Origin of the sequence: Streptomyces sp. NPDC000075 (assembly GCF_040301925.1) — a bacterium.
Taxonomy (GTDB): domain Bacteria; phylum Actinomycetota; class Actinomycetes; order Streptomycetales; family Streptomycetaceae; genus Streptomyces; species Streptomyces polychromogenes.
In genome coordinates this window covers 1-51,106 of sequence record NZ_JBEPFL010000049.1, presented here as the reverse complement: position 1 = coordinate 51,106, position 51,106 = coordinate 1, and the positions used below count along the sequence as shown (strand labels likewise).

The following is a 51,106-nucleotide window of genomic DNA, read 5'->3' as shown; positions in this document are numbered from 1 at the left end:
CCGGACGTCAGTCCGCGGCGCCCGCCGGGGCGGTCACGCGCGCGGCCGCCTCCTCGCGGGCCGCGGCCGCCGCCTTCTTCATGCGGGCGCGCACCACCAGCGTCACGGCCAGCCCCAGCAGCAGGGCCGCCACCAGGGCCAGCCAGGAGAACCGCTTCAGCCACGGCTCGGCGACGATGCCGACCGTGTAGATGACCGCGGTGGTACCGCCGGCCCAGAGGATGCCGCCGAGCACGTTGGCGATCAGGAACCGCCAGTACGGCATGCGCAGCACGCCCGCGAGCGGCCCGGCGAAGATCCGCAGCAGGGCCACGAACCGGCCGAAGAAGACGGCCCACATGCCCCACCGGTCGAACGACCGCTCCGCGACCGCCACCTGTTCCGGCCCGAAGTGCTTCGGGAAGCGCCGGCCCAGCTTCTCCAGCAGCGGCTTGCCGCCGCGGCGCCCGATCGCGTACCCGATGGAGTCGCCGACGATCGCGCCCGCGATCGCGCAGAGGCCCAGGACCACGGGGTCGATGTGCCCCTGCTGCGAGGCCAGCAGTGCGGCGCTCACGAGGATGATCTCCCCCGGCAGCGGGATGCCCAGGCTCTCCAGTCCGATGACCAGACCCACCAGGAGATAGACACTGATCGCCGGAATCGTCTCCAGCCATTCCTGGACGTGCACCGGTTCGCCCTCCCTCGTCGTCACCGGCGCGCCCGGGGGACACGCCGAACGAGCAGCCTATCCGCTCCCCGTGACGGCCCCCGCCCGCAGCACGGGTTCCCGGGGCGAACGACCGGCGAACACCTCCCGACGCGCGCAGCCGCGCGGCGGCGGCGGGCCACCGGGCCGTCAGGCGGATCAGGCGGATCAGGCGTTGGGGCGCAGCGTCCAGACGACGGTCATCTCGCCCGTCACGGCCTCGTCCTCGCGCTGGATGGCGATGGTGACGGGGAACTCGGGGCGGCCGCCCGCGTCGAGCTCGGCGACGACCTCGGAGGCCGGGCGGCCGAGGGTGGCGGTGGCCGTGACGACGCCCTTGGCGAGCTTCTTGTAGCCGATCTCGGCCTTGACGGCCAGCGGCACCGCGCGCGACAGCTGGTCGCCGAAGGCGGCCAGGACGATCGCGCCGCTGGCGGACTCGGCCAGGGTGAACATCGCGCCGGCGTGCGGGCCGCCGACGTGGTTGTGGAAGTCGGGCTGGTCCGGGAGGCGGACGACGGCGCGCTCCGGAGTGGTCTCCAGGAACTGGAGGTTGAGGGTGCGGGCCATCGGCACGGTCTGGGCGAGCAGTTCGCCCACGTTCATCTGTTCTGCGCTCATGGCACGCGATGTTACCCACGAGTAGATGAACTTGGCCAGAGTCCGCGAGGGGGCGGACGTGGCTCCCGCAGGCCTCTCCCACTATCGTTACCGGCCATGTGGCCAGGACAGCAGCAGCCGCCCGGGGGACAGCAGGGCCCCCAGGACGCGCAACAGAACCCGTACCAGCAGCAGCCGGGACAGCCGAACCCGTACCAGCAGCAGCCCCAGCCGGGATTCGGTCAGCAGCAGCCCGGCTACGGCTACCCGCAGGCGGGCGGTTACCAGACCCCGCCGCCGGTCCAGCCGTGGGGCCAGACCGGCCCGCAGCAGCCCCCCGCCCAGCCGCCGTCGGGCGGGAGCCCGTTCGCGACGAAGACGGTGGCCATCGTGGCGGCCTCGGCGGTCGTCGTGACCGCGGCCGTGACCGCGGCCTTCGTCCTGACCCGGGACGACAAGGGGAGCAACCAGGCGAGCAACAAGCCGGCGGCCGCCTCCTCCGCCCCCGCGACCTCCGCCGCCCCGCCCGCGCCGGCCGCCCCGAGCGGCAACCCGCGCGGCGGCAACGACGTGAAGCCGGTCATCCCGGGCTGGAAGGTGGTCATCAACCCCTTGCACGGCACCGCCTTCGACGTCCCGCCGGAGTGGAACGTGGCGAGCTCCGGAGTCATCGCCGGCTTCGAGGACTCCAAGAAGGGCGACGGCTCCCCCCTCGTCACCTTCTCCGCGCCCGCCTTCCTCAAGGAGGACTGGTGCAAGGTGGACTCCAACAAGGACGGCAAGGAGGAGAGCACCGGGCTGGCCGGCACCGGCACCAAGGGCGGCCAGGGCGGCAAGGACACCGCCGGGCTCGCGCACAGCGAGGCGGGCACCTGGGTGTACGCCGCCTACTCGCAGAAGCTGCCGCTGGACCGGGTCAAGATCTCCGAGTCCAAGGAGTTCACCACCCTCTCCGGCCTGAAGGGGCACTACGCGACGGCGACGGTGAGCGACATCCCCAAGGAGAACAAGTGCTCCTCCGACGGCAAGAGCATCGCCTTCAGCTTCCGCAACGCCAAGGGTGACTTCGCCAGCTGGGTCATGTGGGCCGCCGCCGGAGTCCCCGGCGAGGTCGACCAGGCCACGGAGGAGAAGATCATGAGCTCGGTCCGCCTCGCCGGCAACTGACCTCGACCAGTACTCCACCCGCCCCGGGCCGATTATCCGTTTTCCGCTTATTCGTTTGGATTCTCGGCCCGGGACAGGGATAGTCCCCGGGTGAGCTCTCCCCCCACCGCCACCCCCGCCTCACGCCGCCTCCCCTCCTGGGCCGGCCGCAACTACACCCTCCTGACCGGTGCCGCGGTCGTGACGAACCTCGGCAGCCACGGAGCACTCATCGCCTCCGCCTTCGCCGTCATGGACGCGGGCGGCTCCGGCGGCGACGTCGGCCTCGTCGCGGCCGCCCGCACGCTGCCCCTCGTCCTCTTCCTGCTCGTGGGCGGCGCCCTCGCCGACCGGCTCCCGCGCCACCGCGTGATGGTCGCGGCCAACGCCCTCAACTGCGTCTCCCAGGCCGTCTTCGCCGTGCTGGTCCTCACCGGCGAGCCCCGGCTGTGGCAGATGATGCTGCTCACCGCGCTCTGCGGCACCGGGACCGCCTTCTTCAACCCGGCCGCCGAGGGCATGCTGCTCTCCAGCGTCTCGGGCGAGCACTCCAACCGTGCCTTCGCCCTCTTCCGGATGGCCATGAACGGTGCGGGCATCGGCGGCGCGGCACTCGGCGGCGCCCTGATCGCCGCCATCGGCCCCGGCTGGGTGCTGGCCGTGGACGCGGCCGCCTTCGCGGTCGCGGGCGCCCTGCGGGCGTTCCTCGATGTCGGCCCCACCGCCGAACGGGCGCCCGGCGGGGGCCTGCTGGCCGACCTGCGCGAGGGCTGGGTGGAGTTCCGCACCCGGACCTGGCTGTGGAGCATCGTGCTCCAGTTCTCCGTCGTGGTCGCCGTCGTCGGAGCCGCCGAGGCGGTGTACGGGCCCCTCGTCGCCCGCGACCGGCTGGGCGGGCCCGCCCCCTGGGGCATGGCCCTGGCCTTCTTCGGCGTGGGCACCATCGCCGGGGCCGTCCTGATGATGCTGTGGAAACCGCGCCGCCTGCTGCTGGTCGGCACCCTGTGCGTCTTCCCGCTCGCGCTGCCGTCGGCGGGACTCGCGGTCCCGCTGCCCACCTGGGGGCTGTGCGCGGTGATGTTCGCCAGCGGCGCCGCCATCGAGGTGTTCGGCGTGAACTGGATGACGACGATGCACCAGGAGATCCCGGAGGAGAAGTTCTCCCGGGTCTCCGCCTACGACTGGTTCGGCTCGGTCTCCATGCTGCCCCTGGCCACCGCCCTGGCCGGCCCGGCCGAGAGCGTCTTCGGCCGCACCCCGGCCCTGTGGGGATGCGCGGCCCTGGTGATCGTCCCCACGGCCCTGGTCCTCCTGGTCCCGGAGGTACGCCACATCACCCGCAAACCGGTCCCCGGGAAAACCGCCGCGGCCCACGCTCCCGCACCCGATTCCAGCCGCGCCGGCGTGTGACGCGCCGGGGGCGGAGCCCCCCCCGGCACCGTCACCCCAGACTGAACGCGCCCTCCGGCGGCTCGGGCGAGGCCACGGCGTCGGCGTCCGCCACCGCCCGGGCCCCCCGCATGAACCGCGCGAGCCCCTCCCCGGACTCCACCCGCGCGGGAAACGCGTCACCCGCGCAGCGCCGGGCCAGCGCGGCCACCGGGAGCGGCGCGTCGGACGCCAGCAGCACCGCGTTGCCGAAGCGCCGCCCGCGCAGCACCCCCGGCTCGGCGATCAGCGCGAGCTCCGCGAACGCGGCGGCGAAGTTGGCCAGCTGGGCCTTCAGGAAGGCGAACGGCGCCCCGTCGGCCAGGTTCGCCGCGTAGAGCCCGCCGGGCCGCAGCACCCGGGCCGCCTCCCGCGCGTACTCCACCGAGGTCAGCTGGGCCGGCACCCGGGAACCGCCGAACACGTCGGCCACCAGGACGTCCGCACTCGCCCCCGGGGCCCGCTCCAGCCAGGCCCGGGCGTCGGCGGCGTGCACCTCGATCCGCGCCCCGGCGGCCAGCGGCAGGTGCTCCGCCACCAGGTCCACCAGGGCCGCGTCGAACTCGACCACGGTCTGCCGGGAGCCCGGCCGGGCCTCGGCGGCGTAGCGGGGCAGGGTCAGCGCGCCGCCGCCCAGGTGCAGCAGGTCCAGGGCCGCCCCCGGCTCGGCCGCGCAGTCCAGGACGTGCGCGAGGCGGCGTACGTACTCGAACTCCAGGTGCCCGGGCTCGTCGAGGTCGACGTAGGACTGCGGGGCCCCGTCCACGGTGAGCAGCCAGGCCCGGTCCCGGTCCACGTCCGGCATCAGCTTGGCGGTGCCCTGGCCCACTTCCCGGATCACCGGGATCTGTTCGTCGCTCACCCCACCATTGTCGGGCCCGCCGCCCCCGGAACCGGCCCGCTCAGGCCCCCGACCAGACGGCGGCCGCCTCGGCCACGTGCGCGGCGGCCTGGGCCAGCCCCGCCCGCGCCGCGGGGGCCCGCCGGGCGGGGTCGAGCAGGTTGCGGCCGAAGGCCTTGCGGGCCTCCGGGGACGAGTTGATCAGCAGCACCCGCGCCCCCTCGGCCCGCAGCCGCTCGGCCTGCCGGACGGGAGACGGGAGCCGCCCCACGCCGATGGGCAGCGGGGCGAGGATCACCACGCGCCGGTAGCCGGCCGCCAGGTCGGCGTTGACCGCGGAGCGGAACCCGCCGTCCACGTACCGGCGGCCGCCGATGGTGACGGGCGGCCACACCCCGGGCACGGCGCAGCTCGCCGCGACGGCGTCCACCAGCCCGGCCCCGCCCTCCCGGTCGAAGGGGACGCCCTCGCCGGTCAGCGCGTCGACGGCGGTGACGACCAGGCGCCGCTCGGGCCACTCGTGCGAGACGAGCCGGGCCGCCAGGACCTCGCGCCGCTCCGCCTCGGCGGGGGTGTCGGCGGCGAGGGCCATGGCGCCGACCCGTCTGCGGTACTCGGCGGCGTCGCGCGAGCGGAGCATGGCGAAGGCGTACCGGGCGATGAGGCCCGCGCCGAACTTCGCCGTCATCTCCCCGGCGGGGTCGGCGAGCTGGCGCTCGTACAGCTCGCGCGGGGTGAGCAGCCCGGAGGCGAGCTGGGCGCCGACCACCGAGCCGGCGGAGGTGCCGACGACGAGGTCGGCGCCGCTGAGGTCCACTCCGGCACGGGCGAGCCCGTAGAGGATCCCGGACTCCCAGCCGACGCCGGTGAGCCCGCCGCCGCCGAGCACCAGTGCCGTCTCGCGTACCGTCCCGCCGCTCATCCCCGCCCGCCCCTCGCTCCGCCCGCAGGCGCCGCCCGTGTGGTGACGGCAGTCTGGCAAAGCCGGACCGCCGCCGCCACGGCCGGGGCTACCCGAGGACCTCGGTCACCGTCCCCGCGCCGACGGTGCGCCCGCCCTCGCGGACGGCGAAGCCGAGCCCCGCCTCCAGGGGCACGTCCCGGCCCAGCTCGACGGTCATGGTCACCGTCTCACCGGGGCGGGCCACCCCGGCCTCGCCCAGGTCCACGTCGCCGACCACGTCGGCGGTGCGGATGTAGAACTGCGGCCGGTAGCCGGAGGACAGGGCCGTCGTACGGCCGCCCTCGCGCCCGGAGAGCACGTACACCCGCGCGGTGAAGCGCCGGCGCGGCGCCACGCTGCCGGGCGCCGCGACCACGTGCCCGCGGCGCACGCCGTCCCGGTGCACCCCGCGCAGCAGCAGCGCGACGTTGTCCCCCGCCTCGGCGGACTCCATCGGCTTGCCGAAGGTCTCCAGGCCGGTGACGACCGTCTCCACCGGCTCGCCCTCGCCGCCGAGGAGCGCCACGCGGTCGCCGGGCCGGACGGTGCCCCGCTCGACGGCACCGGTCACGACGGTGCCCCGGCCGGTGATGGTCAGGACGTTCTCGACCGGCAGCAGGAACGGCGCGTCCGTGTACCGCACGGGCATCGGCACGTAGGTGTCGACCGCGTCGAGCAGCGCCTCGATCGCCCCCGTCCAGCGCGGGTCGCCCTCCAGCGCCCCGAGCCCGGAGACCCGTACGACCGGCGCCTCCTCACCGCCGTAGCCGTGGGCGGTGAGCAGGTCGCGGACCTCCAGCTCGACCAGGTCGGTCAGCTCCGGGTCCCCGGCGTCGGCCTTGTTCAGGGCCACCACGATGTGGTCCACGCCGACCTGCCGGGCGAGGAGCACGTGCTCGGCGGTCTGGGGCATGACGCCGTCGAGGGCGGAGACGACGAGGATGGCCCCGTCGAGCTGGGCCGCGCCGGTGACCATGTTCTTGATGTAGTCGGCGTGGCCGGGCATGTCGACGTGGGCGTAGTGGCGGGTGTCGGTCTCGTACTCGACGTGCGTGAGGTTGATGGTGATGCCGCGCCGGACCTCCTCGGGGGCACGGTCGATCCGGTCGAACGGCACGAAGGAGGCGCCGCCGCGCTCGGCGAGGACCTTGGTGATGGCGGCGGTGAGGGTGGTCTTGCCGTGGTCGACGTGACCCATGGTGCCGATGTTGAGGTGCGGCTTGGTGCGGGTGAAGGCCGTCTTGGCCATGATGTCTTTCCCGTGGCTCGAAGCTGGAACGGGACCCCTGGAGCGAACCGACCCTCCCCCTGCGGGGTCCGCCGGACGATCCGGGAAGGGTCAGCTTCGTGCGCCGTCGAAGGCGGCGGGTGCCGCTGCGGCGAAGGCCTCCGCGAGGGCGACGAGCGCCGGGGAGACGAGGAGGGCAGCCTTCGGCGCGTCCGCGACTGCGGACGGCGCTGCGGGGAAGGCGTACCGGGACATGCCCCAGATCCTGCCCGAGGGGCCGGGGCGCGTCGAACGAATTACCGCCGGGCCCGGACGCGTTGGTCCTGCCCCGGCCGGTCCGGGTCCGCTCGCCGCGGCCCCGCTCGTCCCCGGTCCGTTCGTCCGGATGAGGTCTGGATTACGGCGGGCTGCCGCACCGGTCGGTTAATCTCCCCGGATGTCCCTCCTCCTCGCGCCGTGGACGCGGCTGTCGCTGCTCGTCGTACTGCTCGTGGCGGCCGGGGCCTGCGTCCTGGTCTACGAGCCCCAGCGGCTGCTCTCCCGCGGCTGGCCGCCGGGGCTCCCCGTGGGCGCGGGGGTGCTGGTGTTCGCGGGCGCGTACGGGCTGTGCGCGGCGGCGTTCGTCCCGCGCCCGCTGCTGAACCTCGCGGCCGGGGCGGTCTTCGGCACCTGGTTCGGGCTGGTGGCGGCCGTCGGCGGCACGGTGCTCGGCGCGGGGATCTCCTTCGGCCTGGGTCGGGTCATGGGCCAGGAGGCGCTCCGGCCGTTCCTGCGCGGGCGGTGGCTGAAGGCGGCCGACGCCCAGCTGAGCCGGCACGGCTTCCGCTCCATGCTGGCGGTCCGGATCTTCCCCGGGGTGCCCTTCGCGGCCGCCAACTACCTCGCGGCGGTGTCCCGCTGCGGCTGGCCGCCCTTCCTGCTGGCCACCGCCCTCGGGACGGTGCCCAACACGGCGGCGTACGTGGTCGCCGGGGCCAGCGCCTCCTCCCCCGGATCCCCCGCGTTCCTCGTCTCGTTCGGGTTCATCGCCGTCTCCGGAGCGGTCGCGGCGGCGGTCGCCTGGCGGGGGCGGCACCGCCTCGCGGCCCCCGCCGTGCGCGAGCCCGCGTCCGTACACCCCCCTGTGGTCGGTGCCGCTCCCCACGGGCCCTAGCATCGGACCCGAACTGTCCGACGATCACAAGGACGAGCGCACACCGACATGAGCTGGTTCGAATCCCTAATCCTCGGTCTCGTCCAAGGGCTCACGGAGTTCCTCCCGATCTCCTCCAGCGCGCACCTGCGGCTGACCGCGGCCTTCGCCGGCTGGCACGACCCGGGTTCGGCCTTCACGGCCATCACCCAGATCGGCACCGAGGCCGCCGTGCTGATCTACTTCCGCAAGGACATCGCGCGGATCATCTCGACCTGGTTCCGCTCGCTGTACACCAAGGCGCTGCGCTCCGAGCAGGACGCGCGGATGGGCTGGCTCGTCATCGTCGGCTCGATCCCGATCGGTGTCCTCGGCGTCGCCTTCAAGGACCAGATCACCGGCCCGGCCCGTGACCTGCGGCTGACCGCCACCACCCTGATCGTGATGGGCCTGATCCTGGGCTTCGCCGACTGGCTGGCCTCGCGTGACGAGCAGGGCGGCCGGCACCGGGTGGTCAAGCAGCGCAAGACGCTCAAAGAGCTGGGCGTCAAGGACGGTCTGATCTTCGGTGTCTGCCAGGCGATGGCGCTGATCCCGGGCGTCTCGCGGTCGGGTGCGACGATCTCCGGCGGTCTGCTGCTGGGCTTCACGCGCGAGGCGGCGGCCCGCTACTCCTTCCTGCTGGCCATTCCGGCGGTGCTGGCCTCGGGCGCGTTCGAGATCAAGGACGTGATCGAGAGCCCCGGCCACATCACCTGGGGTCCGACGATCTTCGCCACGGTGATCGCCTTCTTCGTCGGCTACGCCGTCATCGCCTGGTTCATGAAATTCATCTCGAGCAAGAGCTTCATGCCCTTCGTGATCTACCGGATCGTGCTCGGCATCGCGCTGTTCGTGCTCATCGGCATGGGCGTGCTGGAGGCGGAGGCGGGCGCGACCGGCACCTGATCCGGCCGTTCGGACACGCGCACGCGGCGAAGGCCGCCCGGGAACGTTCCCGGGCGGCCTTCGCGTCGTTGTGCCCGGAGAGACCTGAACGGCGAGCAACAGGGGGTGTCCCATGGGTCGGGTGGTACTGGAACGGTTTCCGGCCGGGAGTCCGCGCGGCAGCTGGCCCGCGGAGGAGTACGCGGCCCAGCGGATGCGCGAGGGCGTACCGGCGGAGGTGGTGATGGACCTGGCCAGTGACGCCTTCCTGGTCGTGATCCGGCAGCGGGAGGTGCGTTCCGGCCACTGAGCGGCGCCGGGAAGATCCCGTGGCCGCACGCCCCTTGGCCCCGGAGGCCGCCGGCCGCACACTGACCCGATGACGCAGCGTGTGGACCTTGCGACGGTGATGGACCGGCTGGCGGTCGACGAGGTGGTCTCGGGGTACGCGGCGGCCGTGGACGACGGGGACTGGGCGGCCTACCGCGCCCTGTTCACCCCCGCCGGACGGGCCGACTACGGCTCGGCGGGCGGGGTCGAGGGCCCGGCCGCGGAGGTGGCCGAGTGGCTCGCGGAGACCATGCGGCTCTTCCCGGTGCGCCAGCACCTCATCGTCAACCGGCGGATCCTGCTGGAAGACCGGGACGGCTTCCCCGGGGACTCGGCGCGGGTCCTGGCCGACTTCCTGAACCCGATGCGGCTGGCGGGCGACGGGGACCGGGGCACCGCCCCCAACTTCGTCGCCGCCGGCCGCTACACCTTCACGCTCGCGCGCACCCCGGACGGCTGGCGGCTCACCGGGGTGACCGTGCACGAGAAGTGGCGCCACATGCAGGCCTGAGGCCGGACCGGCGCCTGCGGGCGCGGCCCGTCGGGGGCGGTCCCACACTGGAGGCGGAGGCAGGTCATGGTCGCGGAGCTGAGCGGGCGGAGCGGGCCGGGCGGGCTGATCGGGCTGACCGGGCCGGGCCGGAAGGTCCGGCGGCACGGGCGGGCCGCGCCGGGCCGGCCGGACGGTCCGGACCGGCGGACGCGGTGGCGGCGGGCCGCGGCCGCGGTGGCCGCCGGGGCGCTGCCCTGCCTGGCCTTCCCCGCCCCGGCGCTGTGGTGGCTGGCCTACGTCGCCCTCGTGCCCTGGATGCTGCTGCTGCGCTCCGCCCCCACCGGGCGGCGGGCGGCGCTGGAGGGCTGGCTCGGCGGCGCGGGGTTCATCGTGGCGGTGCACCACTGGCTGCTGCCGAGCCTGCACGTCTTCCTGGTGCCGCTGGCCGCGCTGCTGGGCCTGCTCTGGATCCCCTGGGCGCTGCTGGTACGGGAGTCGCTCGGCGGGGCTCCGGCCCCGGGCCGGGCCGCGGCCGCGCTGGTCCTCGTACCGGCGGGGTGGCTGCTGTCGGAGCTGGCCCGGTCCTGGCAGGGGCTGGGCGGGCCGTGGGGGCTGCTCGGGGCCAGTCAGTGGCAGGTGCCCGCGGCACTGCGGCTGGCCTCCGTGGGCGGGGTGTGGCTGGTGAGCCTGCTGGTGGTGGCGGTGAACTGCGCGGTGGTGCTGGTGGTCGCCGTGCCGGGGGCGCGGACGGCGGCGGTGGCCTCGGTGGCGGGGTGTGCGGTGCTGACGGGGGTGGTGTGGCTGTGGCTGCCGCGCCCCGAGGTGTCGGGCGCGCTGCGGGTGGCCGTCGTACAGCCGGGCCCGGTGGACGGGGCGGACGGCGGGGAGCGGCGCTTCGCCGTCGAGGAGCGGCTGACCGCGGACCTGGCGGGGGCCCGCCCCGGCCTGGTGGTGTGGGGCGAGAGCAGCGTCGGCGCGGACCTGGCGGCGCGGCCCGACCTGTCCCGGCGGCTGGCGGAGCTGTCAGGGCGGGTGGGCGCGCCCCTGCTGGTCAACGTGGACGCCCGCCGGTCGGACCGGCCGGGGATCTACAAGAGCTCGGTCCTGGTCGGGCCCGAGGGCCCCACCGGGGACCGGTACGACAAGATGCGGCTGGTGCCCTTCGGCGAGTACATACCGGCGCGCTCGCTGCTGGGCTGGGCCACCTCGGTCGGGAAGGCGGCCGGCGAGGACCGGATGCGGGGCCAGGCGCCGGTGATCATGGACCTGCCGGGCGGCACCCGGATCGGCCCGCTGGTGTGCTTCGAGTCGGCCTTCCCCGACATGAGCCGGCACCTGGCCGACGAGGGGGCCGGGGTGCTGGTCGCCCAGTCGTCGACCTCGACCTTCCAGAACAGCTGGGCGCCGGCCCAGCACGCCTCCCTGGCCGCCCTGCGCGCCGCCGAGACCGGCCGTCCGATGGTGCACGCCACGCTGACCGGGGTCAGCGCGGTCTTCGGGCCCTCCGGCGAGCGGATCGGCGGGGAGCTGCCGACCTCGGCGAGCACGGCGGCCGTGTACGAGGTGCCGCTCGCCCGGGGCACGACCCTCTTCGTCCGCTTCGGCAACTGGCCCGGCGGGGCCTGCCTGGCCGTGCTCGCCCTGTACTGCGCGGGCCGGGGCGCCCGGGCGGTCAGGGTCGCGCGGTCTGCTCCAGGGCCGTCAGCACCACCCGCTCGCACAGCTCGTGGGTGAGCAGCGCGTCCCGGGCACTGAGCACCTTGCCGGTGCCCACGGCCTCCATGAAGGTGTCCACGGCCTGCTCGATCCCGCGCTGGCGGGCCACGGGGACCCAGTCCCCGCGCCGGCGCACGGTGGGCTGGCCCTTGTGGTCGATGACCTCGGCGAGGTTGACGACCTGGCGCTTGGAGTCCTGGCCGGAGACCTCCAGGACCTCCTCGGTGGACCCGGACAGCCGGTTCATGATGCCGAGGGCGGTGAACCCGTCCCCGGACATCTGGAGCACCACCTGTGACATCAGCCCCTCGCGCACCACGGCACGGACGTCGATGTGGTCGGCGTCGCCGGGCAGCAGGAAGCGCAGGGTGTCGACGACGTGGATGAAGTCGTCGAGGACCAGGGTGCGGGGGTCCTCGGGGAGCCCGACGCGGTTCTTCTGCAGGACGATCAGGTCGCGCGGCAGGTCGGCGCACTGCGCGTACCCGGGGGCGTGGCGGCGGTTGAAGCCGACGAACAGTGAGGTGGCGCGCTCCTCCGCCAGCTCGACCAGGCGCCGCGAGTCCGCGAGCTCGTAGGCGAGCGGCTTGTCCACGTACGTGGGCACGCCCGCCTCCAGCAGCCGCTCCACGATCTCGGGGTGGGCGGCGGTCGGGGCGTGCACGAAGGCGGCGTCGAGGCCCTGGGCGATCAGCGCGCCGAGCGAGGCGTGGCGGCGGCCCTCGGGGACGTGGTGGACCGCGCCGAGCCGCTCCAGCGTGGCGGGGGTGCGGGTCTGCAGGTGCAGCTCGACCCCGGGGCGGGTGGTGAGGACGGGCAGGTACGCCTTCTGCGCGATGTCCCCGAGTCCGATGACGCCGACCTTCACCGGGAGCCTCCTGGTATGTGCCGTATGGGACTCCGCAGCTTAATCGCTGGTCGCCGACGGCGCGTTCGTCCAGGATGACGGCCATGACGACCTCCCCGGGAAACCACCGTGCCGAGCCCTCCACCACCGCCGGCGAACGCGAGATGCTGGACGGCTGGCTGGAGTACCACCGCGCCACCCTCGCCTGGAAGTGCGAGGGCCTCTCGGACGAGCAGCTGCGCGCCACGCCGCTGCGGCCCTCGGCGCTGAGCCTGATGGGCCTCGTGCGGCACATGGCGGAGGTGGAGCGGTACTGGTTCCGGGAGATCGCGCTGGGCGAGGACCTGCCGGACCTGTACAGCACCCCGGAGAACCGGGACGGGGACTTCGACTTCACCGCCCGGGACACCTGGGCCGAGGCGGAGAAGGCCTGGCGCGAGGAGGTCGGGCTGGCCCGGCGGGCGGCGGCCGGCCGCTCCCTCGACGCGGTGTCGGACGCCGCGAGCCATCACCGGGGCGAGGTGTTCAGCCTGCGCTGGATCTACACGCACATGATCGAGGAGTACGCCCGCCACAACGGGCACGCGGACCTGCTGCGCGAGCACATCGACGGGGCCACCGGCGAGTAGCGGAGCCGGTCCGGGGCGGGCGGTGTCCGCCGGACACCGCCTCCGCGTCACCCGTGCGGGGTGAATATCGGCTCAGGGTTTTCACAACGGGGCCCTCGCACAGCAGAGTTGCGCGGGTGCATCCAACCCGAACCTCGACGAAACTCCTCCTCGGAGCCGCCTGCGCCGTCTCGGCGGTCTCCGCGGTCTCCGGCTGCGTCAGCGTGAGCCCCGCGCCGATGCTGCCGGCGGGATCCCCCCTGGACGGGGCGGGCCCCCGGCACGAGCCGCGCGGGGGCCCCGGGGCGCTGCCGGTGGTGGTCCAGGCGCCCGCCCTGGAGGCGCTGAAGGCGGTGCCGCGGGACGGTGCCGGGCGGCCGTCGGCGCCCACGGCGGCGGGCCGGGGCACGGCCCGTACCGCCCCCGGGAGCCCGGTGGAGAGCGGGGAGGCGGCCGAGGAGGCCGCACAGGCCGTCCCCGACATCCCGGAGCCCCGCAAGGCCCCCGGGCACGCCGAGCGGCTCCACGGGGGCCCTCCGGGGTCGGTACGGCCCGATGCGCGGGTCCCGCGCGAGCTGGTCCGGGAGCTGCCGGTCCGCCCGTCGGACGTGTGCGCCCTGGGCCGCCGGCACGGGCACTGGGCGCCGGACAGCCCGGAGGCCCGTATCTGCGCGGGCGTGCACGAGGGCTGAACGGCGGGGCCGGGTCTACGGGGACTGCTCGGGGAACGGCCGGGGCCCCGGCCCCGCCTCCTCCTCCAGCCGGCGCTCCAGGCGGGCGATGGCGTTGCGCACCCCCGTGCCGTACCGGTCGTCGGGAAGGGCCCGGGTGGCGGCCCGGGCCCGCGCCAGGTGGACCCGGGCGGCCTCGGGGCGGTCCAGCTTGACGTAGTCGGCCGCGAGGCTGAGGTGCAGCGAGGGGTAGAAGTCGCGGACGGCCTCACCGAGCCCGTCGGCGGCGCTCAGGGCCCTGAGGTCCCAGGCCAGTTCGTCGCCGGGGTCGTCCTGGGTGTCGGCCATGTAGTGGGCGAGGGTGCAGCGGTGGAGGGAGTCGCCGTCCTCGCCGATCTCGGACCAGATCTCGCGGAGCCGGTTGCGGGCCTCCTCGCGGTCCCCGGCGTGCAGCAGGATGACCGCCTGGCCGATCCTGGTCATGACGGCGTCCTCCGACGCCTCCTGCTGCTGCTCCGTCAACGGGGCCTCCGGCTTGCTCTGCCGGACCTGATCCGGTCCGATCATCAAGAAGCTAACCGGAGGCACCGGCTCTGGCTCCGAGGCGCGGTGGGGTGTCAGCCCAGGTCCGGGATCCGCCAGTCGATCGGCTCATGGCCCTGGGCGGCGACGGCCTCGTTGATCTGCGTGAAGGGCCGGGAGCCGAAGAACTTCTTGGCCGACAGGGGCGAGGGGTGGGCGCCCTTGACGATGACGTGCCGCTCCTGGTCGATCAGCGGGATCTTCTTCTGGGCGTAGGCGCCCCAGAGCACGAAGACGGACGGGTCGGACCGGTCGGACACGGCGCGGATCACCGCGTCGGTGAACTTCTCCCAGCCCTTGCCCTTGTGCGAGTTGGGCTCGGCCTCGCGGACGGTGAGCACGGCGTTCAGCAGGAGGACGCCCTGCCGCGCCCACGGCATCAGGTACCCGTTGTCCGGGACCTCCAGGCCGAGCTCCTCCTTCATCTCCTTGTAGATGTTGCGCAGCGACGGCGGGGTCTTGACCCCGGGCTGCACGGAGAAGCACAGGCCGTGCCCCTGGCCGGCGCCGTGGTACGGGTCCTGGCCGAGGACGAGGACCTTCACCTGGTCGAACGGCGTGGCCTCCAGGGCCGCGAAGACCTGCTCGCGCGGGGGGTAGACCGGCCCGTTCGCCCGCTCCTTCTCGACGAACTCGGTGAGCTCCTTGAAGTAGGGCTGGTCCAGCTCCCCGCCGAGGACGGGCAGCCACGACTCGGGCAGCATCTGGGTCACGTCGACAACCTCCGGTACAAGTTCGTGCAACTGCTCAGAACCTACCGGGCACCACTGACAACAGCGCGCCCCGGGCGCCTTCCGCGCCCGGGGCTCCGCCGTCACCAGCTGGTCTTGCGGTACAACTCCCACATCTGCATGGCGGTCTGCGGGTCCAGGGCCCGCTCGGCACCGGCGATGTCCTCACGGGCGCCGACGTAGAGCTTGCCCTGCCACAGCGGCAGCAGCCGGACGTCCTGGGCGAAGATCTGCTGGGCCTGCTCGAACTCCCTGGTGCCGGCCGCGCGGTCGCTCTCGCGGCGCGACTTGGGCAGGATCTCGTTCTGGATCGTGGCGTTCTCGTACGGGGTGCCGACCGCGTTCTCCTTGCCCACGAAGGGCGCGATGAAGTTGTCCGGGTCCGGGAAGTCGGGGAACCAGCCGCGGCCGAAGACCGGGTACTCGCCGTTCTTGTAGCCGACCTGGAAGTCCTTCCAGGGCTTGCCGCGCAGGGTGATCTTGAAGAGGCTGCTCTCCTCCAGCTGCCGCTTGAGTTCGGTGAACTCGTCGGCGGTGGAGCCGCCGTAGCGGTCGGTGGTGTACCAGAAGGTCAGTTCCACCGGCGTGTTGATCCCGGCGGACTGCAGGATCTTGCGCGCCTTGTTGACGTCGGCGTTGCCGTACAGGTCGTAGAAGGGCGTCTTGTGGCCGACGACCCCCTTGGGGACCATCGAGTACAGCGGTTCGGCCGTGCCCTGGTAGACCTTGGTGACGAGCGCGCCCCGGTCGACGAGCTGCGCGATGGCCTGGCGCACCTGCGGCTTGGCGACCTGCGGGTCCTTCGGGTTGAAGACCAGGTAACGGATCTCCGCGCCGACGTTCTCGACGACCTGGACGCCCTGGTTGTGCGAGGCGGGGCTCTGCAGGTCCTTGATCTCCGCCGCCGACAGGCCTCGGTAGGTGGCGTCGATCTCCTTGCTCTTCAGCGCCGTGACCATCTCGTCGGACTTCTTGAAGTACCGGATGGTGAGGGCGTCGTTGCGGCGGTTGGCGAAGCCCTGGTAGCCCTCGTAGCCGCTGAGGACGGCCTCGGTGCCCTCCTTGTACGAGGCGAGCGTGTACGGGCCGGAGCCGGTGACCTTGCCGTCCGAGCGGAGCTTGTCGGCCGGGTAGTCCTTGGGCGCGACCAGGGAGGCGGCGGGCGAGCCGAGGACGTAGGGGAAGGTGGCGTCGGGGGTCTTCAGGTGGAAGACGACCGTGAGCGGGTCCGGGGCCTCGATCTTGTCCAGGCTCTCGAAGAGGCCCTTGGGGCCGACCTGGGAGTTGATCGTCCGGATCCGGTCGAGGGAGTGCTTGACCGCCTTGGAGTCGAGCGGCTCGCCGTCGGAGAACTTCAGGTTCTTGCGCAGGACGCACCGGAACGCCATGTTCGCGGTGTCCGTGAACTCACAGCTCTGGGCCGCGTCGGGCTGCGGCTTGGTGCTGCCCGTCGGGAACGCCAGCAGGGTCTGGAAGATGTTCCGGTAAAGCTCCCAGGAGCCGTCCCACGCCGCCGCCGGATCGAGGGTGCTCGGGGCGCTCGTCGTACCGACGGTGATCCTCTTCGCGGCGGCGTCGGTGTCGTCCGACAGCAGACCACATCCGGCGACCAGGGATATGGACGCAAGGGCCGCAGTGATCTGCAGGCATCTGGTCCGGTTGAACACGTGCACGCTCCTCGATCAGCCACCGGGTGCGGCAGACCCTACCGCAGAGCGTCACAAATCCAATGGGCAGGTTTGATGAGGCTCTTGACCGATTTCGCGCGTGTTCGATACGTATTTGCCTCCCCCTGGGAGGCAAATACGTCCGGTTACCGGTCAGTGCACTCCGGCATTCAGGAACATCCCCCCGTCGACCACCAGGGTTTGCCCCGTAATCCATTCCGCTTGTGCAGATGTAAGAAATGCGGCCGCGCCCCCGATGTCCTCCGGGACACCCAGCCGGCCGAGTGGATAGGCCGCCGAGGCCTCCTGTTCGCGGCCCTCGTAGAGCGCCTGCGCGAACCTCGTCTTCACCACGGCCGGGGCGATCGCGTTGACCCGCACTCCGGGCGCCATCTCGTGCGCGAGCTGGAGCGTGAGGTTGATCATCGCGGCCTTGCTCATCCCGTACGCCCCGATGAAGGGCGAGGCGGAGACCCCGGCGATCGAGGCGATGTTCACGATCGCCCCGCCGTTGTCCTTCTGCCAGGCGTGCCAGGTCCGCTGGGCGAAGCCGAGGGCGGAGATCACGTTGGTCTCGAAGACCTTGCGCGCCACCTGGAGGTCCAGGTCGGCGATGGCCCCGAAGACCGGATTGGTGCCCGCGTTGTTCACCAGGAAGTCGACGCGGCCGAAGGCCTCCATCGCCCGGTCCACGGCGACGGCCTGGTGGGCCTCGTCGTGCGCCTTCCCCGCCACGCCGATCACCCGGTCCGCCCCGAGCCTCTCGACGGCCTCCTTGAGCGCGTCCTCGTTGCGCCCGGTGATCACGACCCGGTCGCCCCGGGCGACCAGCGCCTCCGCGATCCCGTAGCCGATGCCCCGGCTCGCCCCGGTGACCAGTGCGACCTTGCCGCTGTCCGTGCCGTTGTACATCATCGCGTACGTCCTGCCTCTCCGGGATGTCGTCAGTTGAGCGGGCCGCCGGCCACGTAGAGCACCTGGCCGGAGACGAAGCCCGCGTCCTCGCCGGTGAAGAAGGCGATGGCGTTGGCCACGTCCGCGGGCACGCCCACGCGCTGGACGGGGATCTGGGAGGCGGCGGCGAGCTTGAACTCCTCGAAGCCCATGCCGACGCGGGCCGCGGTCTGCGCGGTCATCTCGGTCGCGATGAAGCCGGGGGCGACGGCGTTGGCGGTGATGCCGAACTTGCCGAGCTCGATGGCCAGGGTCTTGGTGAAGCCCTGCAGGCCGGCCTTGGCGGCGGCGTAGTTGGCCTGGCCCCGGTTGCCGAGGGCCGAGCTGCTGGAGAGGTTCACCACGCGGCCGAACTTGGCGTCCACCATGTGCTTCTGACAGGCCCGCGCCATCAGGAACGCACCGCGCAGGTGCACGTTCATGACGGTGTCCCAGTCGGTGTCGCTCATCTTGAAGAGCAGGTTGTCGCGGAGCACGCCCGCGTTGTTGACGAGGATCGTCGGCGCGCCCAGCGTGCTCGCGACCCGCTCGACGGCCGCCTCCACCTGCGCCGCGTCGGAGACGTCGCAGCCGACGGCCAGGGCCTTGCCGCCGGCGGCCGTGATGGCCTCCACGGTGTCCTTGCAGGCCGCCTCGTCCAGGTCGATCACGGCGACCGCCCGGCCCTCGGCGGCCAGGCGCAGGGCGGTGGCCGCGCCGATGCCCCGGGCCGCCCCGGTCACGATCGCGACGCGCTGCTCGGTGGTGGACATGCTGGATCTCCTCGCCCTTGAGAGACGGCCGCCCGAGGTGAGCAACCGCTTAGTAGCTTCAGTTGAGGAGACGCTAGGAGTCGCGGCACCCCGTGTCAACGGGGTCCCGGCCCGGCGGCGTTCGCGCCGCGGGCCCGGCGGCCGCCGCCCCGGTCGCCACCGGGCCCCGGACGGCCGGCCGGGCGGGCGCGCGGCCGCCCGGTCAGCGGACCAGCAGGTCCAGCAGCCGCTCCACCTCCGCGGCGGGGTCGGCCGTCAGGCCGGTGTGCACCGGTCCCGGCTGGACCACGGTGCTGCGGGGGGCGATCAGCCAGCGGAACCGCCGCCCCGCGTCGTCGCCCGCCGCCTGGCCCGCCCGCTCGCCCCCCTCGCACAGCCCCTCTACCCCGCGCAGCGCGGCCCGGACCCCGGCCACGTCGGCCTTCGGGTCCAGGGCGAGGAGCTTGGCCTCGTCGAGGTGGGTGCGCGCGGCGACGTAGGAGTGCGCCCGGCAGTAGACGATGACGCCGGCGTTGAAGCACTCGCCGCGCTCCATCCGGGGCACCACGCGCACCAGCGCGTATTCGAAGACGTCCCGCTTGGTCACTCGTCGCCGCTCTTCTGCTTGTTCTTGTTCTTGTCCGGCTGGGGAGGGAGGCGCTCGGCGAGCCAGCCCGGCGGACCGGACCGCTGCCGGACCTCGGCCTCCATGGTGATCCTCTCGTGGATCGTCGCCGCGCGCGGCAGCAGCGCCGCCACGTAGGCGCGCCGCACCGCGTCGGTGGAGTCGAAGCCGGGTTCGTCGACGAGCCACTCGTCGGGCACGTCCGCCGCGACCTCGGTGAGCAGCTCCTCGGTCACCCGGGGGGCCAGCTCGGCGGCGGCGGCCGCGATGTCCGGGCCGACGGGGGCCAGGACGTGGTCGGAGGCGTTGTAGGGCTTGGCGGCCGCCGCCTGGGCGGTGGGCCAGTTGTGGTGCCAGATCATCGTGGCGCCGTGGTCGATCAGCCACAGGTCGCCGTGCCAGACCAGCATGTTCGGATTGCGCCAGGACCGGTCGACGTTGTTGATCAGCGCGTCGAACCAGACGACGCGCCCGGCCTCGACCGGGTCGGCCCGGTAGGCCAGCGGGTCGAAACCGATCGAGCCCGGCAGATAGTCCATGCCGAGGTTGAGGCCGCCGCTGGCCTTGAGCAGCTCCTGCACCTCCTGGTCGGGCTCCGCGAGCCCGATGACGGGGTCGAGCTGCATCTGCACCAGCCGCGGGACCCGCAGGCCCAGCCGCTGGGCCAGTCGGCCGCAGATGACTTCGGCGACCAGGGTCTTGCGGCCCTGGCCGGCTCCGGTGAACTTCATGACGTAGGTACCGAGATCGTCGGCTTCGACGATTCCCGGGAGCGAGCCGCCCTCACGCAAGGGCGTGACGTAGCGGGTCGCGATCACTTCGGACAGCATCCGGCCAGGTTACGGGGGTCAGGGGCGCGGGGCCCACTGGGTGAGCAGCGCTTCGGCCGTGGTGACGGACGCCACCAGCGCGAGCGAGTTGCGGATCACCTCGGCGGTGCAGGAGGCGGGCACCCCGGCGATGGCGTCGGCCGGGACCACGACCTCGTAGCCGAGGTTCACGGCGTCGAAGACGGTGTTCGGGATGGCGATGTTGGAGGAGACCCCGGTGACGACGAGGGTCCGCACCCCGAGGTTGCGCAGCAGGGCGTCCAGATCGGTTCCGGCCAGCGGGGAGAGCCCGTGCAGGCGCCGGACCACCAGGTCCCGCGCGTCCACGGTGAGGGGCGGGGCGACCTCCACGGCCCGGCTCCCGGTCAGCTGGCGCACGGGCAGCCTGCCGGCGGCCCGGAAGAGGCGCGCGTTGGTGCTGGCCCCGAGCCCGTCGGGGCGGCGCTCGGCGACGGCGTGGACCACCTGCACCCCGGCCCCGCGCGCGGCGTCGACGAGCGCGGCCACCCGGGCGAGCATCCCGGAGCCGCGGGCCTCCTCGGCCAGCTCGGGCAGGGCGCTCTCCTCGCCGACGACCCCGTTCTGGCATTCGACGGTGAGCAGCGCGGTGGTGGTCGGATCGAACTCCGGCATGGCTCCCCCTGGTGCGTCGGCGGAAGAGGACGCATGATTCCTGACACACAGTCAGATGTGAAGGGGTGCGGGGCCGATGGACGGGACACGCGGGCAGACGGCGCAGCGGCGGGGCCGCCGCATCATGATGACCGGCGAGGAGGTGGACGCCTTCCTGCGCGAGCGGCGCACCTGCCGGGTGGCGACGGTCTCCCCGGACGGCCGCCCGCACGTGGGCGCCCTGTGGTTCGCCTGGGACGGCACCTCACTGTGGCTGTACTCGATCACGCGCAGCCGCCGCTGGGCCGACCTGCGCGAGGACCCCCGGATCTCGGTGGTGGTGGACGCGGGAGAGGAGTACGGGGAACTGCGCGGGGTCGAGCTGTCGGGCACGGCGGTCTTCGTCGGCGAGGCCCCGCGCACGGGCGAGCCCTGCCCGGAGCTCGCGGAGGCGGAGCGGATCTTCCCCCGGAAGAACTTCGGCATCGAGGAGATGCCGCACGACGGCCGGCACGCCTGGATCCGGCTGACCCCGGACTCGGTCGTGTCCTGGGACTTCCGCAAACTGTGAACCCTTCACCGCGCCGGGTGCCCGAACCAGCGCGCGAGGCCCTCCCGCAGCTCCTCCGCCGCCGCGTCCACCGGAGCCGGGGCGCCCACCACAGCCGCCGCGTCCGCCCGAGTCGGGGCGGTGCCGGTCCACGCCGCGTGCCCGTCCGGACGGACGAGGACCGCGCGGGCGCCCTCCAGCGCGTCCGGGCGGGTACGGGCGACGGTGACCCGGTCCGCCCACGGACGGGCGGCGGCACCGAGGGCGTCCGCGCCGGCCGTGCCGTCGAGCAGCAGTACGCCGCCGGGGGACCGGGCCAGCAGCGCCGTGAGGCCCTCCTCGCCGTCCCGGCCCAGCGCCACGTCCGGCACCATGCGTCCCGCCCACGGGTGTCCGGGGTCCCCCGAGGCGGGGTACCGGGTGCCGACGCCGGTGATCGCCTCCGCCAGCGGCCCGGCCGTCTCCGCCGATCCGGCCAGGTCGGCGAGCAGGTCGCGGACGGGCGCCAGGCCGTCGTCCTCCCCCTGCACGCGGGCGAGCACCGCCTGCGCGCGGGTGGTGCGGAGCAGGCGCTCGCCCGCCGCGTGGCGCTCGTCGTGGTAGCTGTCGAGCAGCGTGTCCGGCGCCTGCCCGCGCACCACCAGGGCGAGTTTCCAGCCCAGGTTGACGGCGTCGTCGATCGCCGCGTTCACCCCGATCGCACCGGCCGGGGGGTGGATGTGCGCGGCGTCCCCGGCGAGCAGCACCCGGCCCGTCCGGAACCGCTCGGCGAGCCGCGCCGCGTCCCCGAACCGGGTCAGCCACCGCACCTCGGCGATCTCGGCCCGGCGGCCCAGCGCAGTGTCGACGGCGCGCTGGAAGCAGTCTGGCGACACCGGCTCGCGCGGGTCGGCGGGCGGCTGCGGCTCCTCGGTGAGGAGGCGGACGTGGCCGGGGCGCGGGATCGCGAAGACCGAGCGGCCGCCGGGCCCGGTGTGGAGGCCGAACGGGACGGCCGACGGGTCGGCGAGGACCACGTCCCCGAGCAGGGTGAACGTACGCGCCGGCGTCCCCGGGAAGCCGGTCCCGGTCGCCTTGCGCACCGTGCTGCGGCCCCCGTCGCAGCCGGCCAGCCACCGGCAGCGCACGGTCGACGGGCCGTCCGCGCCGTCCGTCCCGACCGTCACGCCGTCGGCGTCCTGCCGCAGCCCGGTGAGGCGCCGGCCCCGGACGAGGCGCGCGCCCGACTCCACGGCCCACTCGGCGAGCAGTTCCTCGACGCGGGTCTGGGGGATGCCGAGGACGTAGGCGTGCTTCGTCCGCATGGCGGCGAGGTCGAGGCGGGAGGGGCCGACGAACGCGGTCGTCGGGACGGTCGGCCCCTCGGCGAGGAAGCGTTCGGCGAGGCCGCGGCGGTCGAGCAGCTCCAGGCTCCGGGCGTTGAGGTTGAACCCGCGGCAGAAGCCCGGCGGTTCGGGTTCCCGCTCCAGGACCAGCGCCCGCACCCCCGCGCGCGCCAGCTCCCCGGCGAGCGTCAGACCGGCCGGACCGGCTCCGGCTATCAGGACGTCGACGGCCTCGTCGTGCGGGGCGCCGCCGCTCATCGCCCGCCCCCTTCCGGCCACGCCAGCGTCCCGCGCTCGACCTCGTCGGCGGTGCGCTCCACCCAGTCCAGTTCGGCCCGCGCCATGGCCGCAGCGTACTCGGCCTCGATGACGAACAGGCGCGGGGCGCCGTGCTCCTCGCGGGCCGCGCGGTAGGCCCCGGCGTCCTGTTCGATGCGCTCCCTCAGCGCGGCGGCCCGCTCGCGCAGCGCCTCCGCCGCGCGGACGCGGCCCAGCGCGCCGAGGTATCCGACGGCGGAGAGGAACCGGGGGTACTCGGGTGAGGGCTCGCGGATCAACTCGTCGAGCCAGTCGGTGAAGCCCTCCCGGCCTGCGGCGGTGTGGCGGTAGACGGTACGGGCCGGGCGGTTGCCGACCTGCTCGGTGCCGTCCGCCTCGATCCACCCGTCCCGGGTGAGCGCGCGGACGGTGTCGTAGAGCGATCCGGTCGTCAGCTTGAAGGTGCGCTCCATGCCGCGCTCGCGGAGCGCGCCGGCCATGGCATGGGGGTGCATGGGCTGCTCCAGCAGCAGCCCGAGCACGGCGAGGGCGAGGGCGTTGGCGGGACGTTTCGGGTGCTTGCGGGCGGCGGAGGAGGGTTCACGGGTGGGCATGGCGCTCCAGCGTGTCGGCACAGCGGTGTACTCGGTGTCGATTACTCGGATCCGAGCATAAGGAGCGACGGCGCCACGGGCAAGGGTGCGGGGGTCCCGGCGGGCAGGTCCTGGCTAGGCGGCGGCCGCCACCTCGGCCGCCACCCCGGCCGCCGCCTCCCCCAGGGCCTCGGCGGCCGCCCGGATGGAGGGGCGCCGGTCGGCGTCGGCGCGCCAGACGGCGTACACGTGGCGCCGCACGGTGTCGCACACCGGCAGCAGGCGGACCCCCGGCGGCACCGGGCCCCGGCCCAGGCGCGGCGTCACGCACACGCCCAGCCCGGCCTCGACGAAGGCGAGCTGGGTGTGGTGCTCCTCGGCGATGTGCGCGATGCGCGGCTCGACGCCCGTGCCGCGCAGGGTGAAGACCAGCCACTCGTGGCAGAACTGCCCATCGTTCCAGGAGATCCAGTCGTCGTCGGCGAACTCGGCGAGGGAGATGCCCATCCGGCCCGCGAGCGGGTGGTCGCGCGGCACCGCGATGTCGGCGGCGTCGTCCAGGAGGTGCATCCGGGTGAGCTCGGCCGGGACCGGCATCCGCTTGTTGTGCCAGTCGATGGCCAGGGCCATGTCGAGGTCGCCCCGGACCACGGCGGCCATGCTCTCCTCGGGCTCCTTCTCCCGTACCAGCACCCGCAGTTCGGGGTGGCCGGCGCGCAGGGCGGTCAGGGTCTGGGGCAGCAGTCCGCGCATGGCCGTGGGGAAGGCCCCGATCCGCAGCTCCCCCACCGCACGGCCGCGCTGGGCCTCGACGTCGGCCTGGGCGCGTTCCACCTGGGAGATGATCCGGGCGGCGTGGTCGGCGAGGAGCCGCCCGGCGTCGGTGAGCCGGACCCCCCGGCCGTTCTTGGCCAGCAGGGGCTGGCCGACCTCCCGCTCCAGCTTGGCCATCTGCTGGGAGACCGCCGAGGTGGTCACGTGGAGCCCGCAGGCCGCCCCGCTGACCGAGCCGTGGCGGGCGAGGGCGTCGAGGGTGCGCAGGCGCTCCAGGTTCAACATGTAAGCGATGCTACGGCGTCCCCCGCAGGAAGTCTCGCTTGTCCTACGAGGTCGCCCGCAGCAGAGTGAAACCCATGAGCGCACCCGCCACGCCCCGTCCCGTCCCCTCCCCCTCGCCCGCCGCCCCGTCCGTCTCCTCCCCGGCCCCGCAGCGCCGGGACCGCCGCACCCGCGCCCTCGACTGGCGCGTGCGCTTCGCCCTGCTCTCCGTGGTGTGGGGCTTCAGCTTCCTCTTCATCAAGGTCGGGACGGGGGCCTTCGCACCCTTCCAGGTCGCCCTCGGCCGGGTGTTCTTCGGCGCGCTCGCCCTGCTGGCGGTGCTGCTGGTGCGCCGCGAGCCGCTCCCCCGGGGCCGGCGCACCTGGGGGCACCTGACGGTGGCCGCGCTCCTGCTGAACACCGCCCCCTTCGCGCTCTTCGCCTACGCCGAGCAGAGCATCACCTCGACCCTGGCGGGGATCTGCAACGCCACCTCCCCGCTGTGGGGCATGGCCCTCTCCCTGGTCGCGCTCTCCGAGGACCGGCCCACGCGCCGCCGGTTCGCGGGGCTGGGCGTCGGCTTCCTCGGCGTGCTGACTGTGCTGGGTGCCTGGCAGGGCTTCACGGACGTCGACGCCCGGGGCACCGCCCTGGCCCTGCTGGCCTCGCTCTGCTACCCCATCGGCTGGATCTACGTCCGCCGCACCCTGGCCGGCGGCTCCGGCTCACCGGTTGCGATGACCGGGGCCCAGCTGATGGTCTCCACCCTCCAGCTGGCCGCCGTCAGCGCCCTGTTCACCTCGGCTCCCGCCGCCTTCCCGCTGTGGCCGACCCTCGCCGTGATCACCCTCGGCGCGCTGGGCACGGGGGCGGCCCTGCAGATGCAGTACGGGCTGGTGGCGGAGATCGGGCCGACCACCGCGCAGATGGTCACCTACTTCATCCCGGTGATCGCCACCACGGCCGGCGTCCTGGTCCTGGGCGAGCAGCTGCACTGGAACACCCCGGTGGGCGCCCTGGTCGTCCTCGCGGGCGCGGCCCTCACCCAGTCCCGCCCACGGCCCGCGAAGAGGGGCTGACCTCCCGGGATTCCTGCCCTAAGCTCCGTGCGATCATCACATCGCCCAAGGGACTCACCATGAACCCGGCCACCCTCCTCCTGACCCTCGGCGGCATCAGCCTCGTCGCCGGCGCCACCTTCGCCCTGAACGTCCGCGGTGCCGCCGACGCGATGGAGCGCTACGCGGCGGCCAACGCCGAGCTGGCCATGCACTCCCGGGGGGAGCTCGGTCCGCCCAAGCGGGTCATGTCGAAGCAGGTCTACCGGTACATGGGCACCGTGGTCGCTCTCGGGGGGCTGGTCCTCACCCTCGGCGGCCTGCTGGAACTCGCCGCCTGAACCGCCCCGGCCCCCGCCGCACCGCGCGGCGGGGGCCTTCGCCCGCCCGGGCTCAGTCGAAGCGCGCGCCGGTCGCCGGGCGGACCGCCGCGGCCACGGCGTCGGCCAGGGGTTCCACGTCCCGCCGGTGCAGGGTGGAGACCGTGATCCGCACCCCCGGCCCCGCCTCCACGCGGTAGACGGCCCCGGGCCGCACCGCCCAGCCCGCCGTCATCAGCCGGGTGACCACCGCCGTCTCGTCGGCCACCGGCACCCAGACGTTCATCCCGCTGCGCCCGTGCGCCGGCACGCCCCGCTCCGCCAGCGCGGCGACCAGCCCGTCCCGGCGCGTCCCGTACGAGCGCGCCACCGCCGCCCCGTCCACCGCGCCGGTGGTCCACAGTTCCACCACCGCGCTCTGGAGCAGCCGGCTCACCCATCCGGGCCCCAGCCGCTGGCGGCCCCGGACCCGGTCCATCGTCACCGCGTCGCCCGTGAGCACGGCGAGCCGCAGGTCGGGGCCGTAGGCCTTGGCGGTGGAGCGGATCAGCGCCCAGTGGCGGGTGACCCCGCCCAGCGGGCACAGCGGCAGATCCACGATCCCGTGGCCGTGGTCGTCCTCGACGACCAGCACCCCGGGCCGGCCGGCCAGCAGCTCCCGCAGCCGCGCCGCCCGCTCCGGGCCGACCGCGGCCCCGGTCGGGTTCTGCGCGCGGGCCGTCACCAGCAGCGCCCGGGCCCCCGCCTCGAGCGCCCGGGCGACCGCCTCCGGCCGCGGCCCCTCGTCGTCGACGGCCACCGGGAGCACCCGCAGGCCGAGCGCCGGCACCAGGTCCAGCACGCTCCCCCAGCCCGGGTCCTCCACCGCGACCGCGTCCCCCGGCCGCAGGTGCGCGGCCAGCACCCGTTCGATGCCGTCCAGCGCCCCGGAGGTCACCGCCAGGGCCCCCGGCGGGACCCCGTCGGCCTCGAAGCCGGCCCGTGCCAGCCGGGCCAGTTCGGGGAGGACCGGGTCCTCCCCGTACCGGGTCGGCGCCTGCGCGTACCGGCGGGCGGCGGTGGCCAGCGGCCCGTCCAGGGAGGGCAGCAGCGACAGGTCCGGGTTGCCGTGCGCGACGTCCCGTACGTCCTCGGGCACCTCCGGGAGCAGCGCGTCGCGCGGTGCGCTGGCGGGGCGCCCGCGCACCCGGCTGCCGCGCCGCCCGTCGGTCTCGATGATCCCGCGCTCGCGCAGCGCCCGGTAGGCGGCCGCCACGGTGTTGGGGTTCACCCCCAGCTCACCGGCGAGCTCCCGCATCGGCGGGAGCAGGGCTCCGGGCGCGAGGGCGCCCGAGCCGACGCCGGATTCGATGCTGGCCGCGATTTCCGATGCGCGACGCCCACTGATCGTATATTCTCCTAGCACAAAGCCAATTATGCACTAGTACAACGGAGTCCGCACCATGAGCGTCACCCCCGTCGACTACGAGCCGACCGAGCGCACCGTCCCGAGCCGCTCCCGTCACCGGGCCCGCTACGACCGCGAGACGGTGCACGCGATACTGGACCAGTCCTACCTCTGCCACCTCGGTTTCGTCCGCGACGGCGCACCGGTGGTCCTGCCGACGCTGTACGGCCGGGTGGGCGAGACCCTGTACGTGCACGGCTCCACCGGTTCGCGCCCGCTGCTGGCCGCCGGGCAGCAGGACCCGGGCCTGGCGGTCTGCCTGACCGTGACGCACGTGGACGGCCTGGTGCTGGCCAAGTCGGCCTTCCACCACTCGATCAACTACCGCTCGGTGGTCGTGCACGGCACGGCCTACCAGGTCACCGACGAGGCGGAGTGCCGCATGGCCCTGGACGCCCTGGTGAACAACGTCGTACCCGGCCGCGCCGCCGACTCGCGGCCCGCCAGCGCCAAGGAGCTCGCGGCGACGGCGGTGATCCGGCTGGACCTGAACGAGGTCTCCGCGAAGGTCCGCACGGGCGGCCCGAACGACGACGCCGAGGACCTGGAGCTGCCCTACTGGTCCGGCGTGGTCCCGGTGGCACCGGCGTACGGGACCCCCGTCCCGGCCGCCGGCCTGGCCCCCGGCATCGCCGTACCGGACTACGTCAGCGCGCTCTGAGCCTCACGGGCGGGCCGGGCCCCGGACAGGTCCGGCCCGTCCGCGGGCCTGCGCGCCTCGGCCAGGATCAGCGCACCCACCGCCGACAGCAGCAGGACCGTGCCCAGCACGACGGCGCCGGTCAGCCGCTCCCCGAGCACCACGACGGCGATGACGGCCGCGCTCACCGGCTCGATCAGCATGATCACCGACACGGTCGCGGCCCGTACCGCCGCGGCCCCGGTGAAGTAGAGGGCGTACGCCAGGGCCGTCGGCACCACGGCGACGTACACCAGCAGCCCGGCCACCCGCACCGGCTCGCCGGTGTGCGGCAGCAGCCCCTCCACCACGGCGAGCGGCAGCAGGCACACCGTGCCCACACCCACCGACCAGGCGGTGGTCACCAGCGGGTCCCCCGCCGCCCCGCGCCGCCCGAGCGACCGCGCCCGCAGGGTCATCCCGGCGTACCCGGCGGCGGACAGCAGCGCCCAGCCGACCCCGAGCGGGCGCACCTCACCGCCCCCGGAGCCCAGCACCAGGACGGCCAGCCCGGCCAGCGCCCCGACGACGGCGGCCACTCCGCCCCGGCCGAGCCGCTCGCCCATCCAGTACCGCGCGCCCAGCGCGATCAGCACGGGCCCGGCCCCCAGGGTGACCACGGTGCCGACGGCCAGGCCGGTCTCGCGGACGGCGCCGAAGTAGGCGGCCTGGAAGAGGGTGAACATCAGACCGGTCCCGATCAGCGAGACCGTCGAGGGCCGCCGCCCGCGCTCCGTCCGCCCGGGACGGCGTACGGCCAGCACCGCCAGCAGCACCACCAGCCCGCCGGCGGAACGCCAGAAGGACAGGGCGAGCGGACCGAGGTCACTGGCCAGGAAGAGGAGGGAGGCGGCCGCCCCGGCGGTGCCCCAGGCGACTCCGGCGACGACGAGGTAGAGCAGGCTGCGCCCGGTGGCGGGCGAGTGGTTCGACACGTGTTTCTCCGCGCGTGCGTGAAGGATGAGGACTACGGGTCATCGCTTCGCGGGCAGCACGGACCGGCCCGGGAACACCGGGCGGGTCTCTCGTTCGGCGGTGGCCGCCCGCGCTAGGCGGCCGGCGGCGAAAGCACGCTGTCGTACATGGGGAGCACCCTACGCCCCGGCCGCCGCGCGGACCAGACCGGACCGGGACGAACCGGTCCGCGGCGCACTACGCCGTCGCCTTCTCGGGCGCGGACTCGGACCCGGACCCGGGCCGGGACGCGGACTCGGGCGCGGGAAGAACCGATTCGCCGGCCACCGCCGGAGCCGGCCGCGAGGACTGCGCGATGAACGCCCCGCCCAGCACCAGGGCGCCGCCGGCCATCTGCCAGGCCGACAGGTGCTCGCCCAGCAGCACCCAGGCCAGGACGGTGGCGACGACGGCCTCCAGATTGGCCACCACGCCCGCCACCTGCGGCGAGAGCATGCGCACCGAGACCACCCCGGTCAGGTACGCGGCCACGGTGGCCACGAGCACCACCCAGCCCAGCAGCACCAGCGCCGGCACCCGCACGCCCCCCAGTGCCGCGTCCCCGCCCAGCACCTGCCAGTCCATCTGCCACGGGCGGGCCAGCGCGGTCATCACCAGGGCGCCGACGATCATGCCGTACGCGATCACGCCCATCGGGTCGGGCACGTCCTCGCCGTCGGTGCCCTGGTCCGCGAAGACGAAGTAGAAGGCCTGGCAGCAGGCGGCGGCGAGGCCGAGGAGCACTCCGAGCGGGTCCAGGCTCAGCCCGGACCAGATCTGGACGACGCAGGCCAGTCCCGCGACGGCCACCGCCGCCCCGGCGGCTGCCGCCCGGGTGACCGGCTTGCGCTGGACGAACCGGATCCAGCCGAGGAGCAGCGCCGGGCCCAGGTACTCCAGCAGCAGGGCCACGCCGACCGGGATCCGCGACAGAGAGGCGAAGTAGAAGGCCTGCACGCCCGCGACGGCGACCAGCCCGAAGCCGGCGAGCAGCAGGGGACGGCGCCGCACCAGGTCATGGTGGCGCCAGGCCAGGGGGGACAGCACCAGGGCCGCCCCCGCCACCCGCAGCCACACCATGTGGAGCGGGTCCAGACCCGCCTCGATCAGCGGCTTCGCCGCGACACCGGAACCACCGAACGCACACGCCGAGACGAGGGCGAGGCCCAGTCCGGCGTTCTTCCCTGACGCTTGCATCGGGCCATCATGACAGGGCGCGTCAGGAGCGTCATCAGAGTGACACCTGTTGAGACGCACCCGATACCGAGCGCGCGGCCACCTCCGATTTCTGACGTCCCATCAGTATTGAATGTTCCGACCCCCGGGGCTACGTTCCGCCGCACGTACCCGACGAGAAGGGGTGGACGCATGGCTGAAGTCACCGCGGAATCACGCATCGAGGCGCCCGCCGCGAAGCTCTGGGCCCAGCTGACCGACTGGGGCGCGTACGGTCAGTGGAGCATGACCCACACCGACTTCCCGGAGGGCGGCCCCGGGAACCTCGCGGTCGGCGCCACCTTCACCGAGAACATGAAGATGATGGGCTTCCCCGCTGAGGTCCTCTGGACCGTCTCGGAGCTGGAGGACCAGCGCCTCTTCGCCATCACGGGCAAGGGCCCGATGGGGGTCGCCGTCCTGACCCGGTACACCCTGACCGCCGACGGCACGGCCACGAAGGTCCGCATCGACGGGGAGTTCACGGGCGCCGCCGTGTCCCTGATGGCGGGCAAGCTCAAGGACTCGGCGACCGCCGCGCTGAACGAGTCGCTGCGCAGACTGGCCGCCCTGGTCGCCTGACCGGCCCGCCCCGCGCACGCACGACGGCGCGCCCCGCGAGACTCCTCGCGGGGCGCGCCGTTCTCGTTCCCGTCGGCCGGGTCAGTGCTCGTCGGCCAGGATCAGGTACAGCTTCTTGCGGGCGTCGTTGATGACCGCGAGGGCCTTCTCCCGCTGCTCGGGCGTGCCGGTCTTGAAGACCTGCCCGAAGGCTTCCATCAGGCCGACGCCGGCGGCACGGATCTCGTGCATCGCCTCGAAGTCGAAGCCGCGCCCGGCGTCCGCCCAGGGGGCGTCGGGGCCCGACTCGGCCTCGGTGCGGCCCGCGTCGGTGAGCGTGAACAGCTTCTTGCCGCCCTCGCTCGCGCTGCTGATCAGCCCCTCGTCCTCGAGCAGCTGGAGGGTCGGGTAGACCGAGCCGGGGCTGGGCTTCCACGCCCCGCCGCTGCGCTCGCCGATCTCCTGGATCATCTCGTAGCCGTGCATGGGCCGGTCGGCGAGCAGCGCCAGGATGGACGCGCGGACGTCGCCGCGCCTCGCCCGTCCGCGCGGGCCGCCGCGCCCGCCCCTTCCGCCGAAGGGCCCGCCGCCGAAGCCGGGCCCGAACGGCCCGAAGGCCGCGCGCAGCCCCCTGAACTCCTCCCGACGGTCCGGCCCGCAGTGGCCGTGACCCCGTCCGTGGTCGTGTCCGTGGTCGTGCTGTCCGCGTGAACGCATCACCGCGCTCCTTTCGTCTGACTGTGTTTCCTTGACGTGTTTCACTATCGCTGATCCATCGCGATGCGTCAACGATATATCGGAAACTATCGCCTGCGAAGTCCGACCGAAGACGACAACACCGGTCCCCACCTGCACCCTTTGGGGTGGATCAGCCAGAGAACTCCTAGTCGACGCTCGTCCGCGCGTGCTGTTCTTGCCCCGCGAAACCATGGGAAGCCGACGAAAGGGGACATCCATGAGCCTTCAGGGACGGATCAGGAAGTGGCTCGCCGCGGTGGCCGGCGCCGCCGCGCTGCTCTCCGTACCGGCGGGGCCGGCGGCCACGGCCGACAGCCGCCCGCCGCTGGTCGGGCGGTACCTCAACCTCCACCAGTGCGTGTACACCCCCACGTTCGGCGCCGACTTCTTCACCACCGTGGTACCGAGCCTCGACGGACGCTTCACGTCCGGGACGAACACCTCGGCCACCGCGGACACGAGCCTCTCCTGCGGCGCCGGGGACGGGAACTTCTCCCCGCTCCACCCGTGGGCGGGCTTCGACACCCTGGACCTCAACGCCGGCCGGTACCTGAACCTGCACCAGTGCGTCTACTACTCCGACGCGCAGCGCGACCACGTCACCACGGTCGCCTACCTCGGCGGCAACGACTTCTCGGCCCGCTCCAACGTCTCCGACACCCGGGACACGACACCGGACTGCGGCCCCGGCCGCGGCCCGTACCACCTCGTCCCCCTGCTGTCCGACGTCAAGGTGCTGGACCTGACCGCCGGGCGTTACGTGAACCTCCAGCAGTGCGTCTACTACTCCGGCCGGAACGGATTCAACGACCACTTCACCACGGTGGTCCCGACGACCCGCGACGGCCGCTTCACCACCGGCACCAAGGTCTCCGGCACCGTCGACACGAGCCCCACCTGCGGTTCCGGAGACGGGAACTTCGCCCTGATCCCCCTCCTGTCGGGAACCAAGGCCCTCTCCCGGACCTGACCGCCCCACCGCACCCGGACCAAGGCCAGTCATCCCGGATTGGCCTTGGCGCGGTTCCGGACCGGCACCCTACGGTCGGTCCATGCGCCTGCGAATCATCGACGCCTTCACCGACCGCCCCTTCCACGGCAACCCCGCCGGGGTCCTCCTCCTCGACGGCCCCTTCCCCCCGGACGCCTGGCTCCAGCAGGTCGCCGCCGAGGTCAACCTCTCCGAGACCGCCTTCGCCCACCCGCTGCCGCCCGGCGGGGACGCCGACTGGGCGCTGCGCTGGTTCACCCCGGCGGCCGAGGTCGACATGTGCGGCCACGCCACCCTCGCCACCGCGCACGCCCTGGCCACCGCCGGCCTGGCCGAGGGCCTGATCCGCTTCACCGCCCGCTGCGGCATCCTCACGGCGGAGGTCGCCGAGGACGGCACCGTGACCATGGACTTCCCCACCTCCTCCCTCACCCCGGTCGACGCGGAGCCCGAGATCGCCCGCGCGCTCGGCGCGGAGATCAAGTCGGTGCACGACACCTCCGCGCACATCGGCGACCTGGTGGTGGAGCTGGCCGACGAGCGGACCGTACGGGAGCTCGCGCCCGACTTCGCGGCCCTGCGCGGCCACTCCCGCCGCGGGGTGATCGTCACGGCGCCCGCTGAGGACCCCTCGCGCGGCTACGACTTCGTCAGCCGCGGCTTCTTCCCCGCCCTCGGCATCGACGAGGACCCGGTCACCGGCAGCGCCCACACCGCCCTCGCCCCGTTCTGGGCGGCGCGCACGGGCCGCACCGAGATGACCGGCCTCCAGGGCGGGGCCCGCCGCGGCCTGGTCCGGGTCCGCCTCAAGGGCGAACGCACCCTCCTGACGGGCCACGCGGTCACGGTCATCGACGGCGAACTGCACGCCTCGCCGTGACGACCGGCTAGGGCGTCGGCAGCCAGCCGACCTTGCCGGCGAGCAGGGCGTACCCGCCGAAGGCCACGATGTCGAGCAGCGCATGCGCGACGACCAGCGGACCGACGCGGCCCCAGCGCCGGTAGGCGAGGACGAAGACGACGCCCATCACGACGTTGCCGAGGAACCCGCCGATGCCCTGGTAGAGGTGGTACGAGCCGCGCAGCAGGGAGCTGGCCAGCAGCGCGGCCGTCGGCGACCAGCCCAGCTGGCCGAGCCGGCGCAGCAGGTAGGCCAGCACGATGACCTCCTCCACCACGGAGTTCTGCACCGCGGAGAGGACCAGTACCGGGAACTTCCACCACACGTCGGGCAGCGCCTCCGGCACCACCGTCAGGTTGAAGCCGGTGGCGCGGGCCGCCAGGTAGAAGGCGAGCCCCGCGCTGCCGATGCCGGCGGCCACCAGCGCGCCCCGGGCCAGGTCGGGCCCGGGGCGGGTGCGGTCGAAGCCGAGCACCCGCAGCCCGGGCGCTCCCTCACGGGTCAGCAGGTGCGCCACGAGCAGCACCGGCACCAGGGCGGTGGCGATCCCGAACAGCTGCCAGGCCAGGTCCAGCCAGGGGCGCCCGGGGGCGTAGGAGCCGTTGAGGGTGGCGGCCTGGTCCTTGAGCCCGCCCGGCTTGGTGAGCGAACCGATGAAGCTGATCAGCGCCGAGACCCCGCTCGCGCCCAGCGACAGCGCGAGCACGAGCAGCGTCTCGATGCGCAGGACACCCCGCCGCCCGTCCTCGCCCAGCTCCACGACCACCGGCTCCGGCTCCGTCCGCACGCCCGACTCCCGTCCTGCCCCGTCCGTCACGCTCCGACCACCCCATACTGCCTCCTCGGAGGCCGGACGGGATCACCGGGACGACGGGACCGGGCGGGGCGGGGCGTGCCCCCGGTCAGCGGCGGGCGGCGGCGGTCGCGTCCGCCTCCTGTTCCTCCAGTCCGACGGGCCAGGTGTGCACGGGCTCGCCCCGGTGCATCAGCTCGCTGTAGCGGCGGGTGGTGGCCGCCAGGGCCGCGTCCCGGTCCAGTCCGCCGGCGAGCGCGCGGTGGTAGGTGTCCACCTGCCAGGTCGCCCCGTTCGCCCGGCGCCGGCACCGCTCCTCGATGATCCCCAGGTAGAGGTCCCGGTCGGCGGGCTCGATGCCCCAGGCGTCCAGCCCGGCGGCGGCCATCGGCAGCAGCTCGTCCAGCACCAGCCGCACGGCGGGCACGCTCACCAGTCCCCCGGAGCGGCCCTTGCGGGGCCAGCGGATCCGCGCGTCGATCCCGTACCGGCAGGCGGCGTCGAAGTTGGCCTCCGCCTCCGCGAAGGACAGCCGCGTCCACACCGGGCGCTGCTCGTCCGCGAGGGTGCGCACCAGCCCGTAGTAGAAGGCGGCGTTGGCGACGACGTCGGCCACGGTGGGCCCGGCCGGCAGCACCCGGTTCTCCACCCGCAGGTGCGGCATCCCGTCGGCCACCCCGTAGACGGGCCGGTTCCACCGGTAGACGGTGCCGTTGTGCAGCACCAGCTCCTGGAGGCTGGGCACCCCGCCCTCGGCGAGCACCCGCAGTGGCTCCTCCTCGTCGCAGATGGGCAGCAGGGCGGGGAAGAAGCGGACGTTCTCGGCGAAGAGCTCGTACACCGAGTCCACCCACCTCTCCCCGAACCAGGTGCGCGGCCGCACCCCCTGGGCCTGGAGCTCGGGCGGCCGCGTGTCGGTGGCCTGGGTGAACAGCGGCGGGCGCGACTCGCGCCACAGCTCCCGGCCGAACAGGAACGGCGAGTTGGCCCCCACCGCTATCTGTACGGCGGTCACCGCCTGGGCGGCGTTCCACACGTCGGAGAACCGCGCCGGGGTGACCTGGAGGTGCAGCTGCACCGAGGTGCAGGCGGCCTCCGGCACGATCGACCCGGTGCTCCAGGTCAGCCGCTCGACCCCCTCGATGTCCAGCCGGAAGTCCTCGCCGCGCATCATCAGGATCTGCTCGTTGAGCAGCGAGTAGCGGTCCACGGCCGACAGGTTGGCCAGGGCCAGGTCGGCGCGGGTGATCGTCGGCAGGATGCCGATCATCACCACCCCGGCGTCGATCTCCGCGGCCTGCCGGTGGGCGTAGTGGAGGCCCGCGCTCAGCTCCTCGGCGAGCCGGTCGAATACCCGGCCGTCGAGCCGGTGCGGTAGTACGTTCACCTCCAGGTTGAACATTCCCAGTTCGGTCTGGAAATCGGGGCTCGCAATCCGCTCCAGTACCTGCGCATTCACCATGCGCGGCAAACCGTCGGCACCCGCGAGATTCAGCTCGATCTCCAGCCCCATCATGTTCTTGGGGCGGTCGAACCTCTTCTCCGCCAGAAGCCGCTCCAGTCCCTCCAGGCACTCGTGAAGCTTCCTCCGATACCGATGCCGATCGGACAGGTCGAAACCGCCTGCCACGACCTTCTCCCCCATCGAAGTGTCCCTCCTCGAGCGGGCCTGGCCCGGGGCACCCGGGCGCGCGTTACGGTCGATGATGCCCAGGGGCCGTGATCGATAACGCGCCGGGGAGCGGCTTGGCGGGGAGCGCGCGCCGGTGTGGCCGGATGGGCGCTCCGGCACATTCCTCCGGCAACCCGCGCCGCGCAAATTCCGCATGGGCTTTGCCGTTTCATGATTAGCGGCACTTTCCAGCCGAGCCCCCGTCCGGTAACCTCCGAGGTCAGCGCGGTCCTTCACGCGCAAAACGGCATGAATACTCTGACAGCGGGACCGGTAAGCGCCTTGTCGGCAATAGGCGGGACAGCTAGCCGAAACACTGTGTGAACACATGTCGTATAAACTCCGCAAACGAGGCAGAGAGTTGGCGCGCGGCCATTGCCCCAATGCCCACCTCTGACCCCAGAATGCGACAGCGCCGTCCGCCCCTTCCCCTGCACCACAGGTCTCCCAAGTGAGAGGCGACCCACCATGCCGCTGCATGTCCACCCGGCCCCCGCGCCCGCCCTGCGCAGCGTCCTCGCGGCACTCGGTTCTCCCACCGCCGTCCACGAGGCACACACCCCCGCCCTGCGCGCGGTCCAGGGTCCCCTGACCGCCGAGCTCCCCCTTCCGGTCCACGTGCTCGACCGCCTGAGCATGTCCGGCCGCGCGGCCGGCGGCAGGCCGCCCCGTACCCGCCTCACCGGCTGGCGGTTCCTGATCCGCAGCGGCGACCGCTTCGTGGCGGCGGCCGACACCCGCCTGACCCCGGACGGCTGGGCCTTCTCACACTTCTTCGAGGGCCCCTACGTCGCCGCCACCGAGCGCGCCCTGCGCCAGGCGGAGCAGCTCGGCAAGAGCTACCAGCCCCGGCTGCTGTCCGTACCGGAGCTGTACATGCTGACCCTGTGGCTGCACGGGGCGGTCGGCGCCGACGCCGCCGCCGGCCTGCCCGCCGCCGCCGACCTGCTGGTGCCGCTGGCCCCGGCCCCGCCCGGGATCGCCCCCTACCGGCCGCATCCCGTCTCGGAGCTGCTGCCCGTACTGACCCACCGGCTGACCCCGGCCGCCCCGCCGGTCCCGCCCACCCTGGCGGCCCCCGCGGCCTGAACCGTCCGCTCCGGCGCCCGGCGCGACCCGTGATCCGGGCCGCGCCGGCGGCACGTCCGGGCCCGGACCGGCGGCGGCGCGCCGGCTCACCCGGATGACCCATTCGGCCTAGTCCTGCGGGACCAGCCGCGAACCATCCGAAAGGACAGGGCAGTTGGCTTGAACCGCCCGCACGAGTGATGCGTCCTCAATCCATGAGGACTGCTGCGGGGAAATCCCTGCGAAGCGGCCCTCGTGGGGGAAGACTGAGGACATCCTCCCCGCAGGCGCGGGGACGACCCAGGGGGACGGCCATGAATCACGCATCGAGCCGTAGCGAACAGACCACACCGCAGCGAAAGAACGCATCCATGTGCCAGCACCAGCCTGCCTGCCCGTCATCAGAGTCCGCCGACCGGGAGGCCGCGCGCCCGGTGGCCAACCACCCGGAGCAGGGCTGGAGCCTGCTGTGCAACGGCGTCCTGCTCTTCGAGGACACCGGTGAGCTGCTGCCGGACGGCAAGATCATCGCTCCGCACCGCCCGCTCGCGGCGGCCTGAGCGCGCACCGAACAGGCACGCGACGCACGAAGGGGCCGGTCCCGGAGCGGATAGCTCCGGGACCGGCCCCTTCGACGTGGCACCGGCGGCCCCTCACGGGGCCGCCGGGCCGTGCGATCAGTTGTCGTACTCGTCCAGCGGCGGGCAGGAGCACACCAGGTTGCGGTCGCCGAAGGCGCCGTCGATCCGGCGCACCGGCGGCCAGTACTTCTCGGCGGCGACGACGCCACCGGGGAAGACGGCCTCGTCGCGGGTGTACGGGTGGTTCCACTCGCCGCCCAGGGACGCCGCCGTGTGCGGGGCGTTGGCCAGCGGGTTGTCGTCCGCCGGCCACTCGCCGCCCGCGACCCGCTCGATCTCGGCGCGGATGGCGATCATCGCGTCGCAGAAGCGGTCGATCTCGGCGAGGTCCTCGGACTCCGTCGGCTCGATCATGAGCGTGCCGGCGACCGGGAAGGACATGGTCGGGGCGTGGAAGCCGTAGTCGATCAGACGCTTGGCGATGTCGTCGACGCTGACACCGGTCTCCTTCGACAGCGGGCGCAGGTCGATGATGCACTCGTGCGCGACCAGGTCGCCCGGGCCGGTGTAGAGCACCGGGTAGTGCGGCTCCAGGCGCTTGGCGATGTAGTTGGCGCCGAGCACCGCGACCTGGGTGGCGCGCTTGAGGCCCTCGCCGCCCATCAGGCGCACGTACGACCAGGAGATCGGCAGGATGCCCGCGGAGCCCCACGGTGCGGCCGAGATCGGGCCGACGCCCGTCTCCGGGCCGGCGGTCGGCTGGAGCGGGTGGTTCGGCAGGTACGGGGCCAGGTGCGCCCGGACACCGACCGGGCCGACGCCCGGGCCGCCGCCGCCGTGCGGGATGCAGAAGGTCTTGTGCAGGTTGAGGTGCGAGACGTCGCCGCCGAAGTGACCCGGCTTGGCCAGGCCCACCAGGGCGTTCAGGTTGGCGCCGTCCACGTAGACCTGGCCGCCCGCCTCGTGCACCTGGGCGCAGATGTCGGCGACGTGCTCCTCGAACACACCGTGCGTCGAGGGGTACGTGATCATGAGCACGGCCAGCTCGTCGCGGTGCTGCTCGATCTTGGCGCGCAGGTCGTCGGTGTCCACCTCGCCGTCGTCGGCGGTCTTGACGACGACGACCTTCATGCCGGCCATCACGGCGCTGGCGGCGTTGGTGCCGTGCGCGGAGGACGGGATGAGACAGATGGTGCGCTGCTCGTCGCCGTTCGCGCGGTGGTAGGCGCGCACGGCCAGCAGGCCGGCGAGCTCACCCTGGGAGCCGGCGTTCGGCTGGATGGAGACCTTGTCGTAGCCGGTGACCTCGCAGAGACGTTCCTCCAGCTCGCTGATGAGCGTGAGGTAACCGCCCGCCTGCTCGACCGGGGCGAAGGGGTGCAGCTGGCCGAACTCGGGCCAGGTGACCGGCTCCATCTCGGTGGTCGCGTTGAGCTTCATGGTGCAGGAGCCCAGCGGGATCATGCCGCGGTCCAGCGCGTAGTCCTTGTCCGAGAGCTTGCGCAGGTAGCGCAGCATCGCGGTCTCGGAGCGGTGCTGGTGGAAGACCGGGTGGGTCAGGTACGCGTCCGAGCGCAGCAGGCCCTCGGGCAGCGTGTCCTCGGTGGTGGCGTCCAGGCCCTCGATGTCGGCGGAGACGCCGAAGGCGGCCCAGACGGCCTCGATGTCGGCGCGCAGGGTCGTCTCGTCGCAGGAGACCGAGACGTGGTCGGCGTCGGCCTGGTAGAGGTTGACGCCGTTCTCGCGGGCGGCGGCGACGACCTCGGCGGCCTTGCCGGGGACCCGGGCGGTGACGGTGTCGAAGAAGGAGCCGTGCACCAGCTCGACCCCGCCGGCCGTCAGGCCCGCGGCGAGGAGCGCGGCGTAGCGGTGGGTCCGGCGGGCGATCGTCTTCAGGCCGTCCGGGCCGTGGTAGACGGCGTACATGCCGGCCATGACGGCGAGCAGCACCTGGGCGGTGCAGATGTTGCTGGTGGCCTTCTCGCGGCGGATGTGCTGCTCGCGGGTCTGGAGGGCCAGGCGGTAGGCCTTGTTGCCGTCCGCGTCCACGGAGACGCCGACGAGGCGGCCGGGCAGCGAGCGGGCGTGCTTGGCCTGGACGGCCATGTAGCCGGCGTGCGGGCCGCCGAAGCCCATCGGGACGCCGAAGCGCTGGGTGGTGCCGACCGCGATGTCCGCGCCGAGGGCGCCCGGGGAGGTCAGCAGGGTCAGCGCGAGCAGGTCGGCGGAGACGGTGACGATCGCGCCGAGCTCGTGGGCCTGGTCGATGACGGCCTTGATGTCGCGCACGGCGCCGGAGGCGCCCGGGTACTGCAGGAGCACGCCGTAGACGCCGCGCTCGGCGATCTCGGCGGGGATGCCCTCGGAGAGGTCCGCGACGACGACCTCAATGCCGATCGGCTCGGCACGGGTCTCGATCACGGCGATGGTCTGCGGCAGCGCGTCGGCGTCGATGAGGAAGACGTTCCCCTTGACCTTGCCCACGCGGCGGGCCAGCGTCATGGCCTCGGCGGCGGCGGTGCCCTCGTCGAGCAGGGAGGCGCCGGAGGTCGGCAGGCCGGTCAGTTCGGCGACGACCGTCTGGAAGTTCAGGAGCGCCTCCAGGCGGCCCTGGGAGATCTCCGGCTGGTACGGGGTGTAGGCCGTGTACCAGGCCGGGTTCTCCATGACGTTGCGCAGGATCACCGGCGGCGTGAACGTCCCGTAGTAGCCGAGGCCGATCATCGACGAGAGGACCTGGTTGCGGTCGGCGAGCGAACGCAGCTCGGCGAGCACCTCGGCCTCGGTGCGCGCCTCGGGCAGGTTCAGCGCTTCGGCGGTCTTGATCACATCCGGCACCGCGGCGGCGGTCAGCTCGTCGAGGGAGCCGTAGCCCACCTGGGCGAGCATCTTCGCCTGCGCCTCGGCATCCGGGCCGATGTGACGCTGCTCGAAGGGGATGCCCCGCTCGAGCTGGGAGAGCGGAATGCGGTTGGCGGTCATTACGGAGGCCTCCTGGTCGTATGACCTGCGAGGGGCACCACGGCGCGGGCACCCGGACGGCCTCCCCCTCTGTCATCTCAACCTGAGAGCTTCACCGGAGTCGTGGGGGTCGCCCGTCGTCCGGCTTTCACCGTCGGTGAGGAGTGGGGACCGGCACTGCGCGCCCGGGCACCCGCTCCTGCTTTCCAGAGTGGCCTCGTCGCGTGCGGTACGTATGCCTGAGAGATTCCGGGGAGGATTTGCTCCTTCGGCGCCTCCGTCGAGCTCACTCGGAGGACTCTCCCGCACAGGGTCAACAGCCGTCACCCAGCCTACCAGCGAGGATCTGGACCCTCCCTCGAGTGGCCCCCTATCGCAATATGCACTTTTGTAGTCATTACGGATGACTGCGACCACGTGGAGGGACCGTGCAGACCGACATCGATCCGCGCAGCCTGATCGGCCGCAAGGCGTTCGACCGGAACGGGGCCAAGATCGGCACCGTGGACGAGGTCTACCTGGACGACGCCACGGGAGTCCCGGAGTGGGCCGCGGTCCGCACCGGCCTGTTCGGGCGGGACGCCTTCGTCCCGCTGGAGCCCAGCGAGGTGGTCGGAGAGGTGCTGCGCGTCCCCTTCGACCGCTCCCTGATCAAGGACGCCCCCGACTTCGGCGTCGGCCGCCACCTCTCCCCGGAGCAGGAACTCCGGCTCTACCACCACTACGGCCTGGACGTCTCCCTGCCCGGCGAATTCCACTTCCCCCCGGCGGACAAAGGCTAGGGCTCCGGCCTTCCCACCAGCGGCAGCGGATCGGAGGCCTCCAGCTCCGGGTCGTCCATCTGGAACGTACGGACCCGCCCGGGCGGCGATCCGGGCTGCTCGAAGCGCACGGTCACCCGCCCGACCCCGCTGCCCTGCACCCACCCGGGCCCGTACACCGCGTGCCGCACGTCACTGCCCGCGGGCCAGTGCCGTACGACGGCGGCCTGCGGGTCCTCCCCGGCCGCCCCCGGCGTCCCCGGAGCCCCGGAGGACCCCGGGGCCCCTTCTGCGGCCCCTTCCGGCTCCGGGGTCCCGTCCGGCGGGGCGCCGCCCGGCTCCGGCTCCACCGCGCCGAGTGCCTGGGCGAAGAGGTCCTCCTGGGTGTAGTCCGCGAGCCCGCTCACCCCGACGCCCAGCAGCCGCACCCCGCCGGTGGTGTCCACGCCCTCCAGCAGCCGCGCGGCCGCCTCCCGCACCACCGCCGGATCGTCGGTGGGCCCGCGCAGGGTCTCGGAGCGGGTGAGGGTGGAGAAGTCGTAGCGGCGCACCTTCAGGACGATGGTCCGCCCCGAGTGTCCCGAGGCCCGCAGCCGGCCCACGCAACGGTCGGCCAGCCGCTGCACCTCGTAGCGGATCCGCACCCGGTCGTGCAGGTCCACGTCGAAGGTGTCCTCGACCGACACCGACTTCGCGTCCCGCTCCGCGACCACCGGCCGGTCGTCCAGCCCCAGGGCCATCCGGTACAGGCCGACCCCGTGGGCCCGGCCCACCATCCGCACCAGCTCGTCCTCGCCGGCCTCGGCCAGCTCCCCCACCGTGGTGATCCCGGCCCGGCGCAGGTGCTCCCCGGTCGCCGGGCCCACCCCGGGCAGGGTCCGCACCGGCATCGGGGCGAGCAGCTCCCGCTCGGTGCCCGGTTCGATCAGCAGCAGCCCGTCCGGCTTGGCCTCCTCGGAGGCCACCTTGGCCAGCATCTTCGACCCGGCCAGACCGACCGAGCCGCTGAGCCCGGTGGCGGCCGTGATGTCGGCGCGCAGCCGCTCGCCCGCGGCCCGGGCGCTCGCCGAGTCGAAGGCCGTCCCGCCCGCCTCCAGGTCCACGAAGGCCTCGTCCAGGCTGAGCGGCTCCACCAGCGGGGACAGCTCGCGCAGCAGGGCCATGACGATCTCGCTGACCTCGCGGTAGAGCGGGAAGCGCGGGATCAGGTACGCGCCGTTGGGGCAGAGCCGGCGGGCCTGGGCGGTGGGCATCGCCGAGTGCACCCCGAAGCGCCGGGCCTCGTACGAGGCGGTGGCCACCACCCCGCGCGGGCCGAGCCCCCCGACGATCACGGCCTTCCCGCGCAGGCTGGGCTTCGACGCCTGTTCCACGGAGGCGTAGAAGGCGTCCATGTCCAGATGCAGGATGGTCGGGGCGGTTCTCACGGCACCGATGCTGCCCTATGCCACTGACAACGCGGTGATCTTCCGTCCCCGCGCCCGGCGGCCGTGTGGGCCGGCCGCCGGCCCGGGTGCCAGTCGGCCCCGGTGTCAGCCGGCTCGGTTGCGGCGGGCGGCGAGCTCGTCGGCCGGGTTGTGGCCGACGACGGTCTCACCCGTGTCCACGCGCTCCCCGTGCAGCTGCGACAGGGCGTTCTCCACGTCCCGCCAGACCACCCCGACCGCGATGCCGAAGACGCCCTGGCCGCCCTGGAGCAGGCTCACGACCTGGTCGGGGGAGGTGCACTCGTACACGGTCGCGCCGTCGCTCATCAGCGTCATGCGCTCCAGGTCCGAGAAGCCCCGGCCGCGCAGGTGCTGGACGGCGGTGCGGATGTTCTGGAGGGCGACCCCGGTGTCCAGGAAGCGCTTCACGATCTTGAGGACGACGACGTCGCGGAAGCTGTACAGCCGCTGGGTCCCCGACCCGTACGCGGGCCGCACGCTGGGCTCCACCAGCCCGGTGCGCGCCCAGTAGTCCAGCTGCCGGTAGGTGATCCCGGCGGCGGCGCAGGCCGTCGGTCCGCGGTAGCCGACCTGCTCGGGACCCGGGGCGTCGTTCACCGGTCCGACCGGCGTCGACGCCGGCTGACGGTGCGCGGGACCCGCCCCGCCGCCGAGCAGCGGCGACGGACCGCCGTCACTCCGTACGGGGACTCCCCCGGTCGTACCGTCGCCCGTGATCCTCACGCCGACCCTCCGTCCTTGACCTGCCACCTTGAAGGTAGGCAGTGACCAGGGGTGCGTCAACGATCGCCACACTCGGCACGCCGAGTGATAATCACCCTGAGAGTGGTTTCCCGTACCCCTTTGCGGGGAAAGGCTACTCGAATGGGCTGAGAGTTCCCGGTGGACGACGCGGCCCGCACCGCGATCGTTTCCGGCCCTACTGCGGGCCCGTCCCGAAGTCCTCGGGAGAGATCTGGTCGAGGAACTCGCGGAACTTCTCCACCTCGTCCTCCTGCTCGTCGGGAATGGCGATTCCGGCGTCGTCCAGCACGCCGTCACTGCCGTAGATCGGCGTCCCCGTCCGCAGGGCCAGCGCTATGGCGTCGGAAGGCCGCGCGCTCACCTCGACGCCGCTGGCGAAGACCAGCTCGGCATAGAAGACGCCCTCCCGCAGATCCGTGATCCGGACCTCGGTCAGCTCCTGGCCCACCGCCTCCAGCACGTCCTTGAACAGGTCGTGCGTCAGCGGCCTGGCAGGGGCCATCCCCTGCTGCGCGAAGGCAATGGCGGTCGCCTCCCCAGGACCGATCCAGATGGGGAGGTACCGGTCGCCTCCCACTTCACGCAGGAGCACGATCGGCTGGTTGGAGGGCATTTCCACCCGGACACCCACAACGTCGAGCTCGTTCACACAGCAACCCTAGGACCTGCCCGGCAGGTTTGGGTAGTCGGGGCCCGGCACAGGCGTGCGCGTTCAGTGCAGCCGGACCCCGAGAGCGGCCTCCACGAAGGCCTCGTGGAGCCGTACGGACAGCCCCGCGAGCTCCTTCATGGTGGCCTCGGCGTGCGTCCTGGTCTGCGGATTGCGGTGCCGGCGCAGCGGCGCCACCAGCTGCTCCACCAGGCCGGCCTCCCGGTCGGCCGCCGCCTTCACGGCCCGCAGGTGGCGCGGCTCCAGCCCGAACCGGCCGAGATCGGCGATCAAGCGGGCCACCGTGACGGCCTCGGCGTCGAACCCGCCGCCCGGTGCCTCCGCGACGAGCCCGTACGACTCCCACTCGCCGAGCTGTGCCTCGTCCACCTCGGCGGCGGCGATCAGCTCGGCCCGCCCCACCCGGGCCACGGTCGGCCGCTCCGCCTCCGCCTCCCCGTACCCCGCGGTACGCGCGCCGCCCTCCACGGACTCGCCGTGCGCGGCCGGAGCCGGAATCCGGACCTGCTCGCCCCGGTCGAGCGCGTCGAGCTGCTCACGGATGACCTTCAGCGGCAGGTAGTGGTCGCGCTGGAGGCGCAGGATCCGCGCCAGCCGCTCGACGTCGTCCGTACTGAACTTGCGGTACCCGGAAGGCGTGCGCCGGGGCTCGACGAGCCCCTCGGCCTCCAGGAACCGGATCTTCGAGATCGTCACTTCGGGGAACTCGTCACGCAGCATGGTGAGCACCGTGCCGATGCTCACCAGCTGCCCGGCCGAGCCGGCGGTGCCGGCGGCGCCCTTCTTCGGGGCGCCGCCGGTCGGGGTGCGCAGCATGGGACCTTCCCTCCGGAGGTCCCCCCGGAGGATCTCCGGGGGTGGGGTCAGACGCCCCGCAGGCTGGCGTAGAAGACCAGCCGGTACTTGCCGATCTGCACCTCGTCGCCGTTGTGCAGGGCGACCGAGTCGATCGGCTCGCGGTTCACGTACGTGCCGTTGAGGCTGCCCACGTCGGCGACGGTGAAGCCGCCCTCGGGGCCGCGGCGGAACTCGACGTGCAGCCGGGAGACGGTGACGTCGTCCAGGAAGATGTCGCTCTGCGGGTGACGGCCCGCCGTGGTCAGCTCGCCGTCGAGCAGGAAGCGGCTGCCGGAGTTGGGTCCGCGCCGCACGATGAGCAGGGCGGAACCGGGGGGCAGCGCCTCCACCGCGGCCTGGGCCTCGGGCGAGAGCGAGGGCGAGACGTGCTGTCCGGTCGCCTCGGCCTCATAGGCCTCCAGGCCCGAGATCGAGATGGTGGACGTGGTCTCCGAGGCGCGCTCCGGCGTCAGACCGGCCCGCAGCGGCGCCCCGCAGTTGGAGCAGAAACGGCTCGCCGCGTCGCTGCGGTGCCCGCACCTGCCACACGTCTGCTCGGCCGGCATGGACGGCTCCTCGCGCCGCGGCTGGCCCGCGGAGACGTTGGTGGCGTACGGGTCGGGGGCAAAGCCGCCGCCCGTACCGGAGGTTGACGGTTCTCCGAAACCTATGCGCCCCGCAGCCGCGGGGTCGCCGGACGACGCGCCGCCTCCGGGGCCGGCCACCTCGTCACGGAAGAGCGGCCGGTCTCCCTGACCCTCTCCCTCGCCGTGCCCCGCACGGTGACGTGCCGTACCGCTTTCCTCGCGGTTCTTCTTGCCGAACAACTTCTCAAACAACTTCACGGGCGATTCCCCTTGACCGAAACAGACCCGCCCGTGGGGCAGGACGAACTCCGCATACACACACCTGCCGACCCGGACATTCTGACAACGTCCGTAACCACCAGACAGTTTCCACCACGCACCGCGACTTCGGTGCGTCGACCCCCCGCAGGCGTCAGCCCGCGTGGGACCCTTCCCGCTGCGCCCCGTCTCACTGCGATGACGACCGAGCGTAGTCAGGCTGCTTCGCAGCCCGCAAGGCATCCACAACGATCTTCGCCGACCGTGTGACGGCGACCGTGGCCTGTTCCTTCTCCATGGTCTGTACGACACCGCCCGGAATGTTGAGCGCCGGCTCCAGATCCTGTGGCTTGCCGATCACCTTGAACTCATAGGGCTGTGTGATCTTCTTACCGTCGATCGCGACCCCGCCGCCCTCGTCCGAGAAGTACGACCCCGCCACGACCCGCACCCCGTTGATCTGGATCGCCTCGGCCCCGGCGGCGCGCAGCTCCTGGAGGGTGTCCAGCAGCTGGTCGGAGCGCACCAGGCCCTTGGCGTCAGTGATCTTCAGCGTGATGCCGGGACCCTGTGCCGCCACGGTACCGGCCAGGATGCCCAGTTGGCGCTCCCGCTCCAGGGTCTGCTTGCGCGCCTCCTCGGCCTGGTTGGAGCTGTTCTGGAGCTCCTTGCGCTGGTCGTCCAGCTTCTGCTTCTCGTCCTCCAGGCGCTTGGTCCGCCCGTCCAGCTCGTCCAGGATCCGCACCAGGTCCTCCTGGCGGGCACCGCGCAGCGGTGCGCTGGAGTCGCTGTTGGAGCGCACCTGGATCGCGAGGCCGAGGCCCAGGACGAACAGCAGCAGCGCGACGATCAGTTGGGCGCGGCTGAACCGCGGCGGCCACAGGCCCGCCGCCAGCCGCTGCCGTCCGGTCTGCTCCGGCTCCGGGGCCGGGGCCGGGGCCGGGGCCGGGGCCGGGGCCGGGACGGGCACCGGCTCGGGCACCGGCTCCTTCTGCGGGGTGTCGTCCGTGCTCATCGGCCTCACGCCCGGAAGACGTGCCGGCGGATGGCCGCCGCGTTGGAGAAGATCCGGATGCCGAGGACGACGACCACGCCGGTCGACAGCTGCGAGCCGACGCCCAGCTTGTCGCCGAGGAAGACGATCAGGGCGGCGACGACCACGTTCGACAGGAAGGACACCACGAAGACCTTGTCCACGAAGATCCCGTCCAGCATCGCGCGCAGGCCGCCGAACACCGCGTCCAGGGCCGCCACCACGGCGATCGGCAGATAAGGCTCCACCACGGCCGGCACTTCGGGGCGGACCAGAAGTCCGGCCACCACTCCCGCCAGGAGGCCCAGTACCGCGATCACGACGCACCCTTCTTCGGCTCTTCTGCGGTAGCCGTCCGCACGGTCAGGCTCGACGCGGCCGGCAGCTTCACCTCGTCCACCGGGGACAGGCTGTAACGGATCCCGTAGCTCTCCTGCAGTACGTGCAGGTACTGCCCGTCCACGGAGTCCTGGAACACGGTGCCGAGCCGTTTCTTGTCCCCGATCGCGAGGACCTCGTACGGCGGCACCAGCGGCCTGTTGTCGACCAGTATCGCGTCACCGGCCGCTCTGATCGCCGACAGCGCCGTCAGCCGCTGTCCGTTGATCGAGACGGCCTCCGCCCCGGACTGCCAGAGCCCGTTGACGATCCGCTGCATGTCCCGGTCGCGCACCCGCCCGGTGTCCGAGAACCCGGCGCTCTCGCGCGGGCCGCCTCCGCCGCCCGACGAGGACCCCTTGGCATCGTCCACCACAAGCTTGACGCCGGGGCCGTGCACTTCGGTTGCACCCGACAGCAACGCCGTGAGCTGGGCCTGCCGGCCGCCCGGCTGCTTCAGCGCCTCCCGCTGGCGGTCCGCGACCTCGGTCCGCAGCCGTTCGACGTCCCGCTCCAGGGTGTCGGCGTGCCGGTCGGCCCGCTCGACCCGGTCGATCAGCTCCTGGCGCTCCTTGGCCAGCACCGGCGCCGCCACCCGGGCCTGAGCGGCACCGAGGGTGACGACCATGGCGGCGAGGACGAGCCCGGCGGCGAGCGCCAGCTTGGCCTTGAGCGTGCGCGGCAGCCCCGCCGTACCGTCCTGCGCCCGCCGGGCCGAGGCTTCCGCATAGCCCTCGTCGAGGCTGTGGTCCATCACGTGGGTCAGCAGCGACATGGACGCGTCCGGGCGCGCGGGCGGCGTGGCCGAACTCCGGTTGTTGGGCGCCTGCGACATGCCGCACATCGTCGCATGTCGGCCCCGCCCATTCCCAATGCGCCCTACCGGCGGGCCGGGGCGGGTGACTCCCCGCGCCCGGCCCGCCGTACTCCTGTCCCCGTCCGTACGCCCGTACGGACGGGGGCGGGCTCAGTGCTGGCCGGCTCCGTCGACGACGGCGGCCCACTCGTCCAGCAGGGCCTGCGCGGACTCGTCGTCGGGGCCCTCGGCCCACAGGTGGGTGACCGCCTCCGCCGGGTCCGGCAGGACCAGCGCCCACCGCCCGTCGGCCTCGACCACCCGCACGCCGTCGGTGGTGTCCACCTGCCGGTCGCCGGCCGCCTCCACGACCCGCCGCATCACGAGCCCCTTGGCCGCCCACGGGGTCGGCACGTCCCGCTTGAGCACGTGCGCCCGCGGGATCCGGGAGTCGATCTGGCTCAGCGTGAGCTGGGTCCGCGCGACCAGCCCGATGAGCTGGACGAAGGCCGCCGATCCGTCGAAGACGCTGCTGAACTCCGGAACGATGAACCCGCCCCGGCCGTCGCCGCCGAAGATCGTGGTCTCCTCGCGGCCCACCCGGGTCAGGTCGTCCGGCGAGGTCGTCGTCCACTCCACCTGGGTGCCGTGGTACGCCGCCACCTGCTCGGCGACCCGGGTCGTGGTCACCGGCAGGGCGACCTTGCCGCTGCGCTTCTCCGCCGCCACCAGGTCGAGCAGGACGAGCAGCGCCCTGTCGTCCTCGATGATCCGTCCCCGCTCGTCCACGAGGGAGATCCGCTCGCCGACCGGGTCGAACCGCACGCCGAAGGCCGCCCGGGCGGAGGCCACGATCTCCCCGAGCCGCACCAGTCCGGCACGCCGGGACTCGTGGCTCTCGGTCGGCCGGGACTCGTCGAGTCCGGGGTTGATCGTCAGCGCGTCCACCCCGAGCCGGCCGAGCAGGCTGGGCAGGACGAGCCCGGCGCTGCCGTTCGAGGCGTCCACGACCACCTTGAGGCCGGAGTCGGCGATGCCGGTGGTGTCCACCCGCCGCAGCAGCGAGCCGGTGTACGAGTCGAAGACGCTCGACGGGAACTGGAGGTCGCCGATCTCCCCGGGGAAGGCGCGGCGGTACTCCTGACGTGCGTAGACGCGGTCCAGCTTGCGCTGCTGCGCCTGCGAGAGGTCCGCTCCCCGCTCGTCGAGGAACATGATGTCCACCGAGTCCGGCACCCCGGGCGAGGTCCGGATCATGATCCCGCCCGCGGCGCCGCGGGCCGTCTGCTGACGGGCCACGGGCAGCGGGACGTTCTCCAGGTCGCGGACGTCGATGGCGCTGGCCTGGAGCGCCGAGATCACGGCGCGCTTGAGCGCTCGGGCTCCTCGGGAGTGGTCACGGGCCGTGGTGACGATCGCCCCCTTCTTGAGGGTGGTCGCGTAGGCCCCGGCGAGCTTCACCACCAGCTCGGGGGTGATCTCCACGTTGAGGATGCCGGAGACCCCGCGCGCGCCGAACAGGTGGGCCTGCCCGCGCGACTCCCAGATCACCGAGGTGTTGACGAAGGCGCCGGCTTCGATCGTCTTGAAGGGGTAGACGCGTACGTTGCCCTGCACGATCGATTCCTCACCGACGAGGCACTCGTCGCCGATGACGGCGCCGTCCTCGATGCGGGCGGCCCGCATGATGTCGGTGTTCTTGCCGATGACGCAGCCGCGCAGGTTGCTGTGCGGCCCGAGGTAGACGTTGTCGTGGACCACGGCCTTGTGCAGGAAGGCCCCGCTCTTGACGACCACGTTCGATCCGACGACGGTGTGCTCGCGGACCTCCGCCCCGGCCTCGACCTTGGCGTAGTCCCCGATGTACAGCGGGCCGCGCAGCACGGCGTCCGGGCTGACCTCGGCGCCTTCGGCGATCCACACCCCGGGCGAGATCTCGAAGCCGTCCATGTCGACCTGGACCTTGCCCTCGAGCACGTCGGCCTGTGCCTTGACGTAGCTCTCGTGGGTGCCCACGTCCTCCCAGTAGCCCTCGGCCACGTAGCCGTAGATCGGCCGGCCCTCCTTCATCAGCTGCGGGAAGACGTCACCTGACCAGTCCACCGAGACGTCGGGGTCGACGTAGTCGAAGATCTCCGGCTCCATCACGTAGATGCCGGTGTTGATGGTGTCCGAGAACACCTGTCCCCAGGTCGGCTTCTCGAGGAAGCGCTCGACCTTCCCCTCCTCGTCCACGATGGTGATGCCGAATTCCAGCGGGTTCGGCACCCGGGTGAGGCACACCGTGACGAGTGCGCCCTTCTCCTTGTGGAAGCTGATGAGGTCGGTGAGGTCGAAGTCGGTGAGCGCGTCGCCGGAGATGACCAGGAAGGTGTCGTCCTTCAGGGCCTCCTCGGCGTTCTTCACGCTGCCGGCGGTGCCGAGTGGCTTCTCCTCGTTGGCGTAGGTGAGCTCCATCCCGAGCTCCTCGCCATCACCGAAGTAGTTCTTGACGAGTGACGCCAGGAACTGGACTGTGACCACGGTCTCGCTGAGCCCATGCCGCTTGAGCAGCCTGAGCACGTGCTCCATGATCGGCCGGTTCGCCACCGGCAGGAGCGGCTTGGGCATGCTTGAGGTCATGGGGCGAAGCCGCGTTCCTTCGCCACCGGCCATCACGACGGCCTTCATGTCGGAAGAGTCCTCCTAGAGAGATGACGGTCTGGCCGACCTCACCCACCCCGAACGGATACTCCGCTACTCCTCCGCGTCAGCACCGGCGCCGAGTGAGCTCAATCGGCCGTGGCGTCCGCCTTCACCAGACGGCGGACTTGCACCACGTAAAGGATTCCTGCCCACCAATAGAGCGTTGTACCCCATCCTGCGAACGCCCATCCGAAAACGGACGCCATCCAGGCCAACCACCCCGTACCGTCACTGAGCAGGAGCAGTGGGAAGGCGTACATCAGGTTGAAGGTGGCGGCCTTGCCGAGGAAGTTGACCTGGGGCGGCGGATAGCCGTGCCGGCGCAGGATCCACACCATGACCAGCAGCATTGCCTCACGGGCCAGCAGCGCCGCGGTGAGCCACAGGGGCAGAATCCCCCGGTAGGTGAGTCCGAAGAGCGTGGTCAGGACGTAGAGCCGGTCGGCGGCGGGGTCCAGGAGCCGGCCCAGTTTGCTGATCTGGTTCCAGCGCCGCGCGAGTTTCCCGTCGAGGTAGTCACTGACGCCGCTCAGCATGAGCACGAGCAGTGCCCAACCGTCGTGCTTGGCCAGGATGAGCCAGAGGAACAGCGGCACGCCGACGAGGCGGGCCATGCTGAGGATGTTCGGAATGGTGAAAATTCGGTCAGTCTGGACCCGAGTCTCCTGGACCTCCACCCGGGGGCCTCCACTGTGACTGTAGAAATGTCGAATCTATGCTCCCCTGACCCTACAGGAGTCCCCGGGCGGCCCCGGAACGCAGAAAAGCCCCGCACCATGAATGGTGCGGGGCTTTCCCACAATGATTGTTCGGCGGCGTCCTACTCTCCCACAGGGTCCCCCCTGCAGTACCATCGGCGCTGAAAGGCTTAGCTTC

Annotated in this window: 54 protein-coding genes, 1 rRNA gene and 1 riboswitch; of the genes, 19 read left to right on the top strand and 36 right to left on the bottom strand. The window is 72.9% G+C overall.

The window, feature by feature from the left end; all coding sequences use genetic code 11:
• Positions 1 to 7: 7 nt before the first annotated feature.
• On the bottom strand, positions 8 to 670 hold the full coding sequence (locus ABT403_RS35955) for a DedA family protein (RefSeq protein WP_344170946.1): 663 nt from the start codon (positions 668 to 670) through the stop codon (positions 8 to 10).
• 186 nt (positions 671 to 856) lie between these two features.
• Positions 857 to 1,309 carry a DUF4442 domain-containing protein gene (locus tag ABT403_RS35950; protein WP_344170943.1) on the bottom strand — a complete coding sequence of 151 codons (453 nt, stop codon included), beginning with the start codon at positions 1,307 to 1,309 and terminating at the stop codon, positions 857 to 859.
• A 96-nt stretch (positions 1,310 to 1,405) separates the two neighbouring features.
• On the opposite strand from ABT403_RS35950, the gene ABT403_RS35945 reads away from it, so the two are divergent.
• Both ABT403_RS35945 and ABT403_RS35940 read left to right on the top strand, forming a co-directional pair.
• Positions 1,406 to 2,455 (top strand): DUF8017 domain-containing protein, encoded by a 1,050-nt coding sequence (locus ABT403_RS35945; RefSeq protein ID WP_344170940.1) that lies wholly within the window; start codon positions 1,406 to 1,408, stop codon positions 2,453 to 2,455.
• 90 nt (positions 2,456 to 2,545) lie between these two features.
• Positions 2,546 to 3,844 carry an MFS transporter gene (locus ABT403_RS35940; protein ID WP_344170937.1) on the top strand — a complete coding sequence of 433 codons (1,299 nt, stop codon included), beginning with the start codon at positions 2,546 to 2,548 and terminating at the stop codon, positions 3,842 to 3,844.
• A gap of 31 nt (positions 3,845 to 3,875) precedes the next feature.
• Here the strand turns inward: ABT403_RS35940 and ABT403_RS35935 are convergent, their stop codons facing one another.
• The 4 genes from ABT403_RS35935 to ABT403_RS35920 all read right to left on the bottom strand — a co-directional run bounded on the left by ABT403_RS35935 (position 3,876) and on the right by ABT403_RS35920 (position 7,129).
• On the bottom strand, positions 3,876 to 4,667 hold the full coding sequence (locus ABT403_RS35935) for a spermidine synthase (protein ID WP_344171022.1): 792 nt from the start codon (positions 4,665 to 4,667) through the stop codon (positions 3,876 to 3,878).
• 97 nt (positions 4,668 to 4,764) lie between these two features.
• A complete protein-coding gene (locus ABT403_RS35930) occupies positions 4,765 to 5,625 on the bottom strand; it encodes a patatin-like phospholipase family protein (protein ID WP_344170934.1) in 861 nt (286 codons plus the stop codon).
• 88 nt (positions 5,626 to 5,713) lie between these two features.
• Positions 5,714 to 6,895, bottom strand: coding sequence for an elongation factor Tu (gene tuf, locus ABT403_RS35925; protein WP_344170931.1), 1,182 nt, complete (start codon positions 6,893 to 6,895; stop codon positions 5,714 to 5,716).
• A 90-nt stretch (positions 6,896 to 6,985) separates the two neighbouring features.
• Positions 6,986 to 7,129: a hypothetical protein gene (locus ABT403_RS35920; RefSeq protein ID WP_344170928.1), complete on the bottom strand. Its 144-nt coding sequence runs from the start codon at positions 7,127 to 7,129 to the stop codon at positions 6,986 to 6,988.
• A 181-nt stretch (positions 7,130 to 7,310) separates the two neighbouring features.
• Between ABT403_RS35920 and ABT403_RS35915 the strand changes: the two genes are divergently transcribed.
• From ABT403_RS35915 to lnt, 5 genes are all read left to right on the top strand, one after another.
• Positions 7,311 to 8,027 carry a TVP38/TMEM64 family protein gene (locus ABT403_RS35915; protein WP_344170925.1) on the top strand — a complete coding sequence of 239 codons (717 nt, stop codon included), beginning with the start codon at positions 7,311 to 7,313 and terminating at the stop codon, positions 8,025 to 8,027.
• 48 nt (positions 8,028 to 8,075) lie between these two features.
• Positions 8,076 to 8,954 (top strand): undecaprenyl-diphosphate phosphatase, encoded by an 879-nt coding sequence (locus tag ABT403_RS35910; protein WP_344170922.1) that lies wholly within the window; start codon positions 8,076 to 8,078, stop codon positions 8,952 to 8,954.
• Between the two features lie 112 nt (positions 8,955 to 9,066).
• Entirely contained in the window at positions 9,067 to 9,243 is a 177-nt protein-coding gene (locus ABT403_RS35905; protein WP_344170919.1) for a DUF8839 family protein, read from the top strand.
• A 69-nt stretch (positions 9,244 to 9,312) separates the two neighbouring features.
• Positions 9,313 to 9,774 (top strand): nuclear transport factor 2 family protein, encoded by a 462-nt coding sequence (locus ABT403_RS35900; RefSeq protein ID WP_344170916.1) that lies wholly within the window; start codon positions 9,313 to 9,315, stop codon positions 9,772 to 9,774.
• 66 nt (positions 9,775 to 9,840) lie between these two features.
• Positions 9,841 to 11,490, top strand: coding sequence for an apolipoprotein N-acyltransferase (gene lnt, locus ABT403_RS35895; RefSeq protein ID WP_344170913.1), 1,650 nt, complete (start codon positions 9,841 to 9,843; stop codon positions 11,488 to 11,490).
• Here the strand turns inward: lnt and ABT403_RS35890 are convergent.
• Positions 11,429 to 12,340: a Gfo/Idh/MocA family protein gene (locus ABT403_RS35890; RefSeq protein WP_344170910.1), complete on the bottom strand. Its 912-nt coding sequence runs from the start codon at positions 12,338 to 12,340 to the stop codon at positions 11,429 to 11,431. The genes lnt and ABT403_RS35890 overlap by 62 nt on opposite strands.
• A gap of 83 nt (positions 12,341 to 12,423) precedes the next feature.
• On the opposite strand from ABT403_RS35890, the gene ABT403_RS35885 reads away from it, so the two are divergent.
• Together ABT403_RS35885 and ABT403_RS35880 are read left to right on the top strand one after the other, a co-directional pair.
• Positions 12,424 to 12,948 carry a DinB family protein gene (locus tag ABT403_RS35885; RefSeq protein WP_344170907.1) on the top strand — a complete coding sequence of 175 codons (525 nt, stop codon included), beginning with the start codon at positions 12,424 to 12,426 and terminating at the stop codon, positions 12,946 to 12,948.
• Positions 12,949 to 13,064: 116 nt separating this feature from the next.
• Positions 13,065 to 13,619, top strand: a complete 555-nt coding sequence (locus ABT403_RS35880) for a hypothetical protein (protein ID WP_344170904.1) — start codon at positions 13,065 to 13,067, stop codon at positions 13,617 to 13,619.
• A gap of 15 nt (positions 13,620 to 13,634) precedes the next feature.
• Here ABT403_RS35880 and ABT403_RS35875 read toward each other — a convergent pair whose 3' ends face one another.
• The 8 genes from ABT403_RS35875 to ABT403_RS35840 all read right to left on the bottom strand — a co-directional run bounded on the left by ABT403_RS35875 (position 13,635) and on the right by ABT403_RS35840 (position 20,351).
• Positions 13,635 to 14,165, bottom strand: a complete 531-nt coding sequence (locus ABT403_RS35875) for a hypothetical protein (protein ID WP_344170901.1) — start codon at positions 14,163 to 14,165, stop codon at positions 13,635 to 13,637.
• Between the two features lie 50 nt (positions 14,166 to 14,215).
• The gene (locus ABT403_RS35870; protein ID WP_344171019.1) at positions 14,216 to 14,884 is read right to left on the bottom strand and encodes a uracil-DNA glycosylase; all 669 of its coding nucleotides are present in this window, start codon (positions 14,882 to 14,884) and stop codon (positions 14,216 to 14,218) included.
• A 110-nt stretch (positions 14,885 to 14,994) separates the two neighbouring features.
• Entirely contained in the window at positions 14,995 to 16,578 is a 1,584-nt protein-coding gene (locus ABT403_RS35865) for an ABC transporter substrate-binding protein (RefSeq protein ID WP_344170898.1), read from the bottom strand.
• Positions 16,579 to 16,731: 153 nt separating this feature from the next.
• Positions 16,732 to 17,493: an SDR family oxidoreductase gene (locus ABT403_RS35860; RefSeq protein WP_344170895.1), complete on the bottom strand. Its 762-nt coding sequence runs from the start codon at positions 17,491 to 17,493 to the stop codon at positions 16,732 to 16,734.
• A gap of 29 nt (positions 17,494 to 17,522) precedes the next feature.
• The gene (gene fabG, locus ABT403_RS35855) at positions 17,523 to 18,284 is read right to left on the bottom strand and encodes a 3-oxoacyl-ACP reductase FabG (protein WP_344170892.1); all 762 of its coding nucleotides are present in this window, start codon (positions 18,282 to 18,284) and stop codon (positions 17,523 to 17,525) included.
• Positions 18,285 to 18,486: 202 nt separating this feature from the next.
• On the bottom strand, positions 18,487 to 18,870 hold the full coding sequence (locus ABT403_RS35850; RefSeq protein ID WP_344170889.1) for a DUF3037 domain-containing protein: 384 nt from the start codon (positions 18,868 to 18,870) through the stop codon (positions 18,487 to 18,489).
• Entirely contained in the window at positions 18,867 to 19,718 is an 852-nt protein-coding gene (locus tag ABT403_RS35845; protein ID WP_344170886.1) for a HipA family kinase, read from the bottom strand. The genes ABT403_RS35850 and ABT403_RS35845 overlap by 4 nt, the downstream gene beginning before the upstream one ends.
• 18 nt (positions 19,719 to 19,736) lie before the next feature.
• On the bottom strand, positions 19,737 to 20,351 hold the full coding sequence (locus ABT403_RS35840) for a cysteine hydrolase family protein (protein WP_344170883.1): 615 nt from the start codon (positions 20,349 to 20,351) through the stop codon (positions 19,737 to 19,739).
• 76 nt (positions 20,352 to 20,427) lie between these two features.
• Between ABT403_RS35840 and ABT403_RS35835 the strand changes: the two genes are divergently transcribed.
• The gene (locus ABT403_RS35835; RefSeq protein WP_344170880.1) at positions 20,428 to 20,901 is read left to right on the top strand and encodes a pyridoxamine 5'-phosphate oxidase family protein; all 474 of its coding nucleotides are present in this window, start codon (positions 20,428 to 20,430) and stop codon (positions 20,899 to 20,901) included.
• 5 nt (positions 20,902 to 20,906) lie between these two features.
• On the opposite strand, the gene ABT403_RS35830 is transcribed toward ABT403_RS35835, so the two are convergent.
• The 3 genes from ABT403_RS35830 to ABT403_RS35820 form a co-directional block, all read right to left on the bottom strand.
• On the bottom strand, positions 20,907 to 22,463 hold the full coding sequence (locus tag ABT403_RS35830) for an FAD-dependent monooxygenase (protein WP_344170877.1): 1,557 nt from the start codon (positions 22,461 to 22,463) through the stop codon (positions 20,907 to 20,909).
• A complete protein-coding gene (locus ABT403_RS35825; protein WP_344170874.1) occupies positions 22,460 to 23,077 on the bottom strand; it encodes a PadR family transcriptional regulator in 618 nt (205 codons plus the stop codon). Before ABT403_RS35825 ends, ABT403_RS35830 begins: the two co-directional genes overlap by 4 nt.
• A 114-nt stretch (positions 23,078 to 23,191) precedes the next feature.
• On the bottom strand, positions 23,192 to 24,115 hold the full coding sequence (locus ABT403_RS35820) for a LysR family transcriptional regulator (RefSeq protein ID WP_344170871.1): 924 nt from the start codon (positions 24,113 to 24,115) through the stop codon (positions 23,192 to 23,194).
• Positions 24,116 to 24,189: 74 nt separating this feature from the next.
• On the opposite strand from ABT403_RS35820, the gene ABT403_RS35815 reads away from it, so the two are divergent.
• A complete protein-coding gene (locus ABT403_RS35815; RefSeq protein ID WP_344170867.1) occupies positions 24,190 to 25,173 on the top strand; it encodes a DMT family transporter in 984 nt (327 codons plus the stop codon).
• Between the two features lie 59 nt (positions 25,174 to 25,232).
• Positions 25,233 to 25,493: a hypothetical protein gene (locus tag ABT403_RS35810; RefSeq protein ID WP_344170864.1), complete on the top strand. Its 261-nt coding sequence runs from the start codon at positions 25,233 to 25,235 to the stop codon at positions 25,491 to 25,493.
• 52 nt (positions 25,494 to 25,545) lie between these two features.
• Here the strand turns inward: ABT403_RS35810 and ABT403_RS35805 are convergent, their stop codons facing one another.
• Positions 25,546 to 26,877 (bottom strand): aminotransferase class I/II-fold pyridoxal phosphate-dependent enzyme, encoded by a 1,332-nt coding sequence (locus ABT403_RS35805; RefSeq protein ID WP_344170861.1) that lies wholly within the window; start codon positions 26,875 to 26,877, stop codon positions 25,546 to 25,548.
• A 37-nt stretch (positions 26,878 to 26,914) separates the two neighbouring features.
• On the opposite strand from ABT403_RS35805, the gene ABT403_RS35800 reads away from it, so the two are divergent.
• Positions 26,915 to 27,580 (top strand): pyridoxamine 5'-phosphate oxidase family protein, encoded by a 666-nt coding sequence (locus tag ABT403_RS35800; RefSeq protein ID WP_344170858.1) that lies wholly within the window; start codon positions 26,915 to 26,917, stop codon positions 27,578 to 27,580.
• On the opposite strand, the gene ABT403_RS35795 is transcribed toward ABT403_RS35800, so the two are convergent.
• Entirely contained in the window at positions 27,562 to 28,533 is a 972-nt protein-coding gene (locus tag ABT403_RS35795) for a DMT family transporter (RefSeq protein ID WP_344170855.1), read from the bottom strand. The genes ABT403_RS35800 and ABT403_RS35795 overlap by 19 nt on opposite strands.
• Before the next feature lie 217 nt (positions 28,534 to 28,750).
• Positions 28,751 to 29,749 (bottom strand): EamA family transporter, encoded by a 999-nt coding sequence (locus ABT403_RS35790; RefSeq protein WP_344170852.1) that lies wholly within the window; start codon positions 29,747 to 29,749, stop codon positions 28,751 to 28,753.
• A gap of 171 nt (positions 29,750 to 29,920) precedes the next feature.
• On the opposite strand from ABT403_RS35790, the gene ABT403_RS35785 reads away from it, so the two are divergent.
• Positions 29,921 to 30,349, top strand: a complete 429-nt coding sequence (locus tag ABT403_RS35785) for a type II toxin-antitoxin system Rv0910 family toxin (RefSeq protein ID WP_344170849.1) — start codon at positions 29,921 to 29,923, stop codon at positions 30,347 to 30,349.
• Between the two features lie 81 nt (positions 30,350 to 30,430).
• Here the strand turns inward: ABT403_RS35785 and ABT403_RS35780 are convergent, their stop codons facing one another.
• Positions 30,431 to 31,045, bottom strand: coding sequence for a PadR family transcriptional regulator (locus ABT403_RS35780; RefSeq protein WP_344170846.1), 615 nt, complete (start codon positions 31,043 to 31,045; stop codon positions 30,431 to 30,433).
• 238 nt (positions 31,046 to 31,283) lie between these two features.
• On the opposite strand from ABT403_RS35780, the gene ABT403_RS35775 reads away from it, so the two are divergent.
• On the top strand, positions 31,284 to 32,036 hold the full coding sequence (locus ABT403_RS35775; protein WP_344170843.1) for a hypothetical protein: 753 nt from the start codon (positions 31,284 to 31,286) through the stop codon (positions 32,034 to 32,036).
• Positions 32,037 to 32,118: 82 nt separating this feature from the next.
• Positions 32,119 to 32,937, top strand: a complete 819-nt coding sequence (locus ABT403_RS35770) for a PhzF family phenazine biosynthesis protein (protein WP_344170840.1) — start codon at positions 32,119 to 32,121, stop codon at positions 32,935 to 32,937.
• Positions 32,938 to 32,944: 7 nt separating this feature from the next.
• Here the strand turns inward: ABT403_RS35770 and ABT403_RS35765 are convergent, their stop codons facing one another.
• Positions 32,945 to 33,745, bottom strand: a complete 801-nt coding sequence (locus ABT403_RS35765) for a CPBP family intramembrane glutamic endopeptidase (protein WP_344170837.1) — start codon at positions 33,743 to 33,745, stop codon at positions 32,945 to 32,947.
• A gap of 115 nt (positions 33,746 to 33,860) precedes the next feature.
• Complete coding sequence (locus ABT403_RS35760) at positions 33,861 to 35,396, bottom strand: glutamate-cysteine ligase family protein (RefSeq protein ID WP_344170834.1); 1,536 nt, start codon at positions 35,394 to 35,396, stop codon at positions 33,861 to 33,863.
• A 495-nt stretch (positions 35,397 to 35,891) separates the two neighbouring features.
• On the opposite strand from ABT403_RS35760, the gene ABT403_RS35755 reads away from it, so the two are divergent.
• Together ABT403_RS35755 and ABT403_RS35750 are read left to right on the top strand one after the other, a co-directional pair.
• A complete protein-coding gene (locus ABT403_RS35755; protein WP_344170831.1) occupies positions 35,892 to 36,512 on the top strand; it encodes a hypothetical protein in 621 nt (206 codons plus the stop codon).
• Between the two features lie 350 nt (positions 36,513 to 36,862).
• Positions 36,863 to 37,051, top strand: coding sequence for a DUF5999 family protein (locus ABT403_RS35750; protein ID WP_042809437.1), 189 nt, complete (start codon positions 36,863 to 36,865; stop codon positions 37,049 to 37,051).
• A gap of 117 nt (positions 37,052 to 37,168) precedes the next feature.
• Here ABT403_RS35750 and gcvP read toward each other — a convergent pair whose 3' ends face one another.
• A complete protein-coding gene (gene gcvP, locus ABT403_RS35745) occupies positions 37,169 to 40,054 on the bottom strand; it encodes an aminomethyl-transferring glycine dehydrogenase (protein ID WP_344170827.1) in 2,886 nt (961 codons plus the stop codon).
• Positions 40,055 to 40,250: 196 nt separating this feature from the next.
• Positions 40,251 to 40,349, bottom strand: a riboswitch (glycine riboswitch).
• 112 nt (positions 40,350 to 40,461) lie between these two features.
• Between gcvP and ABT403_RS35740 the strand changes: the two genes are divergently transcribed.
• Complete coding sequence (locus ABT403_RS35740) at positions 40,462 to 40,815, top strand: PRC-barrel domain-containing protein (RefSeq protein WP_344170824.1); 354 nt, start codon at positions 40,462 to 40,464, stop codon at positions 40,813 to 40,815.
• Here the strand turns inward: ABT403_RS35740 and ABT403_RS35735 are convergent.
• The 11 genes from ABT403_RS35735 to rrf all read right to left on the bottom strand — a co-directional run.
• Positions 40,812 to 42,221: a DNA polymerase IV gene (locus ABT403_RS35735; protein WP_344170821.1), complete on the bottom strand. Its 1,410-nt coding sequence runs from the start codon at positions 42,219 to 42,221 to the stop codon at positions 40,812 to 40,814. The genes ABT403_RS35740 and ABT403_RS35735 overlap by 4 nt on opposite strands.
• Before the next feature lie 105 nt (positions 42,222 to 42,326).
• Complete coding sequence (locus ABT403_RS35730; RefSeq protein WP_344170818.1) at positions 42,327 to 42,965, bottom strand: MerR family transcriptional regulator; 639 nt, start codon at positions 42,963 to 42,965, stop codon at positions 42,327 to 42,329.
• Positions 42,966 to 43,161: 196 nt separating this feature from the next.
• Complete coding sequence (locus tag ABT403_RS35725) at positions 43,162 to 43,635, bottom strand: bifunctional nuclease family protein (RefSeq protein ID WP_031149860.1); 474 nt, start codon at positions 43,633 to 43,635, stop codon at positions 43,162 to 43,164.
• Between the two features lie 63 nt (positions 43,636 to 43,698).
• Positions 43,699 to 44,472: a transcriptional regulator FtsR gene (ftsR, locus tag ABT403_RS35720; RefSeq protein ID WP_344170813.1), complete on the bottom strand. Its 774-nt coding sequence runs from the start codon at positions 44,470 to 44,472 to the stop codon at positions 43,699 to 43,701.
• A 47-nt stretch (positions 44,473 to 44,519) separates the two neighbouring features.
• A complete protein-coding gene (locus tag ABT403_RS35715) occupies positions 44,520 to 45,398 on the bottom strand; it encodes an FHA domain-containing protein (RefSeq protein ID WP_425580360.1) in 879 nt (292 codons plus the stop codon).
• A gap of 130 nt (positions 45,399 to 45,528) precedes the next feature.
• On the bottom strand, positions 45,529 to 46,353 hold the full coding sequence (locus ABT403_RS35710; RefSeq protein WP_344170810.1) for a DUF881 domain-containing protein: 825 nt from the start codon (positions 46,351 to 46,353) through the stop codon (positions 45,529 to 45,531).
• Positions 46,354 to 46,358: 5 nt separating this feature from the next.
• On the bottom strand, positions 46,359 to 46,691 hold the full coding sequence (locus ABT403_RS35705) for a small basic family protein (protein WP_030010496.1): 333 nt from the start codon (positions 46,689 to 46,691) through the stop codon (positions 46,359 to 46,361).
• Positions 46,688 to 47,593 carry a DUF881 domain-containing protein gene (locus ABT403_RS35700; RefSeq protein WP_344170806.1) on the bottom strand — a complete coding sequence of 302 codons (906 nt, stop codon included), beginning with the start codon at positions 47,591 to 47,593 and terminating at the stop codon, positions 46,688 to 46,690. Before ABT403_RS35700 ends, ABT403_RS35705 begins: the two co-directional genes overlap by 4 nt.
• Positions 47,594 to 47,716: 123 nt before the next feature.
• Positions 47,717 to 50,215, bottom strand: coding sequence for a sugar phosphate nucleotidyltransferase (locus tag ABT403_RS35695; RefSeq protein ID WP_344170803.1), 2,499 nt, complete (start codon positions 50,213 to 50,215; stop codon positions 47,717 to 47,719).
• A gap of 101 nt (positions 50,216 to 50,316) precedes the next feature.
• Positions 50,317 to 50,907, bottom strand: a complete 591-nt coding sequence (clsA, locus tag ABT403_RS35690; RefSeq protein ID WP_344170800.1) for a cardiolipin synthase ClsA — start codon at positions 50,905 to 50,907, stop codon at positions 50,317 to 50,319.
• A 130-nt stretch (positions 50,908 to 51,037) separates the two neighbouring features.
• Positions 51,038 to 51,106 (bottom strand): 5S ribosomal RNA (gene rrf, locus ABT403_RS39110); the annotation flags it as partial.

Excerpts from the sequence above, each read along its gene's own strand:
- ABT403_RS35800 (WP_344170858.1), top strand. The coding sequence starts at position 26,915 with ATGAGCGTCACCCCCGTCGACTACGAGCCGACCGAGCGCACCGTCCCG.
- ftsR (WP_344170813.1), bottom strand. The coding sequence starts at position 44,472 with ATGCTGCGCACCCCGACCGGCGGCGCCCCGAAGAAGGGCGCCGCCGGC.
- ABT403_RS35930 (WP_344170934.1), bottom strand. The coding sequence starts at position 5,625 with ATGAGCGGCGGGACGGTACGCGAGACGGCACTGGTGCTCGGCGGCGGC.
- ABT403_RS35835 (WP_344170880.1), top strand. The coding sequence starts at position 20,428 with ATGGACGGGACACGCGGGCAGACGGCGCAGCGGCGGGGCCGCCGCATC.
- tuf (WP_344170931.1), bottom strand. The coding sequence starts at position 6,895 with ATGGCCAAGACGGCCTTCACCCGCACCAAGCCGCACCTCAACATCGGC.
- ABT403_RS35825 (WP_344170874.1), bottom strand. The coding sequence starts at position 23,077 with ATGCCCACCCGTGAACCCTCCTCCGCCGCCCGCAAGCACCCGAAACGT.
- ABT403_RS35755 (WP_344170831.1), top strand. The coding sequence starts at position 35,892 with ATGCCGCTGCATGTCCACCCGGCCCCCGCGCCCGCCCTGCGCAGCGTC.
- gcvP (WP_344170827.1), bottom strand. The coding sequence starts at position 40,054 with ATGACCGCCAACCGCATTCCGCTCTCCCAGCTCGAGCGGGGCATCCCC.
- ABT403_RS35810 (WP_344170864.1), top strand. The coding sequence starts at position 25,233 with ATGAACCCGGCCACCCTCCTCCTGACCCTCGGCGGCATCAGCCTCGTC.
- ABT403_RS35750 (WP_042809437.1), top strand. The coding sequence starts at position 36,863 with ATGTGCCAGCACCAGCCTGCCTGCCCGTCATCAGAGTCCGCCGACCGG.
- ABT403_RS35905 (WP_344170919.1), top strand. The coding sequence starts at position 9,067 with ATGGGTCGGGTGGTACTGGAACGGTTTCCGGCCGGGAGTCCGCGCGGC.
- ABT403_RS35790 (WP_344170852.1), bottom strand. The coding sequence starts at position 29,749 with ATGCAAGCGTCAGGGAAGAACGCCGGACTGGGCCTCGCCCTCGTCTCG.
- ABT403_RS35700 (WP_344170806.1), bottom strand. The coding sequence starts at position 47,593 with ATGTGCGGCATGTCGCAGGCGCCCAACAACCGGAGTTCGGCCACGCCG.
- ABT403_RS35820 (WP_344170871.1), bottom strand. The coding sequence starts at position 24,115 with ATGTTGAACCTGGAGCGCCTGCGCACCCTCGACGCCCTCGCCCGCCAC.
- ABT403_RS35760 (WP_344170834.1), bottom strand. The coding sequence starts at position 35,396 with ATGGGGGAGAAGGTCGTGGCAGGCGGTTTCGACCTGTCCGATCGGCAT.
- ABT403_RS35710 (WP_344170810.1), bottom strand. The coding sequence starts at position 46,353 with ATGAGCACGGACGACACCCCGCAGAAGGAGCCGGTGCCCGAGCCGGTG.
- ABT403_RS35910 (WP_344170922.1), top strand. The coding sequence starts at position 8,076 with ATGAGCTGGTTCGAATCCCTAATCCTCGGTCTCGTCCAAGGGCTCACG.
- ABT403_RS35815 (WP_344170867.1), top strand. The coding sequence starts at position 24,190 with ATGAGCGCACCCGCCACGCCCCGTCCCGTCCCCTCCCCCTCGCCCGCC.
- lnt (WP_344170913.1), top strand. The coding sequence starts at position 9,841 with ATGGTCGCGGAGCTGAGCGGGCGGAGCGGGCCGGGCGGGCTGATCGGG.
- ABT403_RS35885 (WP_344170907.1), top strand. The coding sequence starts at position 12,424 with ATGACGACCTCCCCGGGAAACCACCGTGCCGAGCCCTCCACCACCGCC.
- ABT403_RS35785 (WP_344170849.1), top strand. The coding sequence starts at position 29,921 with ATGGCTGAAGTCACCGCGGAATCACGCATCGAGGCGCCCGCCGCGAAG.
- ABT403_RS35945 (WP_344170940.1), top strand. The coding sequence starts at position 1,406 with ATGTGGCCAGGACAGCAGCAGCCGCCCGGGGGACAGCAGGGCCCCCAG.
- ABT403_RS35875 (WP_344170901.1), bottom strand. The coding sequence starts at position 14,165 with ATGATCGGACCGGATCAGGTCCGGCAGAGCAAGCCGGAGGCCCCGTTG.
- ABT403_RS35845 (WP_344170886.1), bottom strand. The coding sequence starts at position 19,718 with ATGCTGTCCGAAGTGATCGCGACCCGCTACGTCACGCCCTTGCGTGAG.
- ABT403_RS35770 (WP_344170840.1), top strand. The coding sequence starts at position 32,119 with ATGCGCCTGCGAATCATCGACGCCTTCACCGACCGCCCCTTCCACGGC.
- ABT403_RS35695 (WP_344170803.1), bottom strand. The coding sequence starts at position 50,215 with ATGAAGGCCGTCGTGATGGCCGGTGGCGAAGGAACGCGGCTTCGCCCC.
- ABT403_RS35860 (WP_344170895.1), bottom strand. The coding sequence starts at position 17,493 with ATGATGTACAACGGCACGGACAGCGGCAAGGTCGCACTGGTCACCGGG.
- ABT403_RS35840 (WP_344170883.1), bottom strand. The coding sequence starts at position 20,351 with ATGCCGGAGTTCGATCCGACCACCACCGCGCTGCTCACCGTCGAATGC.
- ABT403_RS35830 (WP_344170877.1), bottom strand. The coding sequence starts at position 22,463 with ATGAGCGGCGGCGCCCCGCACGACGAGGCCGTCGACGTCCTGATAGCC.
- fabG (WP_344170892.1), bottom strand. The coding sequence starts at position 18,284 with ATGTCCACCACCGAGCAGCGCGTCGCGATCGTGACCGGGGCGGCCCGG.
- ABT403_RS35775 (WP_344170843.1), top strand. The coding sequence starts at position 31,284 with ATGAGCCTTCAGGGACGGATCAGGAAGTGGCTCGCCGCGGTGGCCGGC.
- ABT403_RS35935 (WP_344171022.1), bottom strand. The coding sequence starts at position 4,667 with ATGCCGGACGTGGACCGGGACCGGGCCTGGCTGCTCACCGTGGACGGG.
- ABT403_RS35870 (WP_344171019.1), bottom strand. The coding sequence starts at position 14,884 with ATGCTGCCCGAGTCGTGGCTGCCCGTCCTCGGCGGGGAGCTGGACCAG.
- ABT403_RS35780 (WP_344170846.1), bottom strand. The coding sequence starts at position 31,045 with ATGCGTTCACGCGGACAGCACGACCACGGACACGACCACGGACGGGGT.
- ABT403_RS35915 (WP_344170925.1), top strand. The coding sequence starts at position 7,311 with ATGTCCCTCCTCCTCGCGCCGTGGACGCGGCTGTCGCTGCTCGTCGTA.
- ABT403_RS35950 (WP_344170943.1), bottom strand. The coding sequence starts at position 1,309 with ATGAGCGCAGAACAGATGAACGTGGGCGAACTGCTCGCCCAGACCGTG.
- ABT403_RS35900 (WP_344170916.1), top strand. The coding sequence starts at position 9,313 with ATGACGCAGCGTGTGGACCTTGCGACGGTGATGGACCGGCTGGCGGTC.
- ABT403_RS35920 (WP_344170928.1), bottom strand. The coding sequence starts at position 7,129 with ATGTCCCGGTACGCCTTCCCCGCAGCGCCGTCCGCAGTCGCGGACGCG.